This window comes from Wolbachia endosymbiont (group A) of Volucella bombylans (genome assembly GCF_964026965.1).
Classification (GTDB): Bacteria; Pseudomonadota; Alphaproteobacteria; order Rickettsiales; family Anaplasmataceae; genus Wolbachia; species Wolbachia pipientis.
Genome location: NZ_OZ034717.1, coordinates 346029 through 403699, shown reverse-complemented (window position 1 = coordinate 403699; position 57671 = coordinate 346029). Strand labels below are relative to the sequence as shown.

52 protein-coding genes, 1 tRNA gene, 1 rRNA gene and 2 pseudogenes (1 of these 56 only partly in view) are annotated in these 57671 nt (G+C 34.6%); 37 read left to right on the top strand and 19 right to left on the bottom strand.

Features of this window, described 5'->3' with window-relative positions; translation table 11 throughout:
• Together AAGD51_RS02080 and AAGD51_RS02075 are read right to left on the bottom strand one after the other, a co-directional pair.
• A protein-coding gene (locus AAGD51_RS02080; protein ID WP_077188460.1) for a UbiD family decarboxylase crosses the window boundary here: on the bottom strand, positions 1–1192 show its 5' portion. It extends 287 nt beyond the left edge of the window; only the first 1192 of its 1479 coding nucleotides appear in the window; the start codon lies at positions 1190–1192; the stop codon falls past the left edge of the window.
• A gap of 47 nt (positions 1193–1239) precedes the next feature.
• Positions 1240–3120, bottom strand: coding sequence for a DUF3857 domain-containing protein (locus tag AAGD51_RS02075; protein WP_236514513.1), 1881 nt, complete (start codon positions 3118–3120; stop codon positions 1240–1242).
• A 426-nt stretch (positions 3121–3546) separates the two neighbouring features.
• Between AAGD51_RS02075 and AAGD51_RS02070 the strand changes: the two genes are divergently transcribed.
• From AAGD51_RS02070 to AAGD51_RS02060, 3 genes and pseudogenes are all read left to right on the top strand, one after another.
• Positions 3547–4305 carry a DsbA family protein gene (locus AAGD51_RS02070; protein WP_236514514.1) on the top strand — a complete coding sequence of 253 codons (759 nt, stop codon included), beginning with the start codon at positions 3547–3549 and terminating at the stop codon, positions 4303–4305.
• Positions 4306–4495: 190 nt separating this feature from the next.
• Positions 4496–4576, top strand: a pseudogene (locus AAGD51_RS02065) (TIGR02217 family protein); the annotation flags it as partial.
• Between the two features lie 83 nt (positions 4577–4659).
• Positions 4660–5671 (top strand): IS630 family transposase gene (locus AAGD51_RS02060; RefSeq protein WP_236514338.1). Its coding sequence is split into 2 segments (ribosomal slippage): positions 4660–5121 and positions 5123–5671, totalling 1011 coding nucleotides; the frame shifts between segments, so codons are not numbered across the junction.
• 36 nt (positions 5672–5707) lie between these two features.
• Here AAGD51_RS02060 and AAGD51_RS02055 read toward each other — a convergent pair.
• From AAGD51_RS02055 to hemF, 3 genes and pseudogenes are all read right to left on the bottom strand, one after another.
• Positions 5708–6540 (bottom strand): annotated as a pseudogene (locus AAGD51_RS02055) (IS5 family transposase).
• A 37-nt stretch (positions 6541–6577) separates the two neighbouring features.
• The gene (locus tag AAGD51_RS02050) at positions 6578–6925 is read right to left on the bottom strand and encodes a hypothetical protein (RefSeq protein WP_236514517.1); all 348 of its coding nucleotides are present in this window, start codon (positions 6923–6925) and stop codon (positions 6578–6580) included.
• Positions 6926–7006: 81 nt separating this feature from the next.
• A complete protein-coding gene (hemF, locus tag AAGD51_RS02045) occupies positions 7007–7831 on the bottom strand; it encodes an oxygen-dependent coproporphyrinogen oxidase (protein WP_236514518.1) in 825 nt (274 codons plus the stop codon).
• Positions 7832–7991: 160 nt separating this feature from the next.
• On the opposite strand from hemF, the gene AAGD51_RS02040 reads away from it, so the two are divergent.
• From AAGD51_RS02040 to AAGD51_RS02030, 3 genes are all read left to right on the top strand, one after another.
• The gene (locus AAGD51_RS02040) at positions 7992–10472 is read left to right on the top strand and encodes a response regulator (RefSeq protein WP_006279816.1); all 2481 of its coding nucleotides are present in this window, start codon (positions 7992–7994) and stop codon (positions 10470–10472) included.
• Positions 10473–10562: 90 nt separating this feature from the next.
• On the top strand, positions 10563–11405 hold the full coding sequence (locus AAGD51_RS02035) for a ParA family protein (RefSeq protein WP_077188426.1): 843 nt from the start codon (positions 10563–10565) through the stop codon (positions 11403–11405).
• Entirely contained in the window at positions 11402–12253 is an 852-nt protein-coding gene (locus AAGD51_RS02030; protein WP_006279814.1) for a ParB/RepB/Spo0J family partition protein, read from the top strand. Before AAGD51_RS02035 ends, AAGD51_RS02030 begins: the two co-directional genes overlap by 4 nt.
• 798 nt (positions 12254–13051) lie before the next feature.
• Here AAGD51_RS02030 and AAGD51_RS02025 read toward each other — a convergent pair.
• Positions 13052–13666 (bottom strand): hypothetical protein, encoded by a 615-nt coding sequence (locus tag AAGD51_RS02025; protein ID WP_006279813.1) that lies wholly within the window; start codon positions 13664–13666, stop codon positions 13052–13054.
• A 153-nt stretch (positions 13667–13819) separates the two neighbouring features.
• Here AAGD51_RS02025 and AAGD51_RS02020 point away from each other — a divergent pair.
• From AAGD51_RS02020 to AAGD51_RS01995, 6 genes are all read left to right on the top strand, one after another.
• Positions 13820–15324: ribosomal RNA gene (locus AAGD51_RS02020) — 16S ribosomal RNA — on the top strand.
• A 100-nt stretch (positions 15325–15424) separates the two neighbouring features.
• Complete coding sequence (sdhC, locus tag AAGD51_RS02015; RefSeq protein WP_007548462.1) at positions 15425–15802, top strand: succinate dehydrogenase, cytochrome b556 subunit; 378 nt, start codon at positions 15425–15427, stop codon at positions 15800–15802.
• Positions 15799–16155 carry a succinate dehydrogenase, hydrophobic membrane anchor protein gene (gene sdhD, locus AAGD51_RS02010; protein ID WP_010963113.1) on the top strand — a complete coding sequence of 119 codons (357 nt, stop codon included), beginning with the start codon at positions 15799–15801 and terminating at the stop codon, positions 16153–16155. The genes sdhC and sdhD overlap by 4 nt, the downstream gene beginning before the upstream one ends.
• Before the next feature lie 84 nt (positions 16156–16239).
• Positions 16240–17478 carry a hypothetical protein gene (locus tag AAGD51_RS02005; RefSeq protein ID WP_253303522.1) on the top strand — a complete coding sequence of 413 codons (1239 nt, stop codon included), beginning with the start codon at positions 16240–16242 and terminating at the stop codon, positions 17476–17478.
• 112 nt (positions 17479–17590) lie between these two features.
• Positions 17591–18538 carry a mannose-1-phosphate guanylyltransferase gene (locus tag AAGD51_RS02000; RefSeq protein ID WP_265040662.1) on the top strand — a complete coding sequence of 316 codons (948 nt, stop codon included), beginning with the start codon at positions 17591–17593 and terminating at the stop codon, positions 18536–18538.
• 24 nt (positions 18539–18562) lie between these two features.
• Positions 18563–19574, top strand: a protein-coding gene (locus AAGD51_RS01995) for an IS630 family transposase (protein WP_236514338.1) whose coding sequence is annotated in 2 segments (ribosomal slippage) — positions 18563–19024 and positions 19026–19574 — 1011 coding nt in all. Because the reading frame shifts where the segments join, the coding sequence is not laid out codon by codon here.
• 36 nt (positions 19575–19610) lie between these two features.
• On the opposite strand, the gene AAGD51_RS07195 is transcribed toward AAGD51_RS01995, so the two are convergent.
• On the bottom strand, positions 19611–20132 hold the full coding sequence (locus AAGD51_RS07195) for an IS5 family transposase (RefSeq protein ID WP_410542054.1): 522 nt from the start codon (positions 20130–20132) through the stop codon (positions 19611–19613).
• On the bottom strand, positions 20132–20434 hold the full coding sequence (locus tag AAGD51_RS07190) for a transposase (RefSeq protein WP_410542053.1): 303 nt from the start codon (positions 20432–20434) through the stop codon (positions 20132–20134). Before AAGD51_RS07190 ends, AAGD51_RS07195 begins: the two co-directional genes overlap by 1 nt.
• Before the next feature lie 162 nt (positions 20435–20596).
• Here AAGD51_RS07190 and AAGD51_RS01985 point away from each other — a divergent pair, with 162 nt between their 5' ends.
• The 15 genes from AAGD51_RS01985 (at position 20597) to rnc (ending at position 35335) form a co-directional block, all read left to right on the top strand.
• Positions 20597–20899, top strand: a complete 303-nt coding sequence (locus AAGD51_RS01985) for a phosphomannose isomerase type II C-terminal cupin domain (RefSeq protein ID WP_338482799.1) — start codon at positions 20597–20599, stop codon at positions 20897–20899.
• Between the two features lie 128 nt (positions 20900–21027).
• Complete coding sequence (locus AAGD51_RS01980; RefSeq protein ID WP_341810481.1) at positions 21028–21765, top strand: hypothetical protein; 738 nt, start codon at positions 21028–21030, stop codon at positions 21763–21765.
• A complete protein-coding gene (locus AAGD51_RS01975; RefSeq protein ID WP_236514324.1) occupies positions 21740–22237 on the top strand; it encodes a hypothetical protein in 498 nt (165 codons plus the stop codon). The genes AAGD51_RS01980 and AAGD51_RS01975 overlap by 26 nt, the downstream gene beginning before the upstream one ends.
• A 280-nt stretch (positions 22238–22517) precedes the next feature.
• Positions 22518–23747 carry a lipoprotein-releasing ABC transporter permease subunit gene (locus AAGD51_RS01970; protein WP_006279924.1) on the top strand — a complete coding sequence of 410 codons (1230 nt, stop codon included), beginning with the start codon at positions 22518–22520 and terminating at the stop codon, positions 23745–23747.
• Complete coding sequence (locus tag AAGD51_RS01965) at positions 23740–24471, top strand: hypothetical protein (RefSeq protein ID WP_038250643.1); 732 nt, start codon at positions 23740–23742, stop codon at positions 24469–24471. Before AAGD51_RS01970 ends, AAGD51_RS01965 begins: the two co-directional genes overlap by 8 nt.
• Positions 24468–25688, top strand: a complete 1221-nt coding sequence (locus AAGD51_RS01960) for a hypothetical protein (RefSeq protein WP_006279922.1) — start codon at positions 24468–24470, stop codon at positions 25686–25688. Before AAGD51_RS01965 ends, AAGD51_RS01960 begins: the two co-directional genes overlap by 4 nt.
• Before the next feature lie 198 nt (positions 25689–25886).
• Positions 25887–26759 (top strand): ATP synthase F1 subunit gamma, encoded by an 873-nt coding sequence (gene atpG / locus AAGD51_RS01955; RefSeq protein WP_010081973.1) that lies wholly within the window; start codon positions 25887–25889, stop codon positions 26757–26759.
• Between the two features lie 18 nt (positions 26760–26777).
• Positions 26778–28112, top strand: a complete 1335-nt coding sequence (locus AAGD51_RS01950; protein WP_010081974.1) for a TldD/PmbA family protein — start codon at positions 26778–26780, stop codon at positions 28110–28112.
• 174 nt (positions 28113–28286) lie between these two features.
• A complete protein-coding gene (locus tag AAGD51_RS01945) occupies positions 28287–28538 on the top strand; it encodes a cold-shock protein (RefSeq protein WP_006279919.1) in 252 nt (83 codons plus the stop codon).
• Between the two features lie 53 nt (positions 28539–28591).
• Complete coding sequence (locus tag AAGD51_RS01940) at positions 28592–29800, top strand: DEAD/DEAH box helicase (protein WP_173862906.1); 1209 nt, start codon at positions 28592–28594, stop codon at positions 29798–29800.
• Between the two features lie 203 nt (positions 29801–30003).
• Positions 30004–32310: an AAA family ATPase gene (locus tag AAGD51_RS01935; protein WP_236514322.1), complete on the top strand. Its 2307-nt coding sequence runs from the start codon at positions 30004–30006 to the stop codon at positions 32308–32310.
• A gap of 64 nt (positions 32311–32374) precedes the next feature.
• A complete protein-coding gene (locus AAGD51_RS01930) occupies positions 32375–33271 on the top strand; it encodes a class I fructose-bisphosphate aldolase (RefSeq protein ID WP_038228077.1) in 897 nt (298 codons plus the stop codon).
• A 5-nt stretch (positions 33272–33276) separates the two neighbouring features.
• Positions 33277–33348, top strand: a tRNA-Cys gene (locus tag AAGD51_RS01925).
• A gap of 130 nt (positions 33349–33478) precedes the next feature.
• Positions 33479–34546 carry a quinone-dependent dihydroorotate dehydrogenase gene (locus AAGD51_RS01920; protein ID WP_077188430.1) on the top strand — a complete coding sequence of 356 codons (1068 nt, stop codon included), beginning with the start codon at positions 33479–33481 and terminating at the stop codon, positions 34544–34546.
• 90 nt (positions 34547–34636) lie between these two features.
• Entirely contained in the window at positions 34637–35335 is a 699-nt protein-coding gene (gene rnc / locus AAGD51_RS01915; RefSeq protein ID WP_006279914.1) for a ribonuclease III, read from the top strand.
• A 296-nt stretch (positions 35336–35631) separates the two neighbouring features.
• Here the strand turns inward: rnc and AAGD51_RS01905 are convergent, their stop codons facing one another.
• The 4 genes from AAGD51_RS01905 to AAGD51_RS01890 all read right to left on the bottom strand — a co-directional run bounded on the left by AAGD51_RS01905 (position 35632) and on the right by AAGD51_RS01890 (position 40027).
• Positions 35632–37014: an IS66-like element ISWen3 family transposase gene (locus tag AAGD51_RS01905; RefSeq protein ID WP_007548562.1), complete on the bottom strand. Its 1383-nt coding sequence runs from the start codon at positions 37012–37014 to the stop codon at positions 35632–35634.
• 149 nt (positions 37015–37163) lie between these two features.
• Positions 37164–37706, bottom strand: a complete 543-nt coding sequence (locus AAGD51_RS01900; RefSeq protein ID WP_006279913.1) for a hypothetical protein — start codon at positions 37704–37706, stop codon at positions 37164–37166.
• Between the two features lie 109 nt (positions 37707–37815).
• Positions 37816–38346 (bottom strand): phospholipase D family protein, encoded by a 531-nt coding sequence (locus AAGD51_RS01895; protein ID WP_049973633.1) that lies wholly within the window; start codon positions 38344–38346, stop codon positions 37816–37818.
• 856 nt (positions 38347–39202) lie between these two features.
• Entirely contained in the window at positions 39203–40027 is an 825-nt protein-coding gene (locus tag AAGD51_RS01890) for a hypothetical protein (RefSeq protein ID WP_236514321.1), read from the bottom strand.
• A gap of 167 nt (positions 40028–40194) precedes the next feature.
• Between AAGD51_RS01890 and AAGD51_RS01885 the strand changes: the two genes are divergently transcribed.
• From AAGD51_RS01885 to AAGD51_RS01870, 4 genes are read left to right on the top strand one after another with little or no spacing between them, the layout of a single operon-like run.
• Positions 40195–40833, top strand: a complete 639-nt coding sequence (locus tag AAGD51_RS01885) for an HAD family hydrolase (RefSeq protein ID WP_077188431.1) — start codon at positions 40195–40197, stop codon at positions 40831–40833.
• Positions 40833–41327, top strand: coding sequence for an RDD family protein (locus tag AAGD51_RS01880; protein WP_077188432.1), 495 nt, complete (start codon positions 40833–40835; stop codon positions 41325–41327). The genes AAGD51_RS01885 and AAGD51_RS01880 overlap by 1 nt, the downstream gene beginning before the upstream one ends.
• Positions 41328–41386: 59 nt before the next feature.
• On the top strand, positions 41387–41863 hold the full coding sequence (gene bfr, locus AAGD51_RS01875) for a bacterioferritin (RefSeq protein ID WP_077188433.1): 477 nt from the start codon (positions 41387–41389) through the stop codon (positions 41861–41863).
• Between the two features lies 1 nt (position 41864).
• Positions 41865–42506, top strand: coding sequence for an SURF1 family protein (locus AAGD51_RS01870; protein WP_077188434.1), 642 nt, complete (start codon positions 41865–41867; stop codon positions 42504–42506).
• A 383-nt stretch (positions 42507–42889) separates the two neighbouring features.
• Here AAGD51_RS01870 and AAGD51_RS01865 read toward each other — a convergent pair whose 3' ends face one another.
• The 3 genes from AAGD51_RS01865 to AAGD51_RS01855 are packed head-to-tail and all read right to left on the bottom strand — an operon-like array spanning position 42890 to position 45390.
• Positions 42890–43039: a hypothetical protein gene (locus AAGD51_RS01865; protein ID WP_236514320.1), complete on the bottom strand. Its 150-nt coding sequence runs from the start codon at positions 43037–43039 to the stop codon at positions 42890–42892.
• Between the two features lie 54 nt (positions 43040–43093).
• Positions 43094–44812 (bottom strand): monovalent cation:proton antiporter-2 (CPA2) family protein, encoded by a 1719-nt coding sequence (locus tag AAGD51_RS01860; protein ID WP_077190578.1) that lies wholly within the window; start codon positions 44810–44812, stop codon positions 43094–43096.
• 5 nt (positions 44813–44817) lie between these two features.
• Positions 44818–45390 (bottom strand): thioredoxin family protein, encoded by a 573-nt coding sequence (locus AAGD51_RS01855; RefSeq protein ID WP_006279694.1) that lies wholly within the window; start codon positions 45388–45390, stop codon positions 44818–44820.
• Positions 45391–45498: 108 nt separating this feature from the next.
• Here AAGD51_RS01855 and tmk point away from each other — a divergent pair, with 108 nt between their 5' ends.
• Positions 45499–46089 carry a dTMP kinase gene (gene tmk / locus AAGD51_RS01850; RefSeq protein WP_236515193.1) on the top strand — a complete coding sequence of 197 codons (591 nt, stop codon included), beginning with the start codon at positions 45499–45501 and terminating at the stop codon, positions 46087–46089.
• Here the strand turns inward: tmk and AAGD51_RS01845 are convergent.
• The 4 genes from AAGD51_RS01845 to AAGD51_RS01830 form a co-directional block, all read right to left on the bottom strand.
• Complete coding sequence (locus tag AAGD51_RS01845; RefSeq protein WP_236514319.1) at positions 46082–46750, bottom strand: hypothetical protein; 669 nt, start codon at positions 46748–46750, stop codon at positions 46082–46084. The genes tmk and AAGD51_RS01845 overlap by 8 nt on opposite strands.
• A 155-nt stretch (positions 46751–46905) precedes the next feature.
• Complete coding sequence (gene ftsH / locus AAGD51_RS01840; protein WP_236514318.1) at positions 46906–48744, bottom strand: ATP-dependent zinc metalloprotease FtsH; 1839 nt, start codon at positions 48742–48744, stop codon at positions 46906–46908.
• Between the two features lie 12 nt (positions 48745–48756).
• Entirely contained in the window at positions 48757–50052 is a 1296-nt protein-coding gene (gene tilS, locus AAGD51_RS01835; protein WP_236514317.1) for a tRNA lysidine(34) synthetase TilS, read from the bottom strand.
• 184 nt (positions 50053–50236) lie between these two features.
• Entirely contained in the window at positions 50237–50716 is a 480-nt protein-coding gene (locus tag AAGD51_RS01830; protein WP_010081889.1) for an OmpA family protein, read from the bottom strand.
• Positions 50717–50991: 275 nt separating this feature from the next.
• Between AAGD51_RS01830 and AAGD51_RS01825 the strand changes: the two genes are divergently transcribed.
• The 5 genes from AAGD51_RS01825 (at position 50992) to ppa (ending at position 57430) form a co-directional block, all read left to right on the top strand.
• A complete protein-coding gene (locus AAGD51_RS01825) occupies positions 50992–52413 on the top strand; it encodes a carboxypeptidase (protein WP_341810480.1) in 1422 nt (473 codons plus the stop codon).
• A gap of 23 nt (positions 52414–52436) precedes the next feature.
• Positions 52437–53513 carry a rod shape-determining protein gene (locus tag AAGD51_RS01820; RefSeq protein WP_236514315.1) on the top strand — a complete coding sequence of 359 codons (1077 nt, stop codon included), beginning with the start codon at positions 52437–52439 and terminating at the stop codon, positions 53511–53513.
• A 316-nt stretch (positions 53514–53829) separates the two neighbouring features.
• A complete protein-coding gene (mnmA, locus tag AAGD51_RS01815) occupies positions 53830–54942 on the top strand; it encodes a tRNA 2-thiouridine(34) synthase MnmA (protein WP_341810479.1) in 1113 nt (370 codons plus the stop codon).
• A gap of 649 nt (positions 54943–55591) precedes the next feature.
• The gene (locus AAGD51_RS01810) at positions 55592–56839 is read left to right on the top strand and encodes a hypothetical protein (RefSeq protein ID WP_236514314.1); all 1248 of its coding nucleotides are present in this window, start codon (positions 55592–55594) and stop codon (positions 56837–56839) included.
• Positions 56840–56914: 75 nt separating this feature from the next.
• A complete protein-coding gene (gene ppa, locus AAGD51_RS01805) occupies positions 56915–57430 on the top strand; it encodes an inorganic diphosphatase (RefSeq protein WP_077188435.1) in 516 nt (171 codons plus the stop codon).
• The last annotated feature ends 241 nt before the right edge of the window (positions 57431–57671 follow it).

Below are 57671 nucleotides of genomic sequence, written 5' to 3'. Positions count from 1 at the left end.
TCGTGTATAAAAACTGCTTTAGAAAAGAAAGTATGCCCATAACAATTCTTTTTGCCTGCCCTGGATAGGATTTTTTTATCGACACTACCGCTATTCTATATGAGCAACCTTCCGGCGGCAGATAAAAGTCCACTATCTCTGGAAATTGATTAATAAGAATGGGCACAAAAATTTCATTGAGTGCTTCACCAAGAATCGATGGTTCATCAGGTGGCTTGCCAGTGAAAGTGCTGAGATAAATTGGATTTTTGCGCATAGTAATTGCAGTAATATTAAACTCAGGAAATTGCTCAACAGAATTATAGTAGCCAGTGTGGTCTCCGTATGGCCCTTCGTCTTGATAGCTATCCAAACTCACATAGCCTTCCAGAACGATTTCCGCGTGAGCTGGTACTTGAAGTGGAACAGTCTTACAATTTACAAGCTCAAGCGGCTTCTTTCGCAGTAGTCCAGCAAATTGGTATTCTGACAATGTTTCTGGCACTGGAGTTACCGCAGCAATAATCGTTGCAGGATCACTACCAATCACAGCAGCAGCAGGAAATTTCATATTTTGTTCCTTCTCTTTCCATCGTTTGTGGTGACCTGCACCACCACGATGTGCAAGCCAACGCATTAGTGTTGTTTTTTTATCTATAACCTGCATACGATATATTCCAAGATTAAAATTATCTTGCTTTTCTTTCGTGGGTCCTTTCGTTACCACAATTGGCCAGGTAATAAGTGGTGCAGGTTCATTTGGCCAGCATGTTTGAATGGGCAGTAGACTTAGGTCCACTTCATCTCCGGTTAGCACTACCTCTTGACATGGAGCCTTGCTCACGACTTTACTTCGCATCGATAACACGACTTTCAACAAAGGAAACATTTTTATAGCATCTTTAAAGTTTTTTGGCGGCTCAGGTGATTGCAAAAATGCTAAAAGTTTACCAAGATCTCTTAGCTCACCAGGATTTATGTTCAGTCCCAAGGCAATTCTTTCAATAGTACCGAATAAATTCACTAAAACTGGAATCGAATTTTTGCCGTTTTCTGTGACAACATTTTCAAAGATGATAGCTGGTCCTTTGTTTGACAAAACTCTGCGGTGAATTTCTGTCATTTCAAGAACAGTTGAAACCTCCTCCTTAATCCTAATCAGATCTTTTTTTTCCTCTAAGGCTTTAATGAAGTCACGTAAGTTGTTGTACATATTTTAAAGATTTTAAGTCTTTTAAGAAGTGTTTTTCCCAGCACAACCTATTCACTTATTATTATAGAGGCTCTAGAAAAATTATTCTCCAGCTCGCTTTTTAAGTTTTTATATTCAGTAGTGTTTAACTCTTCATTGGTAATAAAGCTTTTCTGTATAGCTACTATATCATTTAATTCTGTGCTGCCATTTTGATGTTTACATGACCTATTTACATATAACCATGGAGAATTTATTTCAAAATTCAATTCTGCACAGTTTTTAATCGCAATGTCTTTTATTACCGTATGCGTTTCACGAGTATGAGGAGTACCTATAAAAATGTCTGACACTTGGTCAGAAACTGTATTTACGACACCATTAAGCAAATTATTTTCTAAAGTTAAAACAAGTCCTAGGTTCGTCCTAAAAACTTTATTTTTTTGTTGTAATTCATACTTAATTGTAAGATCCTCTACATTACGCGAAGTAAGATCAGGCAATTCTAAGAATTTCTTTTCTTTTTCATTAAGATATACCCCACTAATTATATAAAAAACAGAATCTCTTAACTGCTCGTTTGAGTAATATAATCCAGCACTTGCTAAGCTCATAGCTGACTCCCCTTGCATAGTAAGCTGACCACGTTCGTTTACAACATTATCTTGTATAGTTAATTCACTATGGGATATAATTTTTGAATTTTCAGCTTGTACAGCAGGAATTTTTGTGTAGCTAACTTCTTTAGAATCCAATACTAAAGCAACTTTGTCAGCAACATCTGGAAAAATACCTTGTGCCATACTAACCTTATTAGTCGGATCAATCCAATATATTTTTCCACCTTTATTTGTTACTCTGAGCATCGTATGATTAAAATTACCCAGATTAGGTAATGCTTCGGAATTAGGAATGCTAGTAATTCCTCTCATAACTAGAGTAGGTTGAACTCTGTAACCAAGTTTTTGTAAAATAGCAGCCGTACTAACAGAAAAATCCTTACAATCTCCAGTTTGATAATCAGCAATTTTCTCTAAATCTCTTGGAAAAAATCGTCCTGACACTGTACGCCAATCTCCCGTGTATTGAATTTTCTCATTCAACAAAGAAGTAACAACGTTAATTTTCTCTTCATCAGTACTCTCATTGGCAGCAGATTCTGCTATGGCCGTAAAAATTGTAGGAAGTGGCTGAGTAATGACGTTATAATATCCAGGAGCTAATTTTTTTGCTAAATCCTCCCATTTAGATAGGCTTGACAGTGATACCCAAGTATTGTGCTTAAAATTCAATATTCCATTATGTGGCTCATTTATCAAACCTTCATAAATTGCCTTTTTTAAAGTAATGCTTATAGAATGTACACCATTCTTTTTCTCCTCAGCGATCTTTAATACGTTTCTTGGATCATTCACTCTAATCTCTAGAGGCAACTCAGAATTGATTTTAGTATTCTCTGCTTGAAAATACCGCCCATAATAAGAAAAGTGCAAACCATAAAAATTATCAATAGGAACTTTTTTATGAATTTGTTTATATTTTAGATATACTTCTGCACCAATTGTCATTTTAGGAAATGATATGGTTACTTGCCTTAGCTGATCGAAACCTTGAGGACTAGCCAACGCCTTGTCCTCTATCATGTTTTTAGCGACTACGTATTCCCTCCCATTGTAAGCTGTTTTAGCTTCTAAAATAGTGAGGTCTGCACTATCACCATTATAAATAAGACTGTATGGGGAGAATGCACTACGCCCAGATTCCTTGAGTACTTTTGCTTGGAGTTCTGATTCTAATTCATAAGTACCATCCCCATTAATATTAATGGTACTATTAGAAATTTTGATCTCAATGGGAGCATCTTCATACTTAGTCCACCTTGCTTCAACTGGAGGAGTTATAAAAAACACTAACAATGTTAAGTTAAAAAGAGTTTTTAAAAATTTCATTATGACACTCATATAGAATATTTAAAATTATCGGCATATTGACTGAAAAATTGTTTTATTACACCCACACGACGCGACCATACACTGCAATAAACTCAGCAAATGGGAAAAAGAGAAGCTTACTTCCTAGAATGGCTATTTCCTTTTTTTTACCAATATTTATCGCCGCGTTTGTTAGCATTATACATGGCAGTTATAAGATAATCAACTACCAAAATGTTTCACCACCCTCATCACCAAGTCTTCTGATGAACTTTGTGGTAATGTGCTTGAGTTTCATTGTACGTAAAGTTTGTACTTGCAGCAAAATTGGCTATAAAATACACTTGATACAAATGTTTTTATGTATTAACATTAGATGCTTCTTTTAATATACAGATAAATGTGTACTAAAAGTTTTATGTTGTAGGTTTTTAAATAAATTGTATGTCTAGGGTATCGTTTTTATTAATTTTAATAATAGCAATAGCAAGCTTGCCGATAATAAATAATTGGCTCTCAAATCGCAGCCAAATGCTAAACGATGATTATATAGGTGAGAAATTAGATAATTATATAAGTAGAAATTTTGATAAGATCATAAAAACTCTCAAAGAGGAGTCGATTAAAAGTAGTTACGCTGCTCGAGATAATGTAACCAAAAGTAAAATTTCACAATACAAGGATCAAATATTTGACCTTACTTATCCTTACTCCGGAAATGAAAATAGTAGTGTTATAGCTGTAGGCTTCCTTGACTATTCTTGTGGACATTGCAAAGCTATAAAGAATGATATAAAGCAGTTAATTAACGACGGCAAAATTAAGTATATCTTTAGGGATGCTCCAATACTTGGTAACGCTTCTTTAAAGGCAGCAAAAAGTGCTTTAGCTGTCTATTTTCTCGATAAAGAAAAATATTTCGATTTTCACCATGCTGCTTTAAGTCACAAAGGAGAATTTTCAGACGAAAGCATATTGGATATAGTGAAAAACATAGGGATTGATGAGGACGATTTTAATGATTCCATAAAAGATAACGCGGACAAAATTGAGCAAATGATAAACAACAGTAGGCTTCTAGTAAGAGATTTGGGAGTAGGTGGTACACCTTTTTTAATAATTGGAGATAGCCTGTTTGTAGGAGCAACTGATTTGAATGTATTACGCAAAAAAGTAGATGAATTAAGTCACAAGCAAGGCTAGTTTCAATTTGCCATAAAATTTTATTTTTTTGCTTGACAACTCAAATGAACCTGAGTATAGTAATTGTGGGTATGACAGCAGTTTAACTCAGTGGTCTCATCCACTTTCCATGGCGTCATTTACTATGTGAAACGCTTTCAAATTACAACATTTTCTTCAACCAAACTATTTTACTTTCTCAGGAGGACATATGTCATTCACAGAAATTAGATTTCCAGAAAATATATCTTATGGTTCCACTGGAGGACCGGAATTTTCCACTGACGTTGTAATACCAATTCCCATTACAGGGCAAACAGATGGACAATGATGGAAGAAAAGCCATACTGAAGTAAGTAAAATAGCGAGGTTTAAATGGCATTAAGATCAAAATTATTGGATGAAAAAGTAGTAGAATCAGCAAAAGAAATGCTGAAGAAAGTAAGGAATAATGCATATGTTTCAAAAAAACTAAATGCTGTAATTGCAGCAAAAAAGTACAGTATAACGGCTGTAGCAAAAATATATTGCATTTCAAGAAGCGCACTAACTTCGTGGGTAAAACTCTTGAAAATTGGCAGAGAAGAAAAACTGTTTGCTCCTTCACAACGTCGTAGAAAAACTAAATTAAATCAGGCTCAACTACAGCAAATTGAAGAGTGGATAGAAGAAAATCCTAATATCACCATTAAAGAAATGAGAATAAGAATCCAGGAAAAGTTCGGATTAAATATCAGCAAATCTACAGTACACCGCCATATGCAAAAGATGAAATTCTCATATATTACACCAAGACCAGTTCATAATGGACAAGATAAAAGCAAACAAGAGGAATTCAAAAAAAAATCTCAATGGAGCTATTAGCAAGTATCCAGAAAAAGAGCTATTTTTCTTTGATGAATCATGGTTTGGCACACATTCAAAAGTTGGACATGGGTGGTTTAAAAAGGGGATTAGAACACAGGTTAAAACAAAATTAGGTAGGCAAAATTTCTATCTCTATAGTGCAGTTAATCCTAGAAATCGAGAGAGTTCTAGCTTATTTGCACCAAATGTCAACACTGATTGCATGAACATATTTCTTGAGCAAATTTCGCAATATCTAGAAACACGAGAGGCTTTTCTCGTTATGGACTGTGCTAGTTGGCATAGGTCAAAAAATTTAAAGGTACCTAAAAATATCGACATTATATACCTACCTCCATACTCACCTGAGCTAAATCCTGTTGAGAGGCTTTGGTTATATATAAAACAGAACATTTTGCGCAATAAAATATACGATACAATTGCTCTACTTGAGGGTGCTTTGTGCAAATTTATTACTTCTCTTGCCAGCTCCACAATTAAACAACTCTGCAATGTTTCCTATTTGACTGGACAACAATGAGAATTGGTATTAGAGGTTGTCCGGAAACTAGTAAATTCAAGCATATTCCCTCTTTAACATAACCCTACTCATAGCTAGGTATATGAAATTCTCAGTGGATGTTGTGAGTAAATCATACTCCTTCGATAGCCTTCTATTCCTATTAACCCAAGCAAAAGTCCTTTCTACAACCCATCTTCTTGGCTGTACTTTAAACCCTTGTTCTCTTGTTGGTAGTAGCTCAGGTGGCGTATCTTTGTGCACCCAAAATCTACATGGAGGCCTTGTAACAATTTCAATATCTATGTCATATTCTTCCTTTATGTGATTCTTTAAATTTCTTCCTTGGTATCCCATGTCAGCCCACATTTTTTTAACTTTAGTATATTTTGTTCTCATATTGTTTAATGCTATTTTAATACCATCTCTATCATTTTCGTTAGCAGCGCCTACGTAACAACCTAGTATAAAACCCTGAGTGTCTGTAATTATATGCCTTTTTCTACCCTTTACTTTTTTACTTCCATCATAGCCTTTGATCCCCCCTTTTCTGTAGTCTTTACAGATTGACTATCTACTATACAGGCACTCGGCTGCTCATTCCTTCCTATTTTTCTTCTACTATATTTTGTAATTTCATAATTCATTTTCTCAAAAATTCCCTGCTTCTTCCATTGCCTGAACTGCTCATACACAGTCTTCCATAGCGGAAAATCATTTGGTAAATACCGCCATTGACACCCTGTACGCAATACATAGAAAATTGCTTCTAATATTTCTCTTTTGCTATACTTTGGCGGCCTTCCTCCTTTCTTGTATGATACTCTGAAGTGTTTTTCTATTCTTGCCCATTCCCTTTCGCTTAGATCTGTTGGATACTTTTTTCTCATCTTTACCCCGTACTAAAATTTCAGATATTATAGCCTTTTACTTGTTTCCGGACAACCTCTCACTATCCAATTTTAGATTTTTTGATTCTGCTAAACTCTCAATAACACGAATTATAACATTCTTTCCATTCTCATCTATTGAGTGGATATCAGCTCCACGATTAATCAGCAATTCCATTATTTTGTGATCTGTAGCATGTCCTAAAGCCTGATTTAAAGCTTGATTATTATTTATATCAAATGATCCTGTATTCTTGAGAGACATAGTCTTTGAAAAGAATTTTCTAAAACTATTTAATGCATCATAGAGAATTAGAGTCAGTTTAACACCTTTTATGTCATTGTTTTTGACAGATTTAATTAAAAAATTATCTATTATGCCCATGATTATACCCCCTATATAAAAGCTCACTACCATGGTACAATTTTAAACTATGATGATTTATTTTCTACTAATAGCAGCTCTCTATAACCACTTAACAAGTGGTGGCATTGACATCATAATTGCATCTGGATTGCCGTCAGTCATTAAACCAAACCTTGTGCCACGATCGTATAACAGATTGAATTCTACATATCTGCCACGTTTTATTAATTGATTTTCTCGTTGTTCTTTTGTCCAAGATTTTTGCATATGTTTACGTATGACGTGCGAATAAATTTCCAAAAAGGCTTCACCTACTGCTTTTGTGAACTCAAAATCGTTTTCCCAGTTGCCAGAACTCAGATTATCATAGAAAATGCCACCAATGCCACGCGGCTCTTTTCTGTGTTGTAAGAAAAAATAATTGTCACATTGCTCTTTAAATTTTGGATAATATCCGGTGTCAAATCTATCACATGTCATTTTGATTGATTCATGGATATACTTGCAATCTTCTTCATTTTTATATATTGGCGTAAAATCCATTCCTCCACCAAACCATTGTTTTGAAGTATATATCAGCCTTGTGTTCATATGTGCTGCAGGGATAAGGGGCGATTGCATATGAGACACTAAAGATATACCGCTTGCCCAAAACTCTCCGTTACTTTCACTTGCACCAGGAATTTCATTAATGGCTGAATCTGCAAATTTTCCGTGTACTTTTGAAACGTTTACTCCAACTTTTTCAAAAACATTACCAAAAATAATTGTAGATTCACCACCTCCACCACCTGGGCGATCCCACTTTCTCTTTTCGATCTTTGGCTCTGCGGATGATTGTTTTTCAATTAATAAGAAAGATTCTATGATCTTATCTCTTAGTGCACAGAACCATTTAAATGCTTGTGTTTTTTGTTTTTCCATAATATCCTCTTGCTAGCTTATTAACATTGTTATATCTGATATTTAAGGAACTTAATTAGATTTGGATGATAATTATCTATCAAAGACGTTAATAAATCTATAATAATTAAATCAATATAATAGAACATTTTCGTATGTACAACAATGCCAAGTAACAATAATGAATAAAAGATACATAGATAACAAAAAAGAGAACAGGGTTGACTTCATACTAAGAAATTATGGAATGTCAATTGTTGTGATGGCAGTTATTATGCTCTTACCTCCAGTAGCAATATCGATACTCTACTTTTTTGATATATATAGTCAGCATATTAATATAGAGATTAATTTATTAGTTAGCATTCTAACAACTCTCTTTATGATGTATAATGTAAAACGCTACAGATACCTACTTAATACTATAGAATTTCAAAATGCAATATTTGCAAATGCACTAAATCATAATACAGAATTTTGCCTTATTTTACATAAGGATGAAGGTATTATTTATGCTGATGCAAGGTTCTACGAAAGGTTTAAAGATCATATAGATGATGACATTACGTTAGCCAAGATTCTTGAAATAGGAGATGTTTCAGAAGCAGACAAAAAAGTACTCTATCATGCACTAAAAAATAACTCTTCTGTACAGGTATGCATTTCCTTAAACAAGAAGAATAGAGTATCTAACTTTCTTTTGCTCTTTGAGCCGATACCAGATAATCCCCAAATTGCTATAAATAGTAATAAGATTTTAAATTTATCATTAGTGCCAATAGCAAGGCCAGATGGGTATTTTGTATTAAAAGCAACACAGATAAACAAGGAGCAGATATATGAAGAGTTAATAGAAAAACACAGCATAGGAACTTACATTGCAAATGCCAAAGGGGTGATTTTATCTGTAAATAAAAGATTTTTAGACATATTTGAACTAAAAAAACTGGAAAAAGGTAGCTCAATCAGTGATTTTATATCTCAATCTAAATATAACAATACAACAACCGATAATGAAATTTTGTTTTTTACTATAAGTGGTATTCCATTCAAGGCTTATATGAGCACTGCTATATTTTGTGATAAATACAACCATAGCTATATATATGGCTTTATAACACCAACCGAATCAAATATTGTTGATTATCAATTACACCCTTGTTTTGCAAATTCATCAATTGCTATTGCACAATGTGACATAAACGGCAACTTTGTAAAGAAAAATACGGCACTAATAAAGCTTGCAGGGTCAGATAATAATTCAATCTTTACGTTGATATTGGATAGTTATCATGTGAAAATACGTGAATATTTTTCGAGTAATAGAATAAATAATGCGTCTTTTGATGTACAGCTCAACGGCGGTAATAACATAAAAATATATTTCAATAAGTTTCTTCATAATAAAATGATCTTCATACTTTGTTATTTTATTGACAATACTGAACACAAAAACCTAGAGATAAAGCTTGAGCATTATCAAAAGATGCAAGCTATAGGGCAGTTAGCAGGTGGTATTGCGCATGATTTCAACAATATATTGACTGGGATAATAGGATTTTGCGATTTGCTTTTACTCCAACACTCAGCTGGTGACCCATCTTTTGGAGATATAATACAGATACAGCAAAATGCAAAGCGTGGATCAAATTTAGTAAGACAATTGCTTGCTTTCTCAAGAAGACAGACCTTGCAGCCAAAAATTATTGATGTAAATAATACTATAGCTAATCTTTATGAAATGATAAAAAGATTAATAGGTGAAAATATAAAATTTAATATTTATTATGGTAGAGACTTGGGTGCTGTTAGGGCTGATCAAGGGCAATTAGAGCAAGTTATACTTAACTTAGCAGTCAATGCTAGTGCTGCTATGGAAAAGGGCGGAGAATTAACTATACGAACCTTTAATCAAAAGATTGACTCATTAAATTCTACACCTCAGGATATGTTTTCTCCAGACAAGGAAGCGATTGAACATGGAAATTATGTTGTGATTGAAGTAATTGATACTGGATGTGGAATGACGAGTGATACAACTGAAAAGATCTTTGATCCATTTTTTTCTACCAAAGATATTACCTCTGGTACAGGTCTTGGCCTCTCTACTGTATATGGCATTATTAAACAAACTGAAGGATACATCTATGTTGCTAGCAAAGTAAATCATGGAACTAAATTTAGCATATTTTTGCCCATGGTTTACATATCAGATGAAAATGATAGAGAGGAAGATAGTGAAGAAACAGAAAAACCGGTAGTAAGTGAAATTAAAGGTAATGGTATAATTTTATTAATCGAAGATGAAGATTCAGTAAGGGAATTCATCTCTAAAGCACTCAAAAGAAAAGGATTTGATGTAATAGAAGCAAGCATAGGCAGCGAGGCGCTAGAAATAATCAGTAAAAAAAGTCAACACATAGATCTTATAATCACTGATGTAATCATGCCAGAGGTGAGCGGCCCAGAAATAGTTAAAGAAGCATTGATCCATAGGCCAAATATCAACGTTATTTTTATTTCTGGGTATGCAGAAGATGCTTTTTTAAAGAGTGATGACATCAATATAGAAGATTTTCACTTTTTGCCAAAACCATTCACTCTGAATGAATTAGGAAACAAGGTTCAAAGTGTGTTACACAAAGTAAAAAAGACAGTCTAATTTTAGTGTGGTTAGCAACAAAAAAATTTTCTAATGCAAAAGTTTCTTGCATATATACAATAGAATTATTTTATACATAAGATAAAAGGCGTGAGCAAGATTATTGCAATAGTAAATCAAAAGGGTGGAGTTGGCAAAACCACAACTAGTATAAATTTGTCGACAGCCTTTGCTGCTGTAGGAAAAAGCACTTTATTGGTAGATCTTGATCCTCAAGGAAATGCTAGCACCGGACTCGGGATTTCTTATCGTAGTAGGGAAGAAAAAAACATATACAAAATACTACTAAGCAGCGAAAATAGATTGATAGAATCGGCAATTTTCAATATAAAGGAAATTCCAAATTTATCACTAATTTCGTCAGTAGTTGATTTATCAGCTGCAGAAATTGAATTATCGCAACTTGAGCGAGGAAAATTTGTGCTAAAAAGCGCATTAGAGAAGATACGCGATAATTATGAGTATATAATCATCGATTGCCCTCCATCACTTGGGCTTCTAACCATAAATGCTTTGACTGCTGCTAATTCTATTATTGTCCCTCTTCAGTGTGAATTTTTTGCTTTGGAGGGATTGAGCCATTTAGTTAAAACTGTAGAGCTGATAAAAAGAAATAACCTAAACCCTTTTTTGGCAATAGAAGGGATAGTGTTAACAATGTATGACAGGCGCAACAAACTCAGTGAACAGATTAAAAACGATATTTGCCAGTATTTAAATGATAAAGTATACAAAACTATCATCCCATTGTATGAGACTGTTATTCCACGTAACGTACGGTTATCAGAAGCGCCTTCTCATGGAAAACCCGCTATTGTGTATGATCTTAAGTGTCCTGGTGCACAAGCATATATAAGTTTGGCAAGGGAAATTTTAAAAAAGCACGCGAGCAGTTGTAAGGAGAAGAAACTAGTAAGCGAGGGCGTAGTATGAAGGATGATAGACGCCTCGGCAGAGGTCTTGCCGGCCTCATAGGCGATAATTATGATAATAAAGAAGATCGACAAGAGCATTTGCCTATTTCATTACTGCACCCAAGCAAATTTCAACCGAGGAAACATTTTGACGAGGAGTCATTAAGAGAACTTGCAAATTCGATAAAGAAAAGTGGCATTATACAGCCTATCGTGGTACGCAAAGATTCAAATGATGATGGTTATGAAATAATAGCTGGAGAACGTCGTTGGCGAGCAAGCAAGATTGCAAATCTTGATAGTGCACCGGTTATCATAAAAGATCTGAGCGACAAGGAATGCTTGGAAGTATCCATTATTGAAAACATACAAAGGCAAGATATTAATCCAATAGAGGAAGGTGAAGCTTACAGAAAACTGATAGATGAGTTTTTCTATACACATGAGGAATTAGCTTCAGCTATAGGCAAAAGCCGCAGCCACATAACCAATATGATTCGGATGTTGTTGCTCCCTGATAGGGTGAAAACAATGATCAATGAGAAAAAATTGTCTATGGGTCATGCAAGAGCGTTGATTAATGTTGAAAATGCGGAAAGTATTGCAGAAAAAATAGTTTCTCAGGGCTTAAGCGTTAGACAAACTGAAAAACTGATAAAGGACCTACATCAAAACAACAATCAAAAAGAGCAGAGATATACTAGAAATCAAGATATGACAGTAATAGAAGGCGCTATATCTTCTCAACTTGGTTTAAAGATCAAAATTAATGACAACAATTCTAAGGGTAAAGTTATGATACGGTATGATAATCCAAATGAATTGGATTTGATATTGAAAATTTTGAATAGGAAACTTGAGGCATAGCTAGTAGTTGGCTAGCAAAGCAACAAACCAATATCAACTGTTGGTGTCATGAAAGTAGCTGACACTGGAATCCAGGAATTTTATTAAGTTGGTAAGCATAAAAGTATAACTTCTACGTCATACCGCCGCGGTATCCGCTAACAAGCAGCGGGATGACGATTGTCAGGGTAGCTGTCATCCCAGTGCCCTGACTACTTGGATCCAGGAAAAAGAATGGTGTCATCCCAGTGCGTGATACCCTAGTAGAAATCGTTTTTGTAATTGCAACATTCGTGCAATCTTTAGCCATAAATATTTAAAAAATTTACCAAATGAAAAAAAAGGCAAAAGAAACCCCGTGGTGGTTGGCTATTTACCATGTACTAAAATATCGGCGTTTTTTTTATTCTAAAACGCTTGATTAAGAGCGATTTAGCTGCTTTTAACTTGCAACTAACCTACACCGCAAGTGTTTAAGAAATTTACTAAGCAGGAAAAAAGGCAAAGAAACCCCGTAGTAGCTAGCATTCAAATTCTCCCTTGTCAATTTGACGTTTTTTGCTGTCTTAAACGCTTTGTAAGCGCGTTTCGGCTTATATAGGTAAAAACCCAGAAATTTTTAAAGACATGCGATGCACGTAGTGCGAAAAATTAAACATGAGACGCCAAATACCCTAAGTTTTTTGTCATTAACCTGCACAGATTGCGAAGATAAATAAATAGCTTCAGTTTTATGATAAGGGAGCTGGCGAGGCTTGTCAAGGAAGTTTTTCGTTTCATCCAATGCGCTGCCAAAAGCTATGCAAAAAGTCCAATGAGTTAACTCCCATATATCCTGAGTAATTCTTGTGCATTAGCTTTGATTAGGATAGGGCATTTTCTATCATTTAATAGGGAACGCAATATTTCAGTTGCACCCTTAACGTCGTTATTGTGTATCTTTACTATAGCGATGGCTTCTTGGCTTGAATAAGGGTATACTGTGCTTGATTCTAAATTATCAATTTTGTCTTTATTTATTTTTTCACCGTTGGAGTGAAGTAAGCTCATTACTTCTAAATATTGTGCTAACTCACGCAAAACACCAGGAGCATCTTTATCATCTGCCAAATCATTATAAATAGATGCTGTGTCTGTTGGCATTGAATCTGAGATATGATTGAATGCGCGTTCAAAATTTGCTAAATACTCCCAATTTGAATCTATTTCTTCTAGCAGCGGCTTATTATCTTTTTTTAAGAATAATACTTCGTAAAACTTGTCACCTGCAGTTATAGATTGTTTTGTGTTATCAATGTTGCGCAATAAGTATAATGTGATGCCAACTAACATTGGCGCGAGTGCAAGCAGAAAGATGTATTTTTTCATGGTAATATTCCAAATAGTTATATATTTATACATTAATGCTTTTGATTTGCAAAAACATATTGACATAGTGATTATATCATATAATAATATTCTTAAAGTTGTTTGAATAGTTGGAGATTAAAATATTTCTAAAGTAGAAATAAAGACAGCAGTATTAAGCTAAATTATTTTTTGTCGGATTTATCCGATGTACCCTCAACCTTTTATAGGTTGAAGTCTAAATTTGAGAGTTTGATCCTGGCTCAGAATGAACGCTGGCGGCAGGCCTAACACATGCAAGTCGAACGGAGTTATATTGTAGCTTGCTATGGTATAACTTAGTGGCAGACGGGTGAGTAATGTATAGGAATCTACCTAGTAGTACGGAATAATTGTTGGAAACGGCAACTAATACCGTATACGCCCTACGGGGGAAAAATTTATTGCTATTAGATGAGCCTATATTAGATTAGCTAGTTGGTGGAGTAATAGCCTACCAAGGCAATGATCTATAGCTGATCTGAGAGGATGATCAGCCACACTGGAACTGAGATACGGTCCAGACTCCTACGGGAGGCAGCAGTGGGGAATATTGGACAATGGGCGAAAGCCTGATCCAGCCATGCCGCATGAGTGAAGAAGGCCTTTGGGTTGTAAAGCTCTTTTAGTGAGGAAGATAATGACGGTACTCACAGAAGAAGTCCTGGCTAACTCCGTGCCAGCAGCCGCGGTAATACGGAGAGGGCTAGCGTTATTCGGAATTATTGGGCGTAAAGGGCGCGTAGGCGGATTAGTAAGTTAAAAGTGAAATCCCAAGGCTCAACCTTGGAATTGCTTTTAAAACTGCTAATCTAGAGATTGAAAGAGGATAGAGGAATTCCTAGTGTAGAGGTGAAATTCGTAAATATTAGGAGGAACACCAGTGGCGAAGGCGTCTATCTGGTTCAAATCTGACGCTGAGGCGCGAAGGCGTGGGGAGCAAACAGGATTAGATACCCTGGTAGTCCACGCTGTAAACGATGAATGTTAAATATGGGAAGTTTTACTTTCTGTATTACAGCTAACGCGTTAAACATTCCGCCTGGGGACTACGGTCGCAAGATTAAAACTCAAAGGAATTGACGGGGACCCGCACAAGCGGTGGAGCATGTGGTTTAATTCGATGCAACGCGAAAAACCTTACCACTCCTTGACATGGAAATTATACCTATTCGAAGGGATAGGGTCGGTTCGGCCGGGTTTCACACAGGTGTTGCATGGCTGTCGTCAGCTCGTGTCGTGAGATGTTGGGTTAAGTCCCGCAACGAGCGCAACCCTCATCCTTAGTTACCATCAGGTAATGCTGGGGACTTTAAGGAAACTGCCAGTGATAAACTGGAGGAAGGTGGGGATGATGTCAAGTCATCATGGCCCTTATGGAGTGGGCTACACACGTGCTACAATGGTGGCTACAATGGGCTGCAAAGTCGCGAGGCTAAGCCAATCCCTTAAAAGCCATCTCAGTTCGGATTGTACTCTGCAACTCGAGTGCATGAAGTTGGAATCGCTAGTAATCGTGGATCAGCACGCCACGGTGAATACGTTCTCGGGTCTTGTACACACTGCCCGTCACGCCATGGGAATTGGTTTCACTCGAAGCTAACGACCTAACCGCAAGGAGGGAGTTATTTAAAGTGGGATCGGTGACTGGGGTGAAGTCGTAACAAGGTAGCAGTAGGGGAATCTGCAGCTGGATTACCTCCTTAGGCTTTGCGCATAACTTACCATTTTTAATGATGGTGTTGTTATGTGCTATACTGCTGTCTTTACTTCTACTTTATTTTAATTTCCCGATAACGGAATTTTATGAGTGATAGACCTCTTTCTCCACATTTACAAATATATAAAGTACAAGTTACTAGTTTTTTCTCTATTATGCATAGATTGACTGGTATCTTGCTATTCCTTTTATTAATGATACTTTCTTGGTATTTCATATTACATGTTTACTTTCCTGAGTTACTTATAGTAAGGTACTTAAATGCATTATTATTCACTCCTGTTGCTAAATTAGCTTATGTCTTATGTTTTATAAGTTTTGTATATCATTTTCTTAATGGTATTCGTCATTTATTGTGGGATGCTGGGCTTAATTTAGAAATTACTGGCGTTTCAAGGAGTGCTATACTGCTGACAGTAACGCTACTTCTTTCTACTATGGCTTTTTTATTTATGTTTATATGAGTCAGTCTGGAAATTCAGTACATCATTGGTGGGTTCAGCGTGTTTCTGCGGTAATTTTACTGTTCCTGTTTCCTTGGTTTATCTATTCATTTTCTTGCACATTTTATACTGATAGCTCTTTGTCTTTTAGTGAAAAATTTATTAATCACCCTCTAGAGCTTTTATTTTTTGTTGTATTGTTGTTTTGCATTTTTTGGCACGCAGTTCTTGGAATGCAGGTAGTATGCGAAGATTATATACACAGCGTACCTTTGAGGATTTTTACAATTACATGCATAAAGTACTTATCAAGCATTACTTATATAACCCTCGCTTTTACAATCTTTATCTTCTACAGGCATATTTTCTTGTAAAATCACCGGTGCTGTGTTAATATATTATTAGTGTACTAGTTTTATTATTGAACTATAGCATTATAGCGATTTTGGTTTGACAATATGTTTGAAGCATTAAAAAAGGGAGCAATAGATCTTACACTTAAAGCAAAAGGTCTGCTTACTTCACCTGAATCTCAAGTTTACGTCGAAGACCTTAGAAAGGTAATGATGTATGATGGAAGGAAATGCCAGTATCCAAAAAATTATGATCAAATTGTACAGTCTGCTAAAATCATAGAAAACAGGGATATGCATGGAAATGCTATACTAGATAAAGATAAAAATCCAACCTATAAACTTTTGTATGGTCAAAAAGATGAGAATGGAGAACAACCAAGTTTCAGATTATCTTTAGTTACCAAAGATAAAGATAATGATAGATCTTATTTTACTATCAATTATATAGACAATCAGGGTAAGCAAATTCCGATAAATGAGTTGCATAAGTCATATTTTGAGCCATTAGGCTTTTCGAGAATGGATTTGAAAAAACACGTGCCAATTTTTGAAGCTGAAAAAACTAAGGATCCTCAATATCCATTTGAATTAACTAATTCTTCTGTGCTAACTAAAGAGGTAAAAAATAAAGAAGGTAAAGTTCAGGAAGTTGTTGATGAAAAAGGAAGAAATGGAGAATTATTATACACTAGTGATTACAAGAAGCTAAGCACCCATTTTTCAGAAATTAGAGATCAGGATGGTAATCTAGAGCTAGATAAAAGTCTTATATCTGTTCCTATCGTTTTTGCTACAAGCTTGGCTAAAGTTTGTACTAAATTGTTGACTTCTCTTCCTATAAAGTTAGGGGAGCATTTAATAAGCAAACAAAACCCAATTGCAAAGTCTTTTGGCTATCTTTTGTTCACCCCTGCGATGGCAGTGAAGAATTCAGTAAATATGGTAGCTACAATACTTAAGGCCCCAATTTTATTGTTTGTAGCAAATGAGAAAAAATATGGTGATGCTTACTTTACTATGTGGAAACACCAATTGAAAGGATGTTGGGAAGAAGCAAAAAGTGACTTTAATGTTATTAAAGGTGAAGAAAGGCTAAAGCCGGATCATGGGAATCGTGATTCACTAGTGGGCACATGGGATGAGCTTAACGCTAGAAGGCCAAAGAAACAAGGGGATGATAAAGAAGTTAGCAAGAGTAATGAAATACTAAAGAGTCCTGAGGAAGAACAAAATAAGGGTAATGAAATATTAAGTGATAAAAGAAAAGGTCATGTTGAGGAATTACAAAATAGAAGAAATTCACAGCAAGGGCAAGGCGCTACACATGATCACTCTCATTAGCAATTACTTTAAATCAACATTTACTTTCTTTATTAACTATTCCACAACAAAAACTTGCATGTATTTTGCCCTCAGTATAAGATATTAATTATTTAATTAATATCTTAACTAAATGCGCCCTGTAATATTGTGTGGTGGTAGTGGTAGCAGACTTTGGCCTTTATCTAAGCCAAAGCAATTTCAGAAAATATTTAGTCAGAACACTATGTTTCACAACACTTTGTTGAGGCTAAAAAGCGATTATATGCCGCCCATAATTGCTACAAATATACAGTACGAGTCATTAGTGATGGAGGAATTGCATGCACTGCAAGAATATAAAGTGATTTTCGAACCAGTGAAAATTGGAACAGCAGCGGCAATATTAATTGCTGCACTTCTCTGCAATGAAAACGAGACAATGTTAATTCTGCCTTCAGACCATTTTATAGGTGATTTGAATAGTTTTTATGCTTCTACTCAAAAAGCGTCTAAGTTAGCCTCTGAAACTAACTCTATAGTCACTTTTGGGGTTAAGCCTCATGAATTCAATTCTGAATACGGCTATATAAATGCAGTATATGATCAGAAAGAAAAATGTCATATAGTGAAAGATTTTACAGAAAAGCCCGAGCGTAAGTTAAGTAACGATCATTATTGGAACTCTGGAATATTTGTGTTTAAAGCAAAACGCTACATAGATGAGATTAAAAAATCTGCCCCGAATCTTTACAATTTATGTTTTAAATATTTCACACCGCAAGAGAGATTTCTGTATTTAAAACAACGAGATTTTGCAGGAATTGAAGGCATATCCATTGATTACTTGGTGATGGAGAAAGCAAAAAACGTTGCAATGATAGAAGCTAATTTCGATTGGTTGGATGTTGGAACTTGGAATTCAGTTTTAGAATTGAGTGAGAAGTTTAGTAAAGAACCGGCATCATTTCAGCATGTGATTAGAGAAAAAGAACCAGTTTCAACGACAGAAAGTAATAAAAATTTATTGAGTGGAGCTTGTAATACCAATTCCCATTACAGGGCAAACAGATGGACAATGATGGAAGAAAAGCCATACTGAAGTAAGTAAAATAGCGAGGTTTAAATGGCATTAAGATCAAAATTATTGGATGAAAAAGTAGTAGAATCAGCAAAAGAAATGCTGAAGAAAGTAAGGAATAATGCATATGTTTCAAAAAAACTAAATGCTGTAATTGCAGCAAAAAAGTACAGTATAACGGCTGTAGCAAAAATATATTGCATTTCAAGAAGCGCACTAACTTCGTGGGTAAAACTCTTGAAAATTGGCAGAGAAGAAAAACTGTTTGCTCCTTCACAACGTCGTAGAAAAACTAAATTAAATCAGGCTCAACTACAGCAAATTGAAGAGTGGATAGAAGAAAATCCTAATATCACCATTAAAGAAATGAGAATAAGAATCCAGGAAAAGTTCGGATTAAATATCAGCAAATCTACAGTACACCGCCATATGCAAAAGATGAAATTCTCATATATTACACCAAGACCAGTTCATAATGGACAAGATAAAAGCAAACAAGAGGAATTCAAAAAAAAATCTCAATGGAGCTATTAGCAAGTATCCAGAAAAAGAGCTATTTTTCTTTGATGAATCATGGTTTGGCACACATTCAAAAGTTGGACATGGGTGGTTTAAAAAGGGGATTAGAACACAGGTTAAAACAAAATTAGGTAGGCAAAATTTCTATCTCTATAGTGCAGTTAATCCTAGAAATCGAGAGAGTTCTAGCTTATTTGCACCAAATGTCAACACTGATTGCATGAACATATTTCTTGAGCAAATTTCGCAATATCTAGAAACACGAGAGGCTTTTCTCGTTATGGACTGTGCTAGTTGGCATAGGTCAAAAAATTTAAAGGTACCTAAAAATATCGACATTATATACCTACCTCCATACTCACCTGAGCTAAATCCTGTTGAGAGGCTTTGGTTATATATAAAACAGAACATTTTGCGCAATAAAATATACGATACAATTGCTCTACTTGAGGGTGCTTTGTGCAAATTTATTACTTCTCTTGCCAGCTCCACAATTAAACAACTCTGCAATGTTTCCTATTTGACTGGACAACAATGAGAATTGGTATTAGAGGTTGTCCGGAAACTAGTAAATTCAAGCATATTCCCTCTTTAACATAACCCTACTCATAGCTAGGTATATGAAATTCTCAGTGGATGTTGTGAGTAAATCATACTCCTTCGATAGCCTTCTATTCCTATTAACCCAAGCAAAAGTCCTTTCTACAACCCATCTTCTTGGCTGTACTTTAAACCCTTGTTCTCTTGTTGGTAGTAGCTCAGGTGGCGTATCTTTGTGCACCCAAAATCTACATGGAGGCCTTGTAACAATTTCAATATCTATGTCATATTCTTCCTTTATGTGATTCTTTAAATTTCTTCCTTGGTATCCCATGTCAGCCCACATTTTTTTAACTTTAGTATATTTTGTTCTCATATTGTTTAATGCTATTTTAATACCATCTCTATCATTTTCGTTAGCAGCGCCTACGTAACAACCTAGTATAAAACCCTGAGTGTCTGTAATTATATGCCTTTTTCTACCCTTTACTTTTTTACTTCCATCATAGCCTTTGATCCCCCCTTTTTCCGTGGTTTTTACCGATTGACTGTCCACTATGCATGCGCTCGGCTTCCCATTTTTGACCTACTATATTTAGTGATATCATAATTCATTTTCTCAAAAATTCCCTGCTTCTTCCATTGCCTGAACTGCTCATACACAGTCTTCCATAGCGGAAAATCATTTGGTAAATACCGCCATTGACACCCTGTACGCAATACATAGAAAATTGCTTCTAATATTTCTCTTTTGCTATACTTTGGCGGCCTTCCTCCTTTCTTGTATGATACTCTGAAGTGTTTTTCTATTCTTGCCCATTCCCTTTCGCTTAGATCTGTTGGATACTTTTTTCTCATCTTTACCCCGTACTAAAATTTCAGATATTATAGCCTTTTACTTGTTTCCGGACAACCTCTAAGCAACCAAACAAAAGTCTAATTTCATTTATTCATAAAGTTAAGAAAGTAAAGGTGATAAGGAAAGAAGTTAAACCATGGGGATTTTGTAGTATAATTTTAATGAGCGAAAATTTTCTTATAAAATATCTTTTTATCAATCCATTAAGCTGCACTTCTAAGCAATTCCATCACTATAGAGATGAATACCATATAGTGCTATCAGGAGTTGGATATGTTAGTTTAGAAGACAAAGAATATGCTATAGCAAAGGACCATATGATAGAAATCCCAAGGGAAGTTTCCCATAGGATTGAAAATAGAAGCACAAGCTTTCCACTTGAAATAGTTGAATTTCAGATAGGAGAGCATTTATCTGATAATGATATAGTGAGATTGGATGATGTATATGGAAGAATATGGTAACGCCATAAATGCATTTGTTGGCAATTTATAATATGGGTATAGCTGCTTTATGTAAAAAATAATATTTACTAAATCTTAATATTTTAAACCTATACCCATATTTTAATAAATAATGAGTTGTAATTAATATGAAGGATCCATTTAAAAGTGACAATTATAGAGAAAATCTCGGTTTCCTTAAAGAAGCTATAAAAGCAAGAGATGAGTTAGTAACTATTAGACATTATAATAAAACGGTAAGGGATTTATCTCAGGCATTAAAGCGTTTTACAGATAAGGCAGAAGATGTAGCTAAGTTTGTTATACGTAGTGACTCAATTGATTATGTAAAATCGATGAATGGAAAGCCATCAGGTCTTAAGATATTAAAGGAAATATTGAATAGAATCTCGGGAAGAAATGTTCCAGTTAAGAATATAAGTAGTTTTATTGATAAATTACCTCCTCCTACTTCAATGACAATCTTTGAATATCTAGAGGCTTATCGTAAAATTTCAGGTTTGGAGCAAGTTGAAAGAGGAAATATTGCAATAGCTCCAGAAAAGCCAGAACGCAGTTTTCTAAAAGAAGATAGACAAGTAGAAGTTAATTATAATGATTCAGGCCATGGAAATTCATTAGATGAAAAGCCTGGATACAAAGAGATATCAAATTATCAAGAGAAGAAGAGTAAAATTTTAACAGAAAATTCACAAAGTTCAAAATCGCCTAGAGAAGAGCTAATTTATGTAACAGTTCCTAAAGAACATATGGAAGCAAAAAGAGAACTTAAACAAAAACAACAATCTAAACCTCCAATATTGCCAAAATCATCAATAGCACCCCCATTGCCAAAAAAAAATGTTTACTGCTGGTCAAGAAGTTAGACAAAAACCAAAAGTAGTAGGAACTGTTCCTAAATCAACTAAAGATAAACCTGAATTACCACTAAAACTTAAAAAGTTAGGTCATACTGATCAAAAATCAAGCACAAAGCTAGAAATGGTAGTATCTTCTATGGAAAAAGAAATTAATTATAATATCGATATTAAAGTACAAGAGATAAGAAAAAAATTCAAACAAAATCAAGCAAAAGAAAGTCCTAATGCGCAAACTATTGAAAGCAGGACCCCTCCTGTTGCACAAGTGAATATAGATGTGGAGAAAAAAACTAGGCCATCACCAAAAGTTGCTTCCCAATCTCGCTTATTTCCAATGAGGGATGAAATATCTCAGATGAATCCCTTATCAGCAAAATCTGATCCGAGACCTCATGTTAGCAAAAATGCTCTTCTCACAGATGTAAATGTAAAGCAACTAGTTGTACAATTTGAAAATTATGGAAGGAAAGAATTATAACTTATTGAATAAACCCAATAATATTCTTGATTTTTTCTATGTTATAAAAGCACAAGCTCTCCACTTGAAATAGTTGAATTTCAGATAGGAGAGCATTTATCTGATAATGATATAGTGAGGTTGGATGATGTATATGGAAGATTTTGAAATTCTAATGTTAAAGATACTCTATAAGTCTGCTAAATTTAAGGAAGCAAAAATCTCTAGTTTTTAAATAAAGAAAAGTCTACAATTATACGAAGTTTCAAAAATATAATGTCTAACCTCAAAATATTTTGTAATGTCCATTGCCTTTGAAATTACTATGGCTGCTTGCTATTTGCGAGCAAGAAATGCCAGATTTTGCTCTATAATGACTTTGTTCTCTATTATCGGCATTGCCCTTGGAGTTGCAACACTAATAGTGGTGATGTCTGTGATGAACGGATTCAGAGCAAAGTTGCTTGACTCAATACTTGGCATTGATGGCCATATTAACGTTTATTTTGATAGGAACATAAATTCAGATTACTACGCAGTTTCAAAATCTATTGAGAGAATTCCTGGTATATTAAAAGCTACTCCTATGACCAATGATCAAGTTATTATTGTAGCAAATGGTAAAATTGCAGGTAGCGTAGTGCGAGGTGTGTCAACTAAAGATTTGCTTGATAGTACTGCCGTTACAAATAATGTAATTATAGGTGATGTAAAAAAATTTGATGAAGGGATAATAATAGGAGCACGCTTAGCAGAAGTTTTGAACATTGACTATGGCGACGAAATTACGTTTATATCATCTGAAGAATTTGATGCATTACTTGGTGAAATGCCGCGAATGAAAAAATATAAAGTTATAGCAATATTTGATATGGGTATGTTTGAGTATGATAATACCTTGATATATATGCCTCTAAAATCAGCACAAGCCTTTTTTAATTATAAAAATAGCATAAAAAATATAGAAGTACTTGTAGACGACGTTACTAGAGCTGATAAGCTGGCAGATGCTATAGAAAAAGAAATAGGAATGGAAGCTGAAAGTTGGCAATCACAGCAAAGCCATTATTTTAGTGCTTTAAAAACTGAAAGAAATGTGATGTTTTTAATTCTCACTTTGATTATAGTTGTAGCAGCGTTTAATATTATCTCAAATTTAATGATGATAGTGCAAGAAAAGAAATCCGCGATTGCAATTATGCGTACATTTGGTGCAACAAGTGGAAGCATTATGCGTATATTTTGCGCTTGTGGTCTATTAATCGGTTTTACGGGAACTTGTCTTGGCTGTATTATAGGTGTCGTTTTTTCTCTCAATATCGAAAGCATTAGAGTGTTTTTAGAAAACATTACTAACGTCAAGCTGTTTGATCCTATGATATACTTTTTTTCAAGTTTGCCAATGATATTAGTTCCTCAAGATGTAGTGAACATTTCTGCACTTGCATTATTCTTATCATTTTTAGCGACAATTGCTCCTGCATTGCAGGCAGCTGCACAAGATCCTGCGGAGATACTACGTTATGAATGATACTCAGCAAAAGTACATAGGTTGGTTCTTAATTGTATTGTTATTTACCGGTTACATCACAATAAATAACATAATCTTTTTAAAAATAAATCAGCAAGAGAGTGAAAACAATGTGAAAGCTTTAACGGAAAACATGGATGAATTTAGAATGTTGCTTGAAGTTAATCAATCTAGAATAGAAAAAAAGATATTTGACCTCAAGAGAAGTCAGCATACTCAATGTGAGCAAGGTGATAATAACTCAAGATGTAAGAACCTTGCAAAATTGCTATTACTTGTGGTTAAAATGAAGAATTCGTTATTGCGAGAAGCAAAATTTGATAACCATATAAATTCAATAAAGCCTTTGATATCAGAGCTTGACGATCCAGAGATAGAAAATGCAGTAGATGAATTAGAAAATTTGAAAGAGATAAATACCTTACACGAATTGAAGTTATCTTTTGAAAAAACTATTGATACTATCGATTACAACAAAAGTACATTGTCTAAAAAAATCATTTCAAACTGGATAAAGGTAGACGACCGAAATGATCCATTAAGAGTAAAATTCGCAGAAATTGAGGAGTCAATAAATGATAATGATTGGCAAAATATAACTGTTACAGTAAGCAATTTAACGCATTCAGAATTCAAGCCATGGCTGAATAAATTGAATGGTTTTATTGTAGCTTCTAAGAATATTTCAACAATATATCATCACTTATTACAATATATCTCATGATTTATTTTATAATTTTCGCTTTTTCGTTTTTATTTGGTATATGGGTCAAGGTAAGTGGTGAAGTAATAAAATTGGAATTAGGCAATTACACTATAAGTATTGATCTATATTTCATTATTTTTACTTGTGTAGTTTTATTATTTTTATTAATTACACTTGTACGCTTTTTTTCCTCCATTTCATCAACATTTGCCAACATAAGAAATAGAAGAAGGGATAGGGAAGAATTGCTTCTCTTTGAAGCTTTCTTTAGCATAGACTTAGACAATATAGAGAATGCCCAAAAGCTAGTTAAAAGTCTGAGTGAGGAGAGCGATAGGTTGTCTTTAATAAAGCTCTTTAACTCAGGTAAGACGGGAAATTACAGCTTTTTCAGTAACGGTTTAACAAATATTGCAAATAAAAATCGTAACTTAGCTCTACTTCTAGCCAATAAGCTGATTGTCCACCTCAAACAAGAAAAAGTAGTCTTTCAAAAATTTATAGAATATTGCTCTAGTTCAATTAACGATAAAATGCTATCTATTCCCTTTCAAATAGAGCATGGCATATTGAAAGAAGATTGGATTAATGCAATTTTGAGGTTGAAGGAAGCAGTTAAGTCCAATATTTTTCTCCCCTTTGATCATAAAGAAATGTTTGCAGTGTTTTATTGCGCTTTAGCAAAGCAATATGAAAGTAAAGGAAATTTTAAGGAGGCTATAAAGTCTTTATTTAGAGCACAACGTTATAGTGCAATTTTTCAGCCCATCAATTATTTAAAGGCAGAATTATATATTAAACTTGGAAAAATCAGAAAAGCTTCTGCAGTGCTAGAGGCAGAGTATACAGTAAATCCTACTCCTCAGTCAGCTAAAATGTACATCAATTTAAATAGTAAAGGTGCTGAAAGACTATACAACTTACGCCCTGATTATTATTTTAGTTACTGCTTACTTGCTTTGTCCTCAATGAGTTCAGGTAAATATGATCTTGCAAGTCAATATTTAGACACTGCTATGAAAAAAGCTAATTACATGTCAATCTACTTTATTGTAATACAACTCAAGGTTACATTGCAAGAACACGACAAGGTAATTTATTGGCTAAACAAGATGGGCTCAGAAGCTTTGCCTGATCCAGGCTGGAAATGTAAAAATTGTAACAGGGAACTAGAACAATGGGATCATAAGTGTTCAAGTTGTAATAGTTTTAATTGTGTTTATTATATATTATAAAATTCCACAAAGTGTAGAAATTACCATTAGGCTACTTTCACATTGATATTGCTGAAGTTAGAGCACTTTCTTAATATAATCCTTATCTCCAAACAATAAACCTGCAAGTTTCTTAGCTAGACTTGGTTTTAATGTCAAAAAAACTTGCTTTTAGACACTAACAGTTATATATTTTAATAAATCAGGGTTGTATACAAAATGAAGAGCTTAAAGGAATTATCCTTAAGAATTAAGAATATTAGGTCTGTACAGAAAACCACGAAAATAATGCAAATGGTTTCTGCAGCAAAGTTGTTACAAAGCCAAAAGAAGTTATTAAATTCAAAATTATATGTATCTAAGCTGCATAACATTATTTTTTCATTAATGCTATCAGTTGATCAAGAATTACTGGCAAAAATTCTAAATGTCAGTAACGACGGTTCTTACCTAGTATTCATTATTGCGTCTGATCGTGGCTTGTGCGGCAACTTTAACTCTTCTATTGTCAAATTTAGTCAAGAGCGTGTAAATAAGTCAATCGCAAATGGCAAAAAAGTAGATATTGTATTTCTTGGTAAAAAAGCTTTTGATGTAGGTAAAAATAGATTTGACTCTAAAAGTATCTTAAAAATTGAAAATAGTAAGGGAATCACGTTAAAGCACGTAGAAGCTTTGGTTGATGGTATAGATTTAAGTAAATACGATAAAGTTAAAGTTTTTTATAGTAAATTCTATAATACCTTCACGCAAAAACCAATGTTGGAAACAATAAAACCATGGAGTAAAGACTCATCCTTGATTGATAGCTCTCTGGCTGGTCCAACAACAGATTACGGCTATGAGTATGAACCACAAAATATTGAATTTATTTTAAAATCTTTGGTTCAAGATTACGTTGTAATTGCTCTTTACTCTGCTTTACTTGAAAGTGCAACGAGTGAGAATAGTGCTAGAATGGTTGCTATGGAATCAGCAAACAGAAACACTAAAGAGATACTGAACAAATTAGCATTGCTTTATAATCGTTCTCGTCAAGCAGCGATTACGACTGATTTAATTGAAGTTATAGGTGGTGCAGAATCTTTATAGAAATCTAAGGAATAGAAAATGAATATATTAAATATTGCAGCAGATATTACTAAACTAATAAAAAAGCAAAATCAAGATGCGGAAGTTACAATATATGAAACTAATAAGACTTCAGTTTCTCAGCGTCTATCAAAAATTGAGCAAATATCACAATCTAAAAATTGCACTGTAGGAATCAGAGCTATAGCAGGTAAAAACAAAGCTGCGTATATTTCTACAAACGATTTGAATAATCTGAGTGATACAGTAAGCCAAGTGGTAGAAATGGCAAAGAATGCGCCAGAAGATCCTTGCATTAATTTTGCTGTAAATGGTAGTAATTATATCTCTTCTGCAGATTTAAGTATCTCAGATAATAATGTTGTAACCGTTGATAACCTAAAAGAAATTGCTGAAGCTGCAGAAAATTCAGCCCTTGCACATAAGAGTATCACTAATTCTGAAGGAGCCTCTTCTTCATACGCTTTAGTGAATACAGTATTATCGACTGTTTCTGGTTTTATTGGCTCGTTTAGTAAATCAACCTTTGCTAATCAGGTCTCTGTTGTTGCTGGAAGAGAAAGTGAAATGAAGGTTGGTTACGATTATGATATAGCATGTAATTTTAGTGATTTAAAGTTGCCAGAGTTAATGGGAAAAGAAGCAGCAAAAAGAGCAGTTGATCAATTGAATTCACGTACAATGAAAACTGGTAAATTTCCAGTTATTTTTGAAAAAAGAGCAGCAAAAGGGCTAGTAAAAAGTTTTGCTTCTGCTATAAATGGGAGCAGTATTATAAGCAACAGTTCTTTCTTGAGGGGTAGTTTAAACGCTCAGATTTTTAACGATAGAATTAATATTATCGATGATCCATTGTTGCCAAGAGGCATAGCATCGAGACCATTTGATGGAGAAGGGATAACTAGCAAGAAAAATATATTTGTAAAAAACGGAATATTACAAAATTGGATTTTAGACTTATACTCGGCTAGAAAATTAGACTCAGAAACAACCGGAAGTGCAACTCGTGCAAGTAATGCTGCAGTTATTCCTGCAGCTAGTAACCTCTACATTGAGAATGGTGATGTATCGTTTGAAGAATTAATTCAGGAAGTTAAAGAGGGAATATATGTAACTGATTTATTTGGTTTTGGTGTCAATTTAATCAATGGCGATTACAGCCAAGGCGCTTCCGGATTTTTTATAGAAAATGGAAAAATAACGTATCCAATACATGAGATTACCATTGCTAGCAATTTGAAGGATATGTTTAGCAATTTAGTCGTTGCAGATGATCTAACTTTTTGTGGGCAATTTAATTCACCAACGATTAAAGTTAGCGAAATGACGGTTGCAGGTTCGCTTAACGATTAAAAAATTTATTTGCATCAAGTACAACAATTGTGTATTATTGTCATGTAATGTTAAGAATAGACTATGGAGTATAAAGGTTTAGTTTCAATAGCTAAGCTTAAAGCATTCTCAATCGTAATTTCAAAGTTTTTCATCACATTAGTAATGTTAGTTAATAATTTAGGAGTTGTTTAAATGGAATTTGGTAATGTAAAATGGTTTAATGCCGAAAAAGGCTATGGTTTCATCAAGCCAGAAGGTAAAGGGGGTGACGTTTTTGTACATATTAGCACATTGGAACGTTCGGGAATAAGACCTGAGGCACTTAAAGGAGAGAATAAAGAGAAGGGAATAAAAGGAGAAAGGGTGAGTTATGAGGTTAAAGAGGAGCGCGGTAGAAACGGAGAAGATAAAAAATCTGCAATAAATTTAAGATTGGAAGATTAATCTATTATGAAGTCTTTTAACAGGATTAACGTATTGTGAATAATTTTCATGAGATGGGTCTCCCAGCTTCGCTTAGACAAGCTCTAGATAAAAATAATCTTTTCGTCCCAACTCCGATTCAAATACAAGCGATTCCCTTAGCGCTACAAGGTAAAGATATTCTCGGATCTGCTCAAACGGGGACTGGAAAAACTTTAGCATTTGCTATTCCGTTGGTTGCTAAGTTGCTGAATGAGCCTAACACTGGTTCAGCTTTAGTCATCGTGCCAACCAGAGAGCTTGCGCATCAGGTAACAAATGAGATAAGAAAACTCTTATCTCAAAATTCTGCACTAAGGGTCGCTTTGTTGATTGGTGGTGAGCCTATTTTTAGGCAGCTAAATCAGCTTCAGAAAAAACCACAAATTGTAATAGGTACTCCTGGTCGTATTATAGACCATATTGAGCGTAAAACTTTGATTACTCGCAATGTTAGCGTTCTTGTGCTTGATGAAACGGATCGTATGTTTGATATGGGCTTTGGAGTTCAGATTGAAGAAATTATGAAGCATTTGCCTAAAATAAGGCAAACTCTTATGTTTTCTGCAACTCTTCCTGGAGATATAGTAAAACTTGCTGAGAAGTACCTTAATCGACCAGAACGTATTTCTGTTGATTGTGAGGCTACAACTTCTGTAAAAATTAAGCAAGAAATTGTTTATGCATCAGAATCAGAAAAATATGAAAAGCTTGTTACACAACTATGTCAGCGCGAAGGATCAATCATTATCTTTGTCAAAACAAAGCGAGGAGCGGATCAGCTAGCTAACAGATTGCACAAAGATGACTATAGCGCTTTAGCAATTCATGGTGATTTAAGGCAGCACAAGCGCGAAAGGGTCATTAATTCTTTTCGTCGTGGCCGTAATCAAATCATGGTTGCAACAGATGTTGCTTCTCGCGGCCTTGATATTCCCCACATTCAACATGTTATCAATTATGATGCACCACAATCGCAAGCTGACTATATTCATCGTATAGGTAGAACTGCACGCGCTGGAGCTGAAGGGTATGCGCTGTCTTTTGTTACACCTCAAGATAAGAGAAGACTGCCTGCACTGGCAGACAAAGAAGGAGAGCTAAATTTTGATTGTAGTGTGCAATTTAAAAAACGTAACAGCAAAAAGGTCTTTAAAAGGCCAAGTACGTTAAAGACTAAATACGGTAGAAAAAAGATCAATGCATTTAAGAAGAAAAGCAGAGTACTAGAAAAAGCGTATTAAATAGGATTTACCTACAATTTGATAAGCGTAAAACTCGTCATTCCGCTACTCATTAGCGGAATCTATGCTGAGATATTGCGGTGCTATGACGTAGATCCAGAGTGGGATTCAAATTGGCTACAGCGAACTGCTGGATTTCAATTTTTTTAATAATTGTGTGCTATTCATTATATATGAGTTCCCACTTTTAAAGAGAATAGGAGATGATTTCCAAAAACTTAGAGGCAAGTTTGAATAGAGCACTATTCATTGCTTCTAATTTTAATCTTAAATATGCGAAAGTAGAACATTTATTGCTGGCGTTAACTAAAGACGTGGATGTAAATTACGTTTTATCAAGATGTAATATCAGAGCCGATGAAATCATCAGTATGGATAACATTCTATCAAGATGCAATATTAAGGCTAATGATTATAATAATAATATAAAAGGGTTTTTACAAAGCAGTTCTGAATTGATTATCAGTGGAGTTAAACCTAGCTCAATGTTTCAATGCATAATACACAGAGCAATAATACGGGCTCATAGCTTGGGGAAAAAAGAAATAAATGGAGCAAGTGTTCTAGTAGAAATTTTGTCTGGGCAAGATTTATACGTTGAAGATCTATTGCAGAAACAAAGTGCGAAAGATTCCAATTTGATTTACCACATATCTAACATGAAATATTCTAACGATATAGATGAATACACCACTAATCATAAAGTAAAACTTGATAAAAATAATGATGCTCCTACTACAGTAAATAAAGGTGAGCTACTAAAAGATGAGGAAATTCTACAAAGTTATTGTAAAAATTTAAATGACTATGCAAGAAGCAAAAAAATAGATTATGTTATTGGTCGTGATTATGAATTAAATCGCACTATAGAAATATTATTGAGGCGTAGAAAAAACAACCCTTTATATGTTGGAGATCCAGGTGTTGGCAAAACCACAATAGTTGAGGGTTTGGTACTCAAAATCATTGAAAACAGTGTTCCAAGTGCGCTCAGGTCCAGTATAATTTATGCTTTGGATTTAGGGTCACTCCTTGCAGGGACACGCTATAGAGGTGATTTTGAAGAGAGAATAAAATCTATAATAAAAGCGATTGAGGCAAAACCAGGTGCTATCCTTTTTATTGACGAAATACACACTATCATTGGAGCAGGTTCTACAAGTGGTAGCTTTCTTGATGCAGGTAACCTACTCAAACCTGCGCTTGCAAGAGGTACACTGCGTTGTATAGGTGCAACCACATATAGAGAATACAGCGCTAGTTTTGAAAAAGATAAAGCACTAGCGAGAAGGTTTCAAAAAATTAATGTTAAAGAATCTTCTGTTAATGAAACGATAAAGATACTAGATGGTATAAAGCACTACTATGAAGGGTATCATGGAGTATATTATACAAAGAATGCCATTAGGTCTGCGGCTGAACTTTCGCATAAGTATATTACTGGGCGAATATTACCTGATAAAGCGGTTGATGTTATTGATGAGGCAGGGGCATATTGTAAATTGCTAAGAAACAGGGGTAAAATTGTAAATAGTAGAGATATTAAGAATACCATTACTAGAATTACAAATGTGCCTTGCGGATCTGAATCTGATGATTTGCAGAAAGTAAAGTCTTTAAAAGCTAATCTAGAGAAGGTGATTTTTGGCCAAGAGCAGGCAATAGAATCTCTTGTTAATTCTATTAAAATTGCTAAATCTGGGTTGAGAAATTACAATAAGCCTTTAGCAAATTATCTTTTTGCAGGGCCAACCGGTGTTGGTAAAACCGAGCTAGCAAAACAATTAGCAGAAAGCATGGGCATGAATCTTATACGCTTTGATATGTCCGAATATATTGAGTCTCATACGATATCAAGGATGATTGGTTCTCCTCCTGGATATGTAGGTTATGATCAGGGTGGATTACTCACAGAGTCTGTATCTAACAATCAATATAGTGTTGTGTTGCTTGATGAAATTGAAAAGGCCCATAGCGATATCTATAATATATTGCTACAAATTATGGATTATGGTTGTGTTACAGACACTTACGGACGTAAAGTTGACTTTTCCAATATAATCTTAATTATGACAACTAATGCAGGAGCAGCTGAACGCAGCAAAAGTTTTGTTGGCTTTGGGCATAAAAAATTTAACACTGGTGATAGTGAAAAAGCGATAGAACAGGTTTTTAGCCCTGAATTTCGTAATCGTCTTGATGCGATTATTTCTTTTTCCGACTTAAGTACGGATGTGATTTTGCATATTGTGGATAAATTTATCCTAGAACTGAAAAAGCAACTGACGCAAAAAGGCATAAACTGCTTAGTAGAGGATGAAGTGAAATCTTATCTTGTACAAATGGGTTATAGTAAGGAAATGGGAGCACGTCCGATAGAGAGACTTATTGAAAAAGAGATAAAAAGTTACTTAGCGGAAGAAATACTGAATCGTAAATTAATAAAAGGAAAGAAATTAAGAATCTATATGAATAAAGTAAAAAATAAAATTGCTTTTGATATAGTTTAAAATCCTTGTATTGAACTTCATCTTTGTTACAATCTATAACTTAAATTCAATTTGAATTATAGTGATAAGTGATAAAGTAAAACAAGTCCTAAGCTACTACGAAAGTGAAAACCCTGGGGTAAAAGCAAATCTTACTCGTATTCTCATGCATGGAAAGCTTGGCGGCACTGGCAAGTTAGTGATTCTGCCAGTAGATCAAGGATTTGAGCATGGTCCAATTAAAAGTTTTGAAGTTAACCCTGATGCTTATGACCCACATTATCATTTTCAGCTTGCGGTTGATTCGGGAGTAAGTGCATATGCTGCTCCACTTGGTATGATTGAAGCTGGTGCTGCAACTTATGCTGGAATGCTCCCACTTATTTTGAAACTTAATAGTTCCAACTCTTTACATTCAAAGGATCTAACCTCTGATCAGGCAATAACCTCTTCTGTGAAAGATGCGCTGCGTTTGGGATGCTTAGCTGTCGGATTTACTATATATCCTGGTTCTGCTAAGTGTTTCGATATGATGGAGGAAGCCCGTGGAATCATAGCTGAAGCCAAATCTTATGGACTTGCAGTAGTGCTATGGTCTTATCCACGCGGTGAAGGGATTTCCAAAGAAGGTGAAACAGCAGTTGATGTTATTGCCTATGCTGCGCACATGGCAGCTTTGCTTGGCGCTAATATAATAAAAGTAAAACTTCCAACTAAATATTTGGAAAGGGAGAAAATAGAAACAGAAAATATTGAATCATTATCTAAAAGAATTGAATATGTTAAAAGGTCTTGTTTTGCAGGGAAAAGAATAGTAGTTTTTTCTGGTGGTGAATCGAAGGAAGTAGATAACATATACAATGAAGCGAAAGAAATTAAGCAGGGTGGCGGTAATGGTTCAATCATTGGACGTAACACTTTTCAACGCAAAAGGGAGGAGGCTTTATCTATGCTAAAAGATATAATGGATATCTACACATAAAAAACGGCTGGGTGGCAGAATGGCTTATGCGGAGGACTGCAAATCCTTTTATACCGGTTCAATTCCGGTCCCGGCCTCTTTCATTCTCTATATCTTGTAAAAGTTGCTCAATTCAACAGTAGCTTTAAGTGTGTAACCTATAGAGAAAGCTTATCCATAGTAAAATCAATTTCTTTTCAAGTTATGGTTATACTCTTATAGCGTTTCATGGTAAAAAATAAACTAAAAATAAGCAAAGTGTTTTACAAACGTAATTTACTATTTTTACTACCGCCCGAAGTTGCTCACTCTTTGGCAATTATGGCATTAAAGAAAATACCTTATAAGAATCCTATAGAGCTACCAGAATCTTTGAGTGTGAATTTTTTTGGTAATAAGCTCAGAAGCCCCGTAGGTCTGGCTGCAGGTTTTGACAAGAATGCAGAAGTTATAAGGCCTATGCTCTCATTTGGTTTTGGGTTTATTGAAACTGGTACTGTAACTCGTAATCCACAATATGGAAACAAAAAGCCAAGAATTTTTCGGTTAATTAAAGATCAAGGGGTAATTAACAGATTGGGATTTAACAATAAAGGAATAGACTATTTTCTTAAACAAATAGATGAAACCAAGCTTGATGACTGCATTTTTGGCATCAACATAGGAAAAAACAGTACATCAAAGGACCAAATCAGCGATTATGTTGACTTAATAAAGATAGTATATGGAAAGAGCAATTATATAGTGCTGAACATCTCATCCCCAAACACGCCTAATTTACGCAATCTGCACAATAAGCAAGAATTATCGGAATTGTTGAAATCCGTAACTCTAACCCGAAAATCAATTGATAATTCTAAATCCATACCAATAATATTAAAAATCTCACCAGATGTAGATCAGCAAACGAAAGAAAATATCGCTGAGCTTGCGTTGGAATATAAGATTGACGGATTAACAGTAAGCAACACTACGGTAAGTAGAGATAATCTGCATTCTCACCATAATGAGAGTGGTGGGTTGAGTGGCAAACCGCTGTTTAAACTTTCAACCGAGTTATTGGGCGATATGTACAAATTTACTAAGGGCAAAATATTATTGATAGGGTGCGGAGGAATCTCAAGTGGTGCTGATGCATATAAAAAAATAAAGGCAGGAGCTTCTTTGGTGCAGTTGTACACTGCTCTCATATACCACGGACCTCAAGTTGTAAACAAAATTAATCTAGAACTTGCAGAACTAATAAGGAGAGATGGATTTAGTAACATTAGTGAGGTGGTGGGTTGTATACATTAATTTTGGAAGTTGGTGGTATTATTTTAATAAAATAAAACTAATTCTCTGGTATAAAGGTGGTAGAAAGTGCTTTTCTTTTAAATAATGGGTATGAAGAGTTTGAATGATGCAATATCTAAGATCATTGATTATAAATTTACAAATTATGCAATATTAGAAGAGGCACTAACTCACCCAAGCGTAAATAAAAGGAATAGCAAAAACCAGATTGTAAGCTACGAAAGACTAGAGTTTTTGGGCGATAGTGTTTTGAATATGGTTGTATCTGCCACACTGTTTAAACTATTTCCTGAAGAAAAAGAAGGAGCATTGGCAAAAAGAAAGACGGATTTAGTTTGTGGCAACACCATTGCTAATGTTGCTAAAGAAATAAAATTAGGCAGCTTTATCATCATGAATAATAGTGAACGCTGCAATGGAGGGAGATGTAACTTAAAAAATTTAGAAAACTCGCTTGAAGCACTAATAGGTGCAATTTATATTGATGGCGGGCTTGAAAATGTTGAAAAATTTATTATCCAATATTGGGAAAAGCTAGCTAAAGGCATGCTTGATCCCCCTCAAGATCCTAAAACCTCACTGCAAGAGTGGACTCAGAAAAACAAATTGCCTTTACCAGAGTATGAGCTTGTAAAACAAACTGGACCAGCGCACAATCCTGAATTTACTATATCAGTTTGCATAGAAGATTATGGTAAAGTTTCTGCATGCGCTTCTAGTAAAAAGATTGCTGAACAAAAAGCTGCTGAGTTGATGCTAGAAAAAATTGGAAAAGACGCTTCAGTTTAGGCAAAATAGGCATTAATGTAAATTTTAAGGAAGCTAATAGCGTTTAGGGTAAATGGTCAATTTAAGGAGAAGCATAGTATTATTCATAAAAAAGTTGATCTACCAAAAATCAAGCCTTATGTAGTGGAATATCAATGGCTGTTGTCGGAGATGCGGAAAAAAAGAAGTAGCAAGTTACCAAAAGGTGTTATGCCAGATACATTTGGTCCAAGAGTTGTTTTGTGAAGTTGACAGAGTCAAGGAGAATGAAAGTTTTAAAAAATAGCATATTTTTTGTATCCGTTCAGGAGAGTGGTTTAAGAAACAATAGATAGGAGATTTTGGAAAGGATTGAGACCCCTTTGTTTCCAAGTTAAGTATAATGAAATTATCCGCTCAAGGAATGTATTTCCCCGCTTTGATTGTGTAAAATATGAGTTTTTGCGATAAACGACATAATGCCGAATTTGCCGTTCAGCGTGGTTATTTGTCAGCGGAATATTTTCTGGGTCATCTAAAAATTTCCACATCATTCTTTCAGATCTCAGAACATTTTTTGCAACTCGAGAGGCTCCAATTGCTTCAGGTAAACGAGATATCTCCTTCAAGTAATACTTTGTACGTTTTCTTAATTTTCTGGCACGTCTGACAAACCTCAAAACATCTATCTCACTTTTTAGTAAAGCTTTTTTTAGTGCAAATAATTCAGTGGCCACGTTTCTCAAGTAACAACCCAGAACTTTAACTTCAATATTCCAACTATGTGCTAATCTTTCAAAATCTCTTGATAAATGTGCCCAACAGATTTGCCTGTTTTTATCGGCAAAATAATTGTATGCTGCATACCTGTCAGTTATTACCAAGCTATTGCGATTGCAGAATTTACTATTTTGTAAAACTTTCATTCCTCTTGACTCTGTAAATTTTACAAAACTTGCCGTATTGCTTGCAAACATCCAACACCAAGCGAGTTTACCTTTGTTATAATGGCTCGTTTCATCAATATGTAGAACTTTACTCCTACTTATCTCTTGTTCGATCTGCTCATACATTTTTTTGCATTTTGAAGCAACTCTATGTTCACTATTTGATATGCTACCGACGCTTATGTTCAAATTGAAGATATCATTTACGACACTCGCTATTTCGCGTTTTGAATTTTTGTAGAATCCGCTGAACGCTGCAATTATTGACTTAACCCTTGGACCAAATGTATCTGGCGTAACACCTTCCGGTAACTTGCTACTTCTTCTCTTTCCGCATCTCCGACAACGGCCATGTTCTAACTGATATTCCACTACATAAGGCTTGATTTCTGGAAGATCAACTTTCTGATGAATATATGGTTTTTCACATATTGCAATTTCTCCTCCGCATTCGCAAGTATTAGGCAACTCTATCTTTACTACTTTATCTGCATCCATGTTGGCGCGAAAACTTCCTTTATGACCAACCTGACCGCCAATATTCCTTTCGCTTTTCGGCTTATTCTTTTTTATTTTATACAACTCTTTGGAACTTGGTATTGATGAATTTTTTGAGCTTAAACCGAGTCTTTCTCTTAACTCAGCATTTTCTATCTTTAAAGCCTTATTTTCTGCTTTTAAACTTTCATTCTCTTTTTCCAATCTTTCTATTTTTGCTTCTAACCTTTCTATTTTTTGCTGTAAATTTTTGCAAAGTTCTAAAAGGTTTACCATATTATTTCACTTTTGCTCTATGATTATCTTTTTAGATCACCTTGTCTACCTTATTCTGCCACTCCGCTGAACGGATACTATTTTTTAATTATAAAAATTTGATATTAACTGTTGTTGGTTGATTGAGTAAAAACCAGTGAATGGTCACGTTAAAACATATTTTTAAATTTCTGCCAAAATCCTGGTTTATTATCATTAACCTTTGTAAATGTTATATTTAAACTGTATTTCGGATCATTTGGCACGTCGTATTTTATGCTAAATGTTGAAACTTTATCGTTATTGTAAATATGTACATCATCATATGATAGCTTTGTTGTGTAACACTTTACATACTTTTGCTTATCATGCACTAAATCACCTGACTCCCTTTCTAGTTCCACAAATTTCGTTTTTTTCTGACATTCCTTCATTTTTATTAAATCCTTATCTAGTGATATTGAAACTGGCAACGTATTTCCAGCATATTCTTTAGCTAAAAGTTCACTTTGAGGATACATTTTTATTTCCCTGCCAAAATGTGAGTCTATGAAATTATTACTCCAAAATTTATCGCCAGAATGCACGTACTCATCAGTAGCATACGGCACCCCACCATAATTGCATTGAACTTTGTAATCTCCAACACCGTTGTTTTGAAAAAAATCATGAATAGCAGTGTAGCTACCGGCAGCATCATTTATATAATCCATTACTTTATTCCTTAAATTTTTAGTTCATTATATCATAATCATTATGCCAATCAATCAAAAAAGCTCTCCCTTGCTGTTTTTAAAACTGATTTTGAGCAAGCGCTCTCGATTAGTTGGGAGCGTATTTGTAAGATTGTGACATTCGTGCCTCCCAGTTTTTCACATACTGCTGAATCAATTTAGGATAATCTGTAATAATTAATAAATTTTCAGCATTTCCTTTTTTAGCTGTCTTACTAAGGTTAAATGACCCTGTGATGACTTTTTGATTGTCAACAATCATTATCTTATTATGAGCAATCTTTGGCTTATCATCGATCCAAATTGGTACTCCACCTGAAAATAATTCATTTATAACACTATATTTTGAGTAGAGTTGCGATTTATCTAAGATGACTTTAACATCAACACCGCGTTCTTTAGCATTAATCAAAGATTTTGCAACTGTTCCAAGAGTAAATGTATATTCTTGAACTAAGATAGATTTTTTAGACTGATCTATTACGTTGATTATCGGTACAGCACAATCTTCTCCAGGTGAAAAGCAAACCGTAGCTTTTGGGCAGGGCGAAAATATAAAACCCGCATAGTAATACAGAGAAAAACACATTAACAAGAATAAAAAGTGAAAAAGCCTCACAACAACCCACCCCCGGATATACGGCGATAGGCTACATTATAATTTAATCACCTGTCAATAGACTTCTTGCATAGTTTTTGGCAACAACCGTTAGAAACGAAAAAACTTACTTGACAAACTCCGCCAGCCCCCTTATCATGAAACTGAAGGTATTCAGTTATCTTCATCTGTGCAGATTAAACAGCAAGAAAACAACGTAGTTGGCGTCTTATTTTTAATTTTTTGCACTATGTGCACCTTATGTCTTCACAATATTTCTAGGTTTTTACCTACACAAGCTGAAACGCGCTTATAAGTCGTTTAAGACAGTATAGTACGCCAATTTGCAGGATTAGGGAGTGACAACTAGCTAACACGGGGTTTCTTTTGCCTTTTTTTCTGCTTAGTAAATTTCTTAAACATTTAAACTAAGGTGAGTTGCATTTAAAAGCAGCTAAATTGCAGTGTTTAAGACTTAAAAAACGCCAATGTTCTAAAATAGATATTAGCTGGGGCTTCTTTTGCCTTTTTTTCGCTTGGTAAATTTCTTAATGTTTATAGCTAACATGAAGCTAAGTACGAACTTTGTTAAATACAACAAATGGTGTCATCCCAGTGCTCCTTTTTTTGTCATCCGAGTAGCTGACACTGGGATCTATTTTGCATGTAACTCCAATTGTGTTTTGGCATAAAACGCGACGCGTATTAGACTTATTTGCAAGCAAAGCTTGCTAGATCCAAGTAGTCAGGGCACTGGGATGACATCATAGGGACACTGCGATGACACCCTGACAATCGTCATCCCGCTACTTGTTAGCGGATGAGATACCGCGGCGGTATGACGGTTCGTGGCGGTATAATGAAGCTTGAAAGCGGATCACCTTTCACGACCCGTGTTTACTTCATTCACTTTAGGAGTATTAACAGGCGTTATTGCCGGGTTCTCAAGCTTTGTTGCCTGCTTCAAACCCTCGCTTACACTTTTGTCCTTTAAAATTTCATCAAGCTGCTTACTCTTTTGTTGCTCTTCGTTATTTGACGTATCTCTTTGAGCATCTTCTTTCATGCCACGAGCATTCTCTACATCCTTTTCACCTTCACCTAAAAATTTTTCTAATATTTTCTTAACAAAGCGCTTCAGAAGACTCAAAAACCCTTCTTCTTTTTGATTTTCTTGTGGTTGAGGCGTGTTATCTTTTTTGTCCGGCTCAGTGTTGAGCTTCTCTTTTACAGAACTCTTGCTCACTGAGGGATTAACGGTTTGTGAATCGTGCTCTGATGCTGTTTGCACAGAAGCTTCAGTAGTCTTTTTTTGTGTATTATGTTCAAGGTCTTTAACTGCTGTTGTAGTTTTTCTCGGAGTGCCTTGGAGTTTTTTGTCACTTTTTGGCTCTGCAACTTTTTCACTTGTGAAGATGCCCTTCCCTTTATATTGTTGGTCAAGCTCAGCAATTCTTTCAAAATCTTGACGTACTTTTTCATCTGCACGTCCTTTTTGACTTTCAAATTTCTGACTCAATTCTGCAACGTTTTTCATTTTGTTCTCAAGCTCCTTACTTTTCACAGCTTTTAGAGCCTCTGTTCCTTTTGCGATATAATTAACCTTCTTTTCTAATGAGGTACCTTCTGGAAAAGCACCTGGAGAACGTTCAAAAACATCTTTAAACTTTTTTTCAACACTTTCTTTAGATGTCTGGGCCATACCTGTTACCTATTAAAACATATCATATAATCAGTATATTAGCTAATTATATAAAAAACAGTTAACATAACTTGTGGTAAAAAGTGTTTATCAAGGGCGTCCTATTTATATCTTTTTCATTAAAATGCTATTTACTTATTAAGTTAAAATGTATAATTATGTAAGAAATGAAAGATAGCCCATTAGTAGTAGTATTCGATTGGGATAATACCTTAGTTGACACTCAAGATAACATTTTTAATGCTATTAAGCATACCATAAACTCAATGGGGTATAGTAATAAAGCTGCTGATAGAAATTCCCATGAGTCGAGAAAGAGCTATATGGTCAATTTGTTTGGCGATCAGTGGAAAAAAGCAAATCACATATATCAACAATACTTAGATAATGCGCTATTACAAAACATTGCTCTGAATCAAGGAGTAGAGGAAATGTTGCAGACACTGAAAAGCCACAATGTTTATCTAGCAATAGTAAGTAATAAGAAAAATACTAATTTACGTGAAGAAGTTACCTATTTTAAACTAGATTCTTACTTTGAAAGAGTGGTTGGGTCATGCGATACTGCAGAAGATAAACCATCTGCAACCCCACTGCTATTTGCATTAGAAGAGAGTACGTTGCCTATAAATAGAGAAAATGTGTTTTTCGTTGGTGATAGCATCACAGATGTTCTGTGTGCACAAAATGCCAATTGTTTACCTATTATATACGGTCAATCAATAAGCGGTTATGAAGATTTGTTATGTTTTCAACATTTTGATAAACTTACAGATTTTGTAATAAAGTATTTAGAAGATAGGTAATGACCGCTGTTACAGAGATTGCCAGTATAACAAGACGCTTTTGCGCGTATTTAATAGATGTAGCAATTTTATTAATTCCAACTTTATTAATTATACTGCTATTAGAGGATTCTCCGTTGATCTTACATCTATCATACATGTGTGTAAATTGTAGTTACTTCACATATTTTATATCTTCAAAGGCCCAAGCAACTCCCGGTCAACAGTTAATGAATATGTATACTATCAATTTAGATAATTCTAAAATAGACTTGAATTTAGCGTTTGACAGAAGCTCTTCCCAGTTTTTTCTTCCTTTGTTAAACAGTGTAGTAGTTGTCCTTACTGAATTTTTGCGAGATCAGGAAGTATTAGTGAATGTCTTGAGTGCATTGAAAGTAATTATAGTGCTACTCACTCTCTGCTGGTATCTAGTTGCTTGCTTCTCTAAGAAAAAACAGACATACCACGACATGCTATTTAATACGGTTGTTATCAAAGGAACTATTAAATGAGTTGCTATAACTATCGTTATCATATAAATTATGCTGATGAATTGAACTAAGGGAAGATTATGAATGAAGAGATAGTAAAACATTTGAACAAATTATTGACCAATGAGCTGACTTCTGTACGCCAGTATCTTTTGCATTTTGCGATTCTCAAAAACAATGGAATTAATAGACTTGCAGAAAAGGTAAAAAATGAGCTTAACGAAGAACTTGAACATGCAAACAAGTTGGCAGAAAGAATTTTGTTATTTAAAGGAGTCCCAAATTTTCAGGATACAAACGAAATATCAAAGTATGATGGAAAGTTTACAAAAGACACAATACGGAAAATCTTAGAAGCTAATTTGAAATTAGAGGGAAAAGGTATTAAGGATATCAAAGAAACGATTTCTATCGCTGAGAAAGAAAAGGATTTTGTTAGTGTAATGTTATTAGAAGAGATGTTAAAAAATGAAGAAGAGCACTTTCATTGGATTGAGAAACAGATCGATCTTATTGAACTAATGGGTGTTGAAAACTATTTAAGAACACAAATATAGAGTGTTAAAAAAGATAGTATTTATTTTAATTATACCTTGCTCACTTCTTTTTTTATTAGGGTTATGGCAAATATTCAGATTGAACTGGAAGAATAATATTATTAAAAGTATGAGTCTTCCAGTGGTTCATCTATTGCCCAATAACGACCTTGAAAAATTTAACTATAGGCATGTCAAGATTGATGGGATTCTAAGTGATATAGAACTATATGTTTTTGCAGGGCAACACGGCTATCACGTGCTGTCTCCTATGTTGCTCACCACTGGACGTTACATGTTGGTGAATAAAGGAATAGTTAGAGAAAAAAAGGAGAAAAAAGTAAAAATTGAAAAAGTAGTTGCAGATGGAATTTTATATTGCGATAGCAATAAAAGTAAAAATTGGTTTATCAAGAACGATACTGCTTCGAATACATGGTTTACCCTGAGTACAGAAGAAATTTCCAATGAGTTAGGTATTAAGCTAGAGAAGTGTGTATTGTGGCCGAACAATTTTGGCAGCAAAGTAGCTATACAGCCAATGAAGCATTTGGAATATGCAATCACTTGGTTTGCACTTTCCTTAACTTGGTTGATTATGTGCGTAATTTACTATAGGCAAAACCTCAATGTATCTGTTCAGCAGGGTGGCAAAATAAGGTAGACGAAAAAAGACAACTATAGGAACAAATGGGTGTCATGCCAGTGCGTGACACTGGCATCCAGTCCTTTTGCACAGTTCCATCAAAAACGTTGTAAAGCGCTTTCGTGTTTACCAACTTAGTGCCCAATCTGGATCCCAGTGGGCTTTGTTGCATCGCTACTTATGAAAGGCTAACTATAGTTAGGATTATAAGCAACCTATTGAAAATCTTGTTTTTTGCAATCAATCTGATCAAATTTAAGAATAGTAATTTGTTATTTATATTAATAAATTTAATTCTATTGAAAATAGCTAAAGCATTGAAATTCTTGAATTTTAGCCAGATTAGTGAGTGGTAGTGAAATTTCTTTTACTCAAATTTAGGTATTCACTGACCGTTCTTGTTATAAATACCAGAATAATAAGCTACTGATATTCCCTATCTTTTTTATCTTTAATCCATCATAGCTAGCGATGCAACAAAGCCATCCCAGTGTCACGCACTGGGATGACAAGAAAGGGAGCACTGGAATTTTTGTTTCAGCATTAGCCATGCATCTGACCTCAACAAAGCTTGAAGCTTTCTGTACATAAAATTAGAGAAGTAGTTATTCATCTTTATCACTACCAAGGTCTTTTAACATACTATAATTGCCTTTTCTAAATCTACTTTTTAAAGACGTAACTCCACTTTCGCTAATACCACTAAGGCTCAGTGCAGCTCCACCTAGCTGCAATCCTATCTCAGATGTTTCAGGAATAATTTTACTAGCTCCTAGATCTCTATAAACCTCCACATTACTCAGATCTGGTAAGCGTATTACAATATTTACATGCGGAAAATTTGCTGCAACTAAAGAAACAACTTTTTTTATAGTAACTTCATTCTTTATTGAAATAACGAGAGCTTGAGCTCTTTCTATTCCTACCGATTTTAAAATTTCACATCTTGTAACATCTCCAAGATATATAGGAAAACTATCACTTTTTCCTTCTTTGACTATTTTCGATTGAATATCTACAACAACGTAACTTAAATGCTCTGCAGTAAGCATTTTTGTTACCATATATCCCACTCTACCAAATCCAGCAACTATCACATGGTTATAAAGATCTTGTGTATCTGTTTCAACAGCTTCATCATCTAATATTGTTTTCTCAGTGCTAAATGAGTTTGCTATCCAATCTCCAAGCCCCGATAAAAGAGGAGTGAAAGCCATGGTTACTGTAGTTACCATCATAAGTACTTGAGCGATTTCACTTGGTAGCACATTTAGCTCATCTGCTAAGCGAAATAAAATAAACGCAAATTCACCGCCTTGTGAAAGCAGTAACCCAGCTTGTATAGCAGGTGCACTCTTAAACCCAAAAAATCTACACAATATATATATGATAGATGTTTTTAAAACGATAAGGATAATCGATAATAAGGTGATTAGTGGTAACTTATTGAGTAAAAGTTCGGTATTGATGGACATACCAACAGTCATGAAAAATAAGCCAAGAAACAAATCTTTAAATGGTAGTACCGCGTGTTCCACTGAGTGTCTGTATTCTGTTTCTGCAACTAACAATCCAGCGACAAATGCACCTAATGCCAACGATAAATGGAATTGCTCAGTAATAAATGCTGCTCCTAATACTATTAAAAGCGTTGTTGATATAAAGACCTCATTACTTTCCATTTTAGCAATAACCGAAAATAAAGGTCTAAGCAATAATCTACCAGTTATAAATATCAGCACTAATGCAATAGCTGCTTGCACCAATGAACCTGCCAATGAGCTTATCAGGCTGTGCTCAGAATTGCCAGTAAGTAAAGGTACCAATACTATCAATGGTACCACTGCAAAATCTTGCATTAATAGCACTGCTATCGACAATCTACCAACCTGACTTGCTTGAGAACCTTTTTCTTGCAGAACCTGCAACACTATTGCTGTTGAGGATAGCGCAAGCCCACCACCAATAACTGTTGCTATATTCGTATTCACTCCGAAAGCAAGAGCGATGCACCATATTGCTACCATGGTAACTATAACTTGAAGAGAACCGAACCCAAATACATGAATACGCATAGCGATCAGGCGTTCAAATGTCAATTCAAGGCCTATAATGAATAATAGAAAAACTACACCAAATTCTGCAAGATTATCCATTGCTTCAGCTGAGTGTATCAGATTAAATCCGTGAGAACCAATAACTGCACCTGCAACGAAGTAACCAAGCACTGGACTAATATTCATTTTCCAAAATGCTATGACTATAAACACAGCAGCAGAAAGTAAAATTATAATATCAAACAAATGCTGAGAGCCACTGTGCATGATATTTAACCTGTAGAATTAGACCATTTAATTGAGCAGCCAATACTTGATTTTTGGTCAATTGGAGAATTACCAGTTTCTGCAATAAATTTCATAGCTTGAAATAAGTCACTACTTCCTACTTCATAGCTTTGAACCTTTTCTTTTTTTGTGTCGTTAAAACGTCCACGATAGCAAAGGTTTAAATTGGAATTAAAGCCGAAAAAGTCAGGAGTGCAAACAGCCCCGTATTCTTTAGCTATTTTCTGTGTACTATCAATTAAATATGGAAATGTAAACTTATTTTCCTTGGCAAAATTAATCATATTTTCAAAGGAATCTTCTGGATATTCATTTACATCATTTGGCATTATTGCAATGGTGTTTACCTGATAATCTTTTTTCAATTGATCAACATCGCTTACCAGATTGCTAATAATTGACTGAACGTAAGGACAGTGATTGCATATAAACATTATAATAAGACCATTTTTTCCACAACAGTCACTTAATGCATAATATTTATTGTCTACTCCCAAAAGATTAAAATCTTTTGCAGTAAAACTAAAATCAACTTTAGGAGTATTCAGAGCAACCATAGACTATTATTATACCACATGTAATTTACGGTCTTATTATTTAAATGTCAAACGGTTTCTATGTATACTGTTTGCATATTCTTTTTTAGTATTATAATTATAAAACTTATGTTCATAACTTTCGAAGGAATAGACGGCTCTGGTAAAACAACACAATCTAAGCTACTTGCAAATCATTTTAAGCAAATTCGCGGCGAAAATAATGTGGTATTGACTCGAGAACCAGGTGGCACTAACTTTGCAGAGAAGGTAAGAGGAGTATTGTTAACGAATAATATTGATTCTATTTCTGAACTCTTGCTACTTATCTCGATGAGGCGCGAACATATGAAAAAATTAATATTACCAGCTCTTGCAGAAGGAAAAATAGTGATTTGTGATCGGTTTATTGATTCAACTATTGCATATCAAGGATATGGGTTTGGAGTTGACTTAGGGCTAATAAGGGACTTACATAAGCTAGTGGAAATTAAATGTCCAGATATTACATTTATTCTAGATATTGATGTTAAAGTTGGGTTAAATAGAGCAAAAGACAAGAATAAATATGAAGAAATGGATGTTAATTTTTACAATAAGGTCAGAAAAGGATTTCAGGAAATAGCCATAAAAGAGCCCGTTAGGTGCAGTGTTATCACTGGAATTGAAACAAAAAATGATAATCACGTACACAATGAAATTATTGATAAAATCACCTAGCTTGTGATAGAAAATTATCAATTTCAGGTAACATTATTTCATATGAATAACTTTTTGTTTGAGTAGCTAAAAAATCCTGTATTTTGTCTGGATCTTCTTCACTTATCATCTTATATGCCCTTGCGAGGTTCATTAATTCACTTCTATTTTTTTTATTGCTTACTTCAGTAATAGTAAAAAATTGATCAAAATGGTCTAAGAGGTCTTTATTTTTTATTGAAGACACAATATCGTCAATTTCTTTCACATATAATGCAAGTTTGTGTGCTTTACTACGATCTTCAAAACAAAGATTAACAAGCACGTTGCGAAACCTATCTTTCGTAGTACTTCTCACTTCTGCTAATAAGGACTTAATATTTTCTTTGCAATGCACTCTCTTTACCGATTCAGCCGGTTCAACCATACCAAGAACATTCTTTACCAAAGATTTTTCTTCACAACTAAATATGAACATGTAATAACCCATCGATAAAGTGAAGAGCAAGAACATAGCCGGAAGTAAAAACGGAGCTAATACATTTTGTGACGCAGGGAAAATAAACCAGGTAACAGTTGCTATTGACACAGTTACAAATAATCCTGATAAACATAATTGTGCTTTTCTTCTATAATTCTGATCAATAACTGTACTTACACCAATAGAAGCTATATCAATCATTACTCACACCTCATTAAACATTAATACCAACTGAATGATAGCATTATTGTGATGAAAATGCAATATTATGAATATTTTAATACAATTTATATTGACAGTTACAATTCTAAATTGTTTTATTGCAGCGTTAGCTGATTAACATTTTTAAGATGAGGTCAACTCTCATAGAGAGAGGATTTTTTTATTTTCTCATTCTTCTCATTTTCCTCTCTAACAATTTTTTTTCCATTTAATATGTCCTTTATTTCATCTCCTGTTAAAGTTTCAAACTCCAGTAGATTTTCGGCAATGAGATCTAAGCCTTTCTTATGCTTGGTCAAAATCTCTTTTGCTTTTTCATAGCAAGAAGACACAACTTTCTTCACTTCTTCATCTATAAGTTTTAACGTATCTTCAGAAATTATCTCAGAACCATGCATGGTTTGTTCGCGATTGTGATAGATCGGACCTATTTTGTCACTCATTCCCCATTTTGTTACCATAGCGCGTGATAAATCAGATGCTTGTTTTATATCCGAAGATGCACCGCTTGTGACTTTATCGTAGCCAAAAATTAGCTCCTCTGCCACTCTTCCACCCATAGCAACAGTAATATCTGCTATCATCTTTTCTCTTGTGAGGGACACTCTATCTGTTTCTGGTAGTCTCATAACTAAACCGAGTGCTCTACCGCGTGGAATAATTGTTGCCTTGTGTATAGGATCAGAAGCAGGCATATTAACAGCAATTATCGCATGACCAGCTTCATGGTATGCAGTCAGTCTCTTTTCCTCTTCTGTCATAATTAGGGATCGTCTTTCTACGCCCATCATCACTTTATCACGTGCATATTCAAAATCGTCCATGGTAACAATCTTCTTGTTTCTTCTTGCAGCAATAAGTGCAGATTCGTTCACTAAATTTGCTAAATCAGCTCCAGAAAAGCCTGGTGTTCCTCTTGCAACTGTTTTCACGTTTACATCTGGTGCTATTGATATTTTCTTTATATGAGTATTTAATATCTTTTCACGCCCATTTATATCGGGTAAAGAAATAGTAATCTGTCGGTCAAAACGACCAGGTCTAAGCAGTGCTGGATCTAAGACATCCGGACGGTTAGTCGCAGCAATTATTATTACACCTTCATTAGACTCAAAGCCATCCATCTCAACTAATAACTGATTTAATGTTTGTTCTCTTTCATCATTGCCGCCACCAAGACCAATGCCACGATGTCTACCCACCGCATCTATTTCATCTATAAAAATTATACAAGGAGCATTTTTCTTGCCTTGATCAAACATATCACGAACACGACTTGCACCAACACCCACAAACATTTCAACAAAATCAGATCCAGAAATACTAAAGAATGGCACATTAGCTTCTCCTGCAATTGCACGAGCAAGTAAAGTTTTACCAGTTCCAGGAGAGCCAATCAAAAGGCACCCTTTTGGTATTTTTCCACCTAATATTTGAAATTTTTGCCTTTGTTTAAGAAAATCAACGATCTCTACTAGCTCTTCTTTTGCTTCATCAATTCCGGCAACATCATCAAATGTTACTTTTTTTCCACTAGTAATGAGTCTAGCCCTTGACTTGCCAAAGCTTATAGTTCTGTTGCCCCCCGCTTGTGTTTGTTTAAGAAAGAATAGCAAGAAGCCAATAAAGATAAATGTTGGGACCCATGAGATAAGTAATCCACCAATTACGTTCATGGCAGAATCTCCAGTTGAAAAGGAGAATCTCACTTTTCTATCATGTAAATTTTTTATTAGGTCGCTATATATGACACCGCTTGAATTGAAACTTGAACCGTCCCTGAACTTGCCTTCAATGCTCTGGTTTTTTATGACAATATTTTCTACATCATTGTCTTCTAATCTAGTTAAAAATTCCGAAAAAGGTATAATTGTTTTACTTTTACCTACATTTCCGCTGAACTGAATATAAGCAACTGAAATAAGAACAATAATTACTAACCAGATCAATAAGCCTTCTAAAAATTTTTTCATTTCTATTTCTAACTAAATACTAATCAAGCTTACCAAATTTTGTTTTATCGTGCTATTAATAATGCATTGAACCTTATCGTCATTGGTATTTTTTCCGTTATAATTTACATCAGGATAAGCAAGCACCTTTCCATCTTTTAGCACTACAGGCAAAGAATAGAAAACTTCAGGGCAGCAGTTGTAATCCTTCAGAAATTCAGGAACTTTTTGTGTTTTTTTTAATGGAGCGATGATAACTGAACACTCTTGATTTCCGAGTATTGTGCAGCTAAATCTGTTATCCCATTGAGTAGATTCATTTAAAGGTAGGTTTAAGGTAATTTCTTGTATCTTTGACGATTCTCTAATTATCAAGATATTTTCTCCATGTTTTCTTATTTTACACCCAGAAAGTGTACAGTTAACATTACTATCCTTTTGCAATATTTTATTAAATATTACGATAAGGCTGTTGTACCTTGGTTTATAATGTTTACTGGCAATTGCCATTATGGAGTAAAGAAGAAGCCTCAAGGCTATTTCCTCTGGCAATTGATAAAACTCACTTAGTTTAATTTCAATATAACCAAGATCATGCACATTAACGCAGTCATTAAACGCAAGGCGTGTGTAGTGCATCAACGCTTTTGCAGCTCTTTTCATATGAAGGGCTGTGAGGCATATTCGCTCTGTTAAAATCTCTTGATTATCACTTGCTTTAAGTAAGTTACGGTATAAAGTTCGCCTGTATTTTAAGTCATAGTTGCTTCTATCTTCGATCCATTTTAACCGATGAAGCTTAGCGTACTTTTCTATTTCACTACGACTAAAATTTAACAATGGCCTAAATATATAAATACCATTTAGGAAAGACTTGTAGTCCATTGATGATAATCCATCTACGCCACTACCTCGCTCTAATCTTAACAAGAACGTTTCTGCTTGATCATCTTTGTGATGAGCAACAAGTAAATATTTAACATTATTATTTTTACACCACTCTGCTAGTAACTTATACCGTGCTTTTCGTGCCTGTAACTGAATATTGCCTTTAATATTTTGCTTCTCCCAATTTAATATGAACGATTCCTTTGCTCCAAGTTCCTTTGCATAACTTACAACAAAATCAGCTTCTTTTTGAGACTCTGGACGTAACCCATGATTTACTGTTAATGCTGTAGGAAGTGAAAGCTTGTTTTTTTTTGCCCAGTTAGTCATTAAGTGCAGTAAGACTATACTATCTACACCACCTGATACTGCAACTGCAACTTGATTGTTATAGAAAGCAAAACTATTAACCACATTTTGAAATAATAACTCTAATTCCATTATGTATCTTGATGGCCAGACAGGTCAGATCTCTTACGTCATACCGCGACTTATTTGTGGTATATATAGATCCCGCTAACAAGCAACGAAATATGACAAGTTTGTCCTTTTTTGTCTACCCCAGTGCCCTTTCTTTATGTCATCCCAGTGTTTGACACTGGGATCCAGGTTTTAATGCAAGAAACTATTTCTTTATTCCAGAAAATGAAAATTCCACTCTACGATTTTTAGCATGCTCTTTTTCATATTTAGAATTTCTAGAATCATCTTTTACATTAACCAAAGGCTCAGTTTCACCTTTAGAAGCAGTTTTTATTCTGTTTTCTATGTAGGGTGTACAACTAACCATAAATTTTTTAGCTGCATCTGCCCTTCTAGCACCTAGCGCAAGATTATATTCATGAGAACCACGGTTGTCAGTGTGACCAGTTAAAGTAACCTTCGCGTCAGGGTTATCTTGTAACACCTCCATTACGTCAAGTAATGCATCTGCACTTACTTCAGCAATACTAGATTCATCATAACCAAAGAAAACTCTTTTATCACCTATCTGCTTAACAACAGAATTTATTTTATTTGTTGTATTTGCTCCTTTTTTTGGGCAAGAACTTACACCAGTAAGTAATAAACAAAAACAGCACATTATAACCAGTCTACTCCACATTACTAAACCTCCATAAATTTTAAATAGTGCGTAACTTTAATTTCAGTAGCTAATATCTCTCCATATTGTAATATAGTCAAGAGAAATAAAATACTAAATACTTTTTCTACAACCTTACAATTAATTTTCCTATAATATGCTGGACTCTGAGTAGAAAAATCCAATAAAAGAATAAAAAGTACAATTTTTTATTGTACTTTAAGCAAATATACTTTTAACTTTATTATTAATCTGTTACGGTATTAAACAGATGTTTTCTAAAATAATGAACAAATATGCAATCTTATAAGTTTTTAGAGGAAGTATTATATAGGGTAAAGAATATCGAAAATACGCTAAAAGTACTAAACCAAAGCCAATTGAATATAGAGGACAAAGTTGAACAAATGAGCCTTCTAGAAGAAATCAGACATGAAATTATCTCTCATGACGTAATAAAGGAATCATTAGCAGATGCTCTTGGTAACAAAAAAAGTGCAAATACTCAGCAGCTAAAGTTAATAGAGAGAATACATAAGAGCAACAGTGCTGTTCCTATTGATTTAGTAAAATCTTTGTCCAAAGCTAAAGTTGAATGCCAAAGTTTATGGAGGCTAACCAATTCTGAAGCCAGTAACTTGGAAAAACTAAAAGAACGTTTTACTGATTTAATCAAACTCATTCGCGAAGTAGCTTCTATAAAATCGCAGCAATTAAAATGCTCAAAATACGACTCACTGCTTGCTGACTATGACTCTGATATCACAGAAAAGAATATAAAGGAAATATTTCCCAAGGTAGGCAAATTCTTTAGTGGAAATGTAGATAAAATAATTGAAAAGCAGAAAAAGGATAAGGTTACTAATATAAAAAAAGTTGCTACTCAGAAGCAGATTGAACTTGGCTCGTCATGTTTACAGCAAATGGGTGTCGCACTGCATGAGGTTCGTACTTCTTATTACTACCCTATAGATTATGATGAATCTGACTTTTGTTATGGTTTATTTTCTCTTTTACGGCATAGTGGTTATGCAATTTATCAAAAATGTTTAGCGCAAAATTCTATAAGTAGCCCAATTACGAGACATGTTATGTATGAAACTCAAGGGTTATTCATGGAAAGGATGATTGGAACATCCAGAGAATTTATTGAGTTTATTCAACCACACATAAAAGAGAAATTTGCTATAAAAGGCAAAACTAACGAGAAAGTTAGCAGTGTTGAAAATTTGTACTTGATTTTCAATGAAATAAACCTTTCTTCTTTTTTAAAAAATGCAGATGAATTTAGTCTGTTAGCTCATATTATGTTGAGAACTAGGTTAGAACAAGATATAATAAATGGTACATTGGAAGTCAAAGACCTGCATGATGCGTGGCTGGAAGGTATGAAGCACTATAAAATTCCAGTAAAAGCTGAAAATGAGCTAAACACTTATTTTCAAGATGAATATTGGGCAAGCGGTGTTATGGGCTACTTTCCTATAAAAATTATTGCTTTAATTGCTGCTGTGCAGATTTTCTCTTGCGTTAAAAAGAATCATTACGAATCATTAAGTGCTATAATAAAAGGAGATTTTAGTTTACTTATCAGTTGGTTATCTCAAAATATATACAGTGCAAAGTGTGGCCTGGAACTGCTAAAAAAAGTAACAGGTAAGGGTTTAGACGTTGAGTGCTGCATTAGCTACTTATCTGGAAAGTATAATTTGTCTTAATAAATGATTTTCTTGAGTTGCGTATGAATTTTGTTCGAAAATTAACCGAAAAGTTTTGTAGTCTTTTCACTTTCAAAGGTTTATTTGCTAGCGATATTGCTATAGATCTTGGCACTGCAAACACTTTAGTTTATCAGAAAAATCAGGGAATAGTGCTTGATGAGCCTTCAGTTGTAGCAAGAATAAAAGAAAAAGGAAGCTACGTTCCTTATGCTTTTGGTAAAAAAGCTAAAATGATGCTTGGAAAAACGCCTGGAGAAATAGAGGCGATAAGGCCCTTAAAGGATGGAGTTATTGCTGATTTTAAAAGTGCGGAAGAAATGCTAAAATATTTCATACGCAGTGCAAACACAAAATTCACTGTTAATAAACCTAATATTATCATATGCGTTCCATCTGGATCCACGCCAGTTGAAAGGCGTGCTATACAAGATGCAGCAGAAAGTGCTGGTGCAAATGAAGTATTTTTAATTGAAGAACCAATGGCTGCAGCAATCGGAGCTGGGCTCCCGGTTACTGAACCTGAGGGTTCTATGATTGTTGATATAGGAGGCGGTACAACTGAAGTTGCAATTATTTCTTTAGGCGGAATTGTTTATTCACGTTCTGCCAGAGTAGGTGGCGATATTATGGATGAAGCAATAAAATCATATATTCGTGAAAATCATAAGTTATTAATCGGTGAAACAACCGCTGAGAAAATTAAGAAAAGCATAGGTTCAGCCAGTCTGCCAGGTGAAAATAACAAAGAGGGAATGATAATTAAAGGCAGGGATTTAGTGAGTGGCATGCCAAAAGAAATGCTTTTATCAGAATACCAAGTTGCAGAGAGTTTAATAGAGCCTGTACATCAGATAATTTCTGCTATTAAGACTGCGCTGGAGAGCACTCCACCTGAACTTTCTTCTGATATAGTCGATAGAGGAATAGTTTTATCCGGTGGTGGTGGATTATTACGTAATCTAGGTAAAGTTATCAGTGAAACAACAAAATTACCGGTTCGTGTTGCAGATGACCCACTTTGTTGTGTTGCCTTAGGTAGTGGAAAAGTGCTTGAAAACATGGATTATTTTGGCCATGTTTTATTCAAGCAAGATTAAATTATTTTTGAAGGTAGTTTATCGAATTGTTTTGATGGAATTATGTAATATAAATGAGATCCCAGTGTCATGCACCAAGTAATTTGAAGGCAACTTCTAGCAGAAAAGGGTGTCATCCGAGTAGCTAACACTGGGATCCAGGAAACTTGATTACAAATAAATATGCTGTTTTAATGAATTTGTGTAATAGAAGCTAGATTCCAGTGTCAGCTACTTTCATGACATTATCTACTATGTAAATTGCCCCCAAATCAAAACGTTTGCACAGTTGTATGTTGGAATGACACAAGATTTGCGTTTATAAATTAAGGCGGTTATGCTAAAAGAATTTGAAATTGAACCTCTGCTAAAAGATAAAACTCCGCACCAGACTAAGGCTGTTGTTGCAATGTCCGGGGGAGTTGATAGCTCGGTTGCTGCAGCACTGCTACATAACCTTGGGTACCAGGTGATAGGTGTGACTCTTCAACTCTATGGCACTGACGGTAATGCTAACGCAAGAAAGGGTGCATGCTGCGCTGGACAGGATATTTATGACGCTAAGCGTGTAGCTGAAAGTGTTGGCTTTCCTCACTATATTTTAAACTATGAGGAAATATTCAAAAAGGAAGTAATAGAGGATTTTGCGAGTACCTATATGCGTGGGGAAACTCCCATACCATGCGTGAGATGTAACCAAACGGTAAAATTTCGTGATCTATTACAAGTTACAAAAAATCTTGGTGCGGATGTGCTCGTAACAGGACATTACGTGAGAAGGTTAGAAAAAAATGGTGAGGTAAAGTTGTGCAGAAGCATTGATAAAAGTAAAGATCAAAGTTATTTTTTGTTTGCTACAACTCAAGAGCAATTGAAGCTTTTGCGATTTCCACTAGGTGGGTTCTATAAAAGTGATATAAGAAAATTAGCAAAGTATTTCAGCTTACAAATTTCTGAAAAGCCGGACAGTCAAGATATATGCTTTGTTTCCGAAAGCTATAGTAAAACAATAGCTAAATTAGCTCCACAATCTGTACAGAAAGGTAAAATAGTGGATGTTAATGGAAAAGTGCTAGGCGAGCACAGTGGCATAGTAAATTTTACAGTGGGGCAAAGAAAGGGCTTGGGTATCGCACACAATGAACCTCTTTATGTGATAAAAATTAATACAGAAAATAATGAGGTTATAGTAGGTCCGATCAACGTATTAATGCAAAAAAAAATATTGATCAAGGAGTTAAATTGGTTAGAACAACCAAAGGAAGGTATGGAAGTAACTGTGAAGCTGAGATCATCACATGCGGGAAGTTTAGCAATAATACATTCAACTGACGAAAAAAATAAAGCCTGTGTCATTTTAAACGACGATTACTTTGGCATCAGTCCAGGTCAAGCCTGTGTAGCGTATAAAGATGAGCAAGTTATCGGCGGTGGATGGATATGCTCTTAACTAAAAGCTTTAATGCAGAGTGTAAACATACAATAGACTTCTTGCATAACCATATAACATTGGGAATAGAAACAAAAAAACTTGCTTGACAAACTCCGCCAGCCCCCTTATCATGAAACTGAAGCTATTTATTTATCTTCTCTGTACAGATTAAATGACAAAAAAACTCACGTATCTGGCGTCTCATGTTTAATTTTTTGCACTATGTGCACTCTATGTCTTTATCAAATTTCTGGGTTTTTACCTACACAAGCTGAAATACGCTTATAAAGCATTTAAAACATTAAAAAACGCCAACTTAAAAAATGGATAGTGAATAACTAGCTACCCTAGGGTTTCTTTTGCCTTTTTTTTCATTTGGTAAATTTCTTAATGTTTGTAGCTAAACGACAACCGTCATCCCGCTGCTTGTTAGCGGCTAAGAGATACCGCGAATGAATCGCGGTATGACGGTTCGCGGCGGCATAAAGATAAGTCTCGTCATCCCGCTGCGTGTTAGCGGGATCTCTTGTTAGTGGCTGAGATACCGCGGCGGTATAGCTATACCTTTTTCTACTTAGTTTGGGTTATGCAAGAAGTCTAATAACATTTATTGCTATTTTGCCATGTATCCCTTATACTATAAAGTAGAACATTATAGGTTTTAGCAATGGTTAAAGAAGTTGAAGAATTAATAAAAATTGTTGGCAAGGGCAATTTATTAGAGGCTTTGTTTATTCGTTGGGGCAGTTATCAACATGCTGGATTAAAATGGAGAGATCATAGAAATCATTTTGGTTTGCCTGAATTCATTGGAAAAGAAAAAGAACCATTAGATAAGTATTTTAACTTAAAGTTTAGTCTACAAGGGCTATTCTTAATTTATGCTCAAGCTTATAGAATTCTTATAGAAAATGTTCAGCTCAATACTCAAGAAGTAATCGACAAGATATATATGTCAGTTAGCAAGGGTGAATTAGAGGAACAGTTAAGTTCAATAATTAGTGGTGAGCAATCAACAGAAGATCAAAAAAAATTAAAGCTTCTTAATATTTTAGCGAATCCAAAAGGCAAAACTTTATTTAACAATAATAATGATTTTGAGAAACAAGTACTTAATAATGTTAAAAAGTTACTAAAGATAAATTATGCAAATGAATTTGATAAAGAATTTAGCTTATGTAAAGAAGTAATCGATCACTATTATTCTATCCACAATATAAAAGTAGATAAAGATATAGCATTACTATTTTCTAGTTATGGCATATTTTCTATACATACCAAAGATAATGATATTTTATCGCTTAATCAATATATTAATGAGAAAGCTAAAATGATCAATACACCACTGTATTTTGATTACATTGTGAGATTATCACAAATGTTAAGCAAAATCGAGTTACTAAGTAGAGATGGAACCATCAAATATACAGCCGACTGTGAAAATATGGATTGGCAAGAGGAAGAATTGAAAATGAATGGATTAATATGTCCTATAAATACAAAAAACACCCTAGAGCAACTGTTAAAAAACCAAAATAGTGATGAATTTGAACAATTAATAACGAGCCCTGAGAATATATACTACTCAGTGTTGCCAGAAGAGAATGAATATAGGCCAGATCTCATTGTCAGCAAGAAAAAAGAAAAGGACCATAAAAACACAGTCTGTAAACTTATTTTAGGTATGTTTGTATTATCTGTTGGGTTATATGTTGCTGATTATTTCTTTATGGAGCAAAAATTGTTCAACTCAATAAAAAATGTTTTGCCACAAGACAACCTTACTAACCTGATAGTTGGTGCGGTGCTTACTATTGTAATAGTATATGCTTTATTTCAATTATCACAGAAACCACCACTTTCAACAGTCGATGATGTGCAGAATAAAAAATTAGAACCGCTCCATGCAAAATAAGCTTAGAACTACATAAATGTAGCAACTTAAAAGCACATATTGTATAATGCTTATTCTTAAGTTAAGAGGTAATTTATGGATTTAAGTAAAATAACAGCGGGACCAAATGCGGTGAATGTGGTAATTGAAATAAGTGCAAATGCTGAGCCTGTAAAGTATGAATTTAATAAAGAGCTTGGGTTGTTACAAGTTGACAGATTTTTATCTACCTCAATGACTTATCCTTGCAATTATGGATTTATACCAAATACCTGCGCAGGTGATGGTGACCCTGTGGATGTTTTGGTGCTAACTCAATTTCCCTTAGCATCTAGTGTTTTAATATCGGTACGTCCAATAGGCGCATTACTCACTAAAGATGAAAAAGGAGAAGATGAGAAAATATTAGCAGTGCCTGTTTCCAGTGTTGATAGCTATTATGACAATATAAAGAACTATTCTGATTTATCTAAAAATCTACTAGATAAAATTACTCATTTCTTTTCTCATTATAAAGATCTAGAAAAGGGAAAAACAGTAGCAGTTGGAGAATGGGTTGGTGTAGAAGAAGCAAAACAAATTGTTGCAAGCTCTATTAAAAGCGGAAATTAGTTTTTGTTGATTTATAGCTAAAGTGGCTCTACGATTTGAAAAACAACAAATTCGTCATTCCGCTACGTGTTAGCTGATGAGATACCGCCCACAACTGTACGAACATTGCAATATGGCACATAGTAAACGATGTCATCCCAGTGCTTGACACTGGGATGGCTTTGTTGCATCGCTAGCTATGATGGATTAAAGATAAAAAAGATAGGGAATATCAGTAGCTTATTATTCTGGTATTTATAAC

Bases quoted from the DNA above. Each gene is read 5' to 3' on its own strand.
- AAGD51_RS01820 (WP_236514315.1), top strand. From the start codon at position 52,437: ATGAATTTTGTTCGAAAATTAACCGAAAAGTTTTGTAGTCTTTTCACT.
- AAGD51_RS01950 (WP_010081974.1), top strand. From the start codon at position 26,778: ATGAATATATTAAATATTGCAGCAGATATTACTAAACTAATAAAAAAG.
- sdhD (WP_010963113.1), top strand. From the start codon at position 15,799: ATGAGTCAGTCTGGAAATTCAGTACATCATTGGTGGGTTCAGCGTGTT.
- AAGD51_RS01965 (WP_038250643.1), top strand. From the start codon at position 23,740: ATGAATGATACTCAGCAAAAGTACATAGGTTGGTTCTTAATTGTATTG.
- AAGD51_RS01825 (WP_341810480.1), top strand. From the start codon at position 50,992: ATGCAATCTTATAAGTTTTTAGAGGAAGTATTATATAGGGTAAAGAAT.
- AAGD51_RS01905 (WP_007548562.1), bottom strand. From the start codon at position 37,014: ATGGTAAACCTTTTAGAACTTTGCAAAAATTTACAGCAAAAAATAGAA.
- atpG (WP_010081973.1), top strand. From the start codon at position 25,887: ATGAAGAGCTTAAAGGAATTATCCTTAAGAATTAAGAATATTAGGTCT.
- AAGD51_RS01920 (WP_077188430.1), top strand. From the start codon at position 33,479: ATGGTAAAAAATAAACTAAAAATAAGCAAAGTGTTTTACAAACGTAAT.
- bfr (WP_077188433.1), top strand. From the start codon at position 41,387: ATGAATGAAGAGATAGTAAAACATTTGAACAAATTATTGACCAATGAG.
- ppa (WP_077188435.1), top strand. From the start codon at position 56,915: ATGGATTTAAGTAAAATAACAGCGGGACCAAATGCGGTGAATGTGGTA.
- AAGD51_RS02030 (WP_006279814.1), top strand. From the start codon at position 11,402: ATGAAGGATGATAGACGCCTCGGCAGAGGTCTTGCCGGCCTCATAGGC.
- tilS (WP_236514317.1), bottom strand. From the start codon at position 50,052: ATGGAATTAGAGTTATTATTTCAAAATGTGGTTAATAGTTTTGCTTTC.
- AAGD51_RS01830 (WP_010081889.1), bottom strand. From the start codon at position 50,716: ATGTGGAGTAGACTGGTTATAATGTGCTGTTTTTGTTTATTACTTACT.
- sdhC (WP_007548462.1), top strand. From the start codon at position 15,425: ATGAGTGATAGACCTCTTTCTCCACATTTACAAATATATAAAGTACAA.
- ftsH (WP_236514318.1), bottom strand. From the start codon at position 48,744: ATGAAAAAATTTTTAGAAGGCTTATTGATCTGGTTAGTAATTATTGTT.
- AAGD51_RS01900 (WP_006279913.1), bottom strand. From the start codon at position 37,706: ATGGATTATATAAATGATGCTGCCGGTAGCTACACTGCTATTCATGAT.
- AAGD51_RS01985 (WP_338482799.1), top strand. From the start codon at position 20,597: ATGAGCGAAAATTTTCTTATAAAATATCTTTTTATCAATCCATTAAGC.
- AAGD51_RS01890 (WP_236514321.1), bottom strand. From the start codon at position 40,027: ATGGCCCAGACATCTAAAGAAAGTGTTGAAAAAAAGTTTAAAGATGTT.
- hemF (WP_236514518.1), bottom strand. From the start codon at position 7,831: ATGGAAAAACAAAAAACACAAGCATTTAAATGGTTCTGTGCACTAAGA.
- AAGD51_RS01810 (WP_236514314.1), top strand. From the start codon at position 55,592: ATGGTTAAAGAAGTTGAAGAATTAATAAAAATTGTTGGCAAGGGCAAT.
- AAGD51_RS01860 (WP_077190578.1), bottom strand. From the start codon at position 44,812: ATGCACAGTGGCTCTCAGCATTTGTTTGATATTATAATTTTACTTTCT.
- AAGD51_RS02025 (WP_006279813.1), bottom strand. From the start codon at position 13,666: ATGTCAATATGTTTTTGCAAATCAAAAGCATTAATGTATAAATATATA.
- AAGD51_RS01960 (WP_006279922.1), top strand. From the start codon at position 24,468: ATGATTTATTTTATAATTTTCGCTTTTTCGTTTTTATTTGGTATATGG.
- AAGD51_RS01970 (WP_006279924.1), top strand. From the start codon at position 22,518: ATGTCCATTGCCTTTGAAATTACTATGGCTGCTTGCTATTTGCGAGCA.
- AAGD51_RS01975 (WP_236514324.1), top strand. From the start codon at position 21,740: ATGTTTACTGCTGGTCAAGAAGTTAGACAAAAACCAAAAGTAGTAGGA.
- AAGD51_RS02000 (WP_265040662.1), top strand. From the start codon at position 17,591: ATGCGCCCTGTAATATTGTGTGGTGGTAGTGGTAGCAGACTTTGGCCT.
- AAGD51_RS01845 (WP_236514319.1), bottom strand. From the start codon at position 46,750: ATGATTGATATAGCTTCTATTGGTGTAAGTACAGTTATTGATCAGAAT.
- AAGD51_RS01855 (WP_006279694.1), bottom strand. From the start codon at position 45,390: ATGGTTGCTCTGAATACTCCTAAAGTTGATTTTAGTTTTACTGCAAAA.
- AAGD51_RS07190 (WP_410542053.1), bottom strand. From the start codon at position 20,434: ATGAGAAAAAAGTATCCAACAGATCTAAGCGAAAGGGAATGGGCAAGA.
- mnmA (WP_341810479.1), top strand. From the start codon at position 53,830: ATGCTAAAAGAATTTGAAATTGAACCTCTGCTAAAAGATAAAACTCCG.
- AAGD51_RS01945 (WP_006279919.1), top strand. From the start codon at position 28,287: ATGGAATTTGGTAATGTAAAATGGTTTAATGCCGAAAAAGGCTATGGT.
- rnc (WP_006279914.1), top strand. From the start codon at position 34,637: ATGAAGAGTTTGAATGATGCAATATCTAAGATCATTGATTATAAATTT.
- AAGD51_RS02075 (WP_236514513.1), bottom strand. From the start codon at position 3,120: ATGAAATTTTTAAAAACTCTTTTTAACTTAACATTGTTAGTGTTTTTT.
- tmk (WP_236515193.1), top strand. From the start codon at position 45,499: ATGTTCATAACTTTCGAAGGAATAGACGGCTCTGGTAAAACAACACAA.
- AAGD51_RS01885 (WP_077188431.1), top strand. From the start codon at position 40,195: ATGAAAGATAGCCCATTAGTAGTAGTATTCGATTGGGATAATACCTTA.
- AAGD51_RS02005 (WP_253303522.1), top strand. From the start codon at position 16,240: ATGTTTGAAGCATTAAAAAAGGGAGCAATAGATCTTACACTTAAAGCA.
- AAGD51_RS02040 (WP_006279816.1), top strand. From the start codon at position 7,992: ATGAATAAAAGATACATAGATAACAAAAAAGAGAACAGGGTTGACTTC.
- AAGD51_RS01865 (WP_236514320.1), bottom strand. From the start codon at position 43,039: ATGGCTAATGCTGAAACAAAAATTCCAGTGCTCCCTTTCTTGTCATCC.
- AAGD51_RS02070 (WP_236514514.1), top strand. From the start codon at position 3,547: ATGTCTAGGGTATCGTTTTTATTAATTTTAATAATAGCAATAGCAAGC.
- AAGD51_RS02050 (WP_236514517.1), bottom strand. From the start codon at position 6,925: ATGGGCATAATAGATAATTTTTTAATTAAATCTGTCAAAAACAATGAC.
- AAGD51_RS01935 (WP_236514322.1), top strand. From the start codon at position 30,004: ATGATTTCCAAAAACTTAGAGGCAAGTTTGAATAGAGCACTATTCATT.
- AAGD51_RS01980 (WP_341810481.1), top strand. From the start codon at position 21,028: ATGAAGGATCCATTTAAAAGTGACAATTATAGAGAAAATCTCGGTTTC.
- AAGD51_RS01940 (WP_173862906.1), top strand. From the start codon at position 28,592: ATGGGTCTCCCAGCTTCGCTTAGACAAGCTCTAGATAAAAATAATCTT.
- AAGD51_RS01880 (WP_077188432.1), top strand. From the start codon at position 40,833: ATGACCGCTGTTACAGAGATTGCCAGTATAACAAGACGCTTTTGCGCG.